This window comes from Serratia sp. TSO36 (assembly GCF_057808395.1).
The window spans coordinates 400,561-457,657 of record NZ_JBJZOU010000024.1; the positions used below are offsets into that span (position 1 = coordinate 400,561).

Annotated in this window: 48 protein-coding genes and 1 riboswitch (2 of these 49 running past the window's edge); of the genes, 20 read left to right on the forward strand and 28 right to left on the reverse strand. The window is 61.9% G+C overall.

What is annotated here, in order from left to right; translation table 11 throughout:
- From ACK3CV_RS22605 to ACK3CV_RS22620, 4 genes are all read right to left on the reverse strand, one after another.
- Window positions 1-916, reverse strand: the 5' portion of a protein-coding gene (locus ACK3CV_RS22605) for an NCS2 family permease (RefSeq protein WP_033636185.1). 446 nt of this gene lie to the left of the window's left edge; only the first 916 of its 1,362 coding nucleotides appear in the window; it begins with the start codon at window positions 914-916; its stop codon lies off the left edge, out of view.
- A gap of 332 nt (window positions 917-1,248) precedes the next feature.
- Complete coding sequence (locus tag ACK3CV_RS22610) at window positions 1,249-1,656, reverse strand: VOC family protein (RefSeq protein ID WP_039569623.1); 408 nt, start codon at window positions 1,654-1,656, stop codon at window positions 1,249-1,251.
- Between the two features lie 47 nt (window positions 1,657-1,703).
- A complete protein-coding gene (locus tag ACK3CV_RS22615; protein WP_033649718.1) occupies window positions 1,704-2,372 on the reverse strand; it encodes a glutathione S-transferase family protein in 669 nt (222 codons plus the stop codon).
- Window positions 2,369-2,812, reverse strand: coding sequence for a lipocalin-like domain-containing protein (locus tag ACK3CV_RS22620; protein ID WP_164141733.1), 444 nt, complete (start codon window positions 2,810-2,812; stop codon window positions 2,369-2,371). Before ACK3CV_RS22620 ends, ACK3CV_RS22615 begins: the two co-directional genes overlap by 4 nt.
- Window positions 2,813-3,008: 196 nt before the next feature.
- Here ACK3CV_RS22620 and bhsA point away from each other — a divergent pair, with 196 nt between their 5' ends.
- Both bhsA and ACK3CV_RS22630 read left to right on the forward strand, forming a co-directional pair.
- Window positions 3,009-3,269 carry a multiple stress resistance protein BhsA gene (gene bhsA / locus ACK3CV_RS22625; RefSeq protein WP_033636189.1) on the forward strand — a complete coding sequence of 87 codons (261 nt, stop codon included), beginning with the start codon at window positions 3,009-3,011 and terminating at the stop codon, window positions 3,267-3,269.
- A 149-nt stretch (window positions 3,270-3,418) separates the two neighbouring features.
- Window positions 3,419-4,168 (forward strand): 3-oxoacyl-ACP reductase family protein, encoded by a 750-nt coding sequence (locus tag ACK3CV_RS22630; RefSeq protein ID WP_039569629.1) that lies wholly within the window; start codon window positions 3,419-3,421, stop codon window positions 4,166-4,168.
- A 62-nt stretch (window positions 4,169-4,230) separates the two neighbouring features.
- Here ACK3CV_RS22630 and ssb1 read toward each other — a convergent pair whose 3' ends face one another.
- Complete coding sequence (ssb1, locus tag ACK3CV_RS22635) at window positions 4,231-4,761, reverse strand: single-stranded DNA-binding protein SSB1 (RefSeq protein WP_004936793.1); 531 nt, start codon at window positions 4,759-4,761, stop codon at window positions 4,231-4,233.
- A 277-nt stretch (window positions 4,762-5,038) separates the two neighbouring features.
- Here ssb1 and uvrA point away from each other — a divergent pair, with 277 nt between their 5' ends.
- Window positions 5,039-7,867 carry an excinuclease ABC subunit UvrA gene (gene uvrA, locus ACK3CV_RS22640; RefSeq protein WP_033636192.1) on the forward strand — a complete coding sequence of 943 codons (2,829 nt, stop codon included), beginning with the start codon at window positions 5,039-5,041 and terminating at the stop codon, window positions 7,865-7,867.
- A 228-nt stretch (window positions 7,868-8,095) separates the two neighbouring features.
- Complete coding sequence (locus ACK3CV_RS22645) at window positions 8,096-9,148, forward strand: NAD(P)-dependent alcohol dehydrogenase (RefSeq protein WP_164141735.1); 1,053 nt, start codon at window positions 8,096-8,098, stop codon at window positions 9,146-9,148.
- A gap of 30 nt (window positions 9,149-9,178) precedes the next feature.
- On the opposite strand, the gene maa is transcribed toward ACK3CV_RS22645, so the two are convergent.
- From maa to ACK3CV_RS22670, 5 genes are all read right to left on the reverse strand, one after another.
- A complete protein-coding gene (maa, locus tag ACK3CV_RS22650; RefSeq protein ID WP_164141737.1) occupies window positions 9,179-9,736 on the reverse strand; it encodes a maltose O-acetyltransferase in 558 nt (185 codons plus the stop codon).
- A gap of 149 nt (window positions 9,737-9,885) precedes the next feature.
- A complete protein-coding gene (locus tag ACK3CV_RS22655; protein ID WP_164141739.1) occupies window positions 9,886-10,239 on the reverse strand; it encodes an MmcQ/YjbR family DNA-binding protein in 354 nt (117 codons plus the stop codon).
- A gap of 4 nt (window positions 10,240-10,243) precedes the next feature.
- On the reverse strand, window positions 10,244-10,660 hold the full coding sequence (locus tag ACK3CV_RS22660) for a secondary thiamine-phosphate synthase enzyme YjbQ (protein WP_004936779.1): 417 nt from the start codon (window positions 10,658-10,660) through the stop codon (window positions 10,244-10,246).
- Window positions 10,661-10,786: 126 nt separating this feature from the next.
- The gene (locus ACK3CV_RS22665; RefSeq protein ID WP_033636195.1) at window positions 10,787-11,980 is read right to left on the reverse strand and encodes an amino acid aminotransferase; all 1,194 of its coding nucleotides are present in this window, start codon (window positions 11,978-11,980) and stop codon (window positions 10,787-10,789) included.
- An 82-nt stretch (window positions 11,981-12,062) separates the two neighbouring features.
- Window positions 12,063-12,530, reverse strand: coding sequence for an Lrp/AsnC family transcriptional regulator (locus ACK3CV_RS22670; protein ID WP_004936775.1), 468 nt, complete (start codon window positions 12,528-12,530; stop codon window positions 12,063-12,065).
- A 215-nt stretch (window positions 12,531-12,745) separates the two neighbouring features.
- Here ACK3CV_RS22670 and ACK3CV_RS22675 point away from each other — a divergent pair, with 215 nt between their 5' ends.
- Window positions 12,746-13,513, forward strand: a complete 768-nt coding sequence (locus ACK3CV_RS22675; RefSeq protein ID WP_033636197.1) for a transporter substrate-binding domain-containing protein — start codon at window positions 12,746-12,748, stop codon at window positions 13,511-13,513.
- A gap of 44 nt (window positions 13,514-13,557) precedes the next feature.
- On the opposite strand, the gene alr is transcribed toward ACK3CV_RS22675, so the two are convergent.
- Window positions 13,558-14,637: an alanine racemase gene (alr, locus tag ACK3CV_RS22680; protein WP_039569648.1), complete on the reverse strand. Its 1,080-nt coding sequence runs from the start codon at window positions 14,635-14,637 to the stop codon at window positions 13,558-13,560.
- A 17-nt stretch (window positions 14,638-14,654) separates the two neighbouring features.
- Entirely contained in the window at window positions 14,655-16,079 is a 1,425-nt protein-coding gene (dnaB, locus tag ACK3CV_RS22685) for a replicative DNA helicase (protein WP_164141741.1), read from the reverse strand.
- Window positions 16,080-16,246: 167 nt separating this feature from the next.
- Here dnaB and ACK3CV_RS22690 point away from each other — a divergent pair, with 167 nt between their 5' ends.
- Complete coding sequence (locus ACK3CV_RS22690) at window positions 16,247-17,230, forward strand: quinone oxidoreductase (protein WP_164141743.1); 984 nt, start codon at window positions 16,247-16,249, stop codon at window positions 17,228-17,230.
- Between the two features lie 300 nt (window positions 17,231-17,530).
- Here the strand turns inward: ACK3CV_RS22690 and pspG are convergent, their stop codons facing one another.
- The 3 genes from pspG to ACK3CV_RS22705 all read right to left on the reverse strand — a co-directional run bounded on the left by pspG (window position 17,531) and on the right by ACK3CV_RS22705 (window position 19,600).
- Complete coding sequence (gene pspG / locus ACK3CV_RS22695) at window positions 17,531-17,749, reverse strand: envelope stress response protein PspG (protein WP_033636200.1); 219 nt, start codon at window positions 17,747-17,749, stop codon at window positions 17,531-17,533.
- A gap of 157 nt (window positions 17,750-17,906) precedes the next feature.
- Complete coding sequence (gene dusA, locus ACK3CV_RS22700; protein WP_033636201.1) at window positions 17,907-18,917, reverse strand: tRNA dihydrouridine(20/20a) synthase DusA; 1,011 nt, start codon at window positions 18,915-18,917, stop codon at window positions 17,907-17,909.
- 110 nt (window positions 18,918-19,027) lie between these two features.
- A complete protein-coding gene (locus ACK3CV_RS22705; RefSeq protein ID WP_033636202.1) occupies window positions 19,028-19,600 on the reverse strand; it encodes a sugar O-acetyltransferase in 573 nt (190 codons plus the stop codon).
- Window positions 19,601-19,844: 244 nt separating this feature from the next.
- Here ACK3CV_RS22705 and zur point away from each other — a divergent pair, with 244 nt between their 5' ends.
- On the forward strand, window positions 19,845-20,357 hold the full coding sequence (gene zur, locus ACK3CV_RS22710; RefSeq protein ID WP_015379223.1) for a zinc uptake transcriptional repressor Zur: 513 nt from the start codon (window positions 19,845-19,847) through the stop codon (window positions 20,355-20,357).
- A gap of 102 nt (window positions 20,358-20,459) precedes the next feature.
- Here zur and ACK3CV_RS22715 read toward each other — a convergent pair whose 3' ends face one another.
- The 4 genes from ACK3CV_RS22715 to ACK3CV_RS22730 form a co-directional block, all read right to left on the reverse strand.
- A complete protein-coding gene (locus tag ACK3CV_RS22715) occupies window positions 20,460-20,669 on the reverse strand; it encodes a CsbD family protein (RefSeq protein ID WP_033636203.1) in 210 nt (69 codons plus the stop codon).
- A gap of 315 nt (window positions 20,670-20,984) precedes the next feature.
- On the reverse strand, window positions 20,985-22,322 hold the full coding sequence (gene dinF / locus ACK3CV_RS22720) for an MATE family efflux transporter DinF (protein ID WP_164141745.1): 1,338 nt from the start codon (window positions 22,320-22,322) through the stop codon (window positions 20,985-20,987).
- Between the two features lie 102 nt (window positions 22,323-22,424).
- A complete protein-coding gene (gene lexA, locus ACK3CV_RS22725; RefSeq protein ID WP_004936736.1) occupies window positions 22,425-23,033 on the reverse strand; it encodes a transcriptional repressor LexA in 609 nt (202 codons plus the stop codon).
- Window positions 23,034-23,135: 102 nt separating this feature from the next.
- Entirely contained in the window at window positions 23,136-23,504 is a 369-nt protein-coding gene (locus ACK3CV_RS22730; RefSeq protein WP_015379225.1) for a diacylglycerol kinase, read from the reverse strand.
- A gap of 148 nt (window positions 23,505-23,652) precedes the next feature.
- On the opposite strand from ACK3CV_RS22730, the gene plsB reads away from it, so the two are divergent.
- Window positions 23,653-26,118 carry a glycerol-3-phosphate 1-O-acyltransferase PlsB gene (plsB, locus tag ACK3CV_RS22735; protein ID WP_033636206.1) on the forward strand — a complete coding sequence of 822 codons (2,466 nt, stop codon included), beginning with the start codon at window positions 23,653-23,655 and terminating at the stop codon, window positions 26,116-26,118.
- A gap of 65 nt (window positions 26,119-26,183) precedes the next feature.
- Here the strand turns inward: plsB and ubiA are convergent, their stop codons facing one another.
- Both ubiA and ubiC read right to left on the reverse strand, forming a co-directional pair.
- The gene (gene ubiA, locus ACK3CV_RS22740) at window positions 26,184-27,056 is read right to left on the reverse strand and encodes a 4-hydroxybenzoate octaprenyltransferase (protein ID WP_033636207.1); all 873 of its coding nucleotides are present in this window, start codon (window positions 27,054-27,056) and stop codon (window positions 26,184-26,186) included.
- A gap of 17 nt (window positions 27,057-27,073) precedes the next feature.
- Complete coding sequence (gene ubiC, locus ACK3CV_RS22745) at window positions 27,074-27,589, reverse strand: chorismate lyase (RefSeq protein WP_033654717.1); 516 nt, start codon at window positions 27,587-27,589, stop codon at window positions 27,074-27,076.
- A gap of 392 nt (window positions 27,590-27,981) precedes the next feature.
- On the opposite strand from ubiC, the gene ACK3CV_RS22750 reads away from it, so the two are divergent.
- Genes ACK3CV_RS22750 through ACK3CV_RS22760 form a run of 3 tightly spaced genes read left to right on the forward strand, consistent with a single transcriptional unit; the run spans window position 27,982 to window position 31,395 of the window.
- On the forward strand, window positions 27,982-29,364 hold the full coding sequence (locus ACK3CV_RS22750; RefSeq protein WP_033654718.1) for an MFS transporter: 1,383 nt from the start codon (window positions 27,982-27,984) through the stop codon (window positions 29,362-29,364).
- A gap of 24 nt (window positions 29,365-29,388) precedes the next feature.
- Complete coding sequence (locus tag ACK3CV_RS22755) at window positions 29,389-30,390, forward strand: LacI family DNA-binding transcriptional regulator (protein ID WP_060427041.1); 1,002 nt, start codon at window positions 29,389-29,391, stop codon at window positions 30,388-30,390.
- A gap of 21 nt (window positions 30,391-30,411) precedes the next feature.
- Window positions 30,412-31,395, forward strand: coding sequence for a nucleoside hydrolase (locus tag ACK3CV_RS22760; RefSeq protein ID WP_039569666.1), 984 nt, complete (start codon window positions 30,412-30,414; stop codon window positions 31,393-31,395).
- Between the two features lie 55 nt (window positions 31,396-31,450).
- On the opposite strand, the gene malM is transcribed toward ACK3CV_RS22760, so the two are convergent.
- From malM to ACK3CV_RS22780, 4 genes are all read right to left on the reverse strand, one after another.
- Window positions 31,451-32,356 carry a maltose operon protein MalM gene (malM, locus tag ACK3CV_RS22765; RefSeq protein WP_164141748.1) on the reverse strand — a complete coding sequence of 302 codons (906 nt, stop codon included), beginning with the start codon at window positions 32,354-32,356 and terminating at the stop codon, window positions 31,451-31,453.
- Window positions 32,357-32,456: 100 nt separating this feature from the next.
- A complete protein-coding gene (locus ACK3CV_RS22770) occupies window positions 32,457-33,746 on the reverse strand; it encodes a maltoporin (protein WP_033649704.1) in 1,290 nt (429 codons plus the stop codon).
- Window positions 33,747-33,778: 32 nt separating this feature from the next.
- Window positions 33,779-34,888, reverse strand: a complete 1,110-nt coding sequence (gene malK, locus ACK3CV_RS22775) for a maltose/maltodextrin ABC transporter ATP-binding protein MalK (protein WP_033636214.1) — start codon at window positions 34,886-34,888, stop codon at window positions 33,779-33,781.
- Window positions 34,881-35,852: an alpha-amylase family glycosyl hydrolase gene (locus ACK3CV_RS22780; RefSeq protein ID WP_033638605.1), complete on the reverse strand. Its 972-nt coding sequence runs from the start codon at window positions 35,850-35,852 to the stop codon at window positions 34,881-34,883. The genes malK and ACK3CV_RS22780 overlap by 8 nt, the downstream gene beginning before the upstream one ends.
- Before the next feature lie 358 nt (window positions 35,853-36,210).
- On the opposite strand from ACK3CV_RS22780, the gene malE reads away from it, so the two are divergent.
- The 3 genes from malE to malG are packed head-to-tail and all read left to right on the forward strand — an operon-like array spanning window position 36,211 to window position 39,941.
- On the forward strand, window positions 36,211-37,404 hold the full coding sequence (malE, locus tag ACK3CV_RS22785; RefSeq protein ID WP_033636215.1) for a maltose/maltodextrin ABC transporter substrate-binding protein MalE: 1,194 nt from the start codon (window positions 36,211-36,213) through the stop codon (window positions 37,402-37,404).
- A 57-nt stretch (window positions 37,405-37,461) separates the two neighbouring features.
- Window positions 37,462-39,039: a maltose ABC transporter permease MalF gene (gene malF / locus ACK3CV_RS22790; RefSeq protein WP_103799384.1), complete on the forward strand. Its 1,578-nt coding sequence runs from the start codon at window positions 37,462-37,464 to the stop codon at window positions 39,037-39,039.
- 11 nt (window positions 39,040-39,050) lie between these two features.
- Window positions 39,051-39,941 carry a maltose ABC transporter permease MalG gene (malG, locus tag ACK3CV_RS22795; RefSeq protein ID WP_021505147.1) on the forward strand — a complete coding sequence of 297 codons (891 nt, stop codon included), beginning with the start codon at window positions 39,051-39,053 and terminating at the stop codon, window positions 39,939-39,941.
- Between the two features lie 152 nt (window positions 39,942-40,093).
- On the opposite strand, the gene psiE is transcribed toward malG, so the two are convergent.
- On the reverse strand, window positions 40,094-40,501 hold the full coding sequence (psiE, locus tag ACK3CV_RS22800; protein WP_033636217.1) for a phosphate-starvation-inducible protein PsiE: 408 nt from the start codon (window positions 40,499-40,501) through the stop codon (window positions 40,094-40,096).
- Window positions 40,502-40,726: 225 nt separating this feature from the next.
- On the opposite strand from psiE, the gene ACK3CV_RS22805 reads away from it, so the two are divergent.
- Window positions 40,727-42,160 carry a capsule assembly Wzi family protein gene (locus ACK3CV_RS22805; RefSeq protein ID WP_033636218.1) on the forward strand — a complete coding sequence of 478 codons (1,434 nt, stop codon included), beginning with the start codon at window positions 40,727-40,729 and terminating at the stop codon, window positions 42,158-42,160.
- Between the two features lie 61 nt (window positions 42,161-42,221).
- Here ACK3CV_RS22805 and pgi read toward each other — a convergent pair whose 3' ends face one another.
- A complete protein-coding gene (gene pgi, locus ACK3CV_RS22810) occupies window positions 42,222-43,868 on the reverse strand; it encodes a glucose-6-phosphate isomerase (protein ID WP_164141750.1) in 1,647 nt (548 codons plus the stop codon).
- Between the two features lie 228 nt (window positions 43,869-44,096).
- Between pgi and ACK3CV_RS22815 the strand changes: the two genes are divergently transcribed.
- From ACK3CV_RS22815 to ACK3CV_RS22835, 5 genes are all read left to right on the forward strand, one after another.
- Window positions 44,097-45,905: a cation:proton antiporter gene (locus tag ACK3CV_RS22815; RefSeq protein WP_033636220.1), complete on the forward strand. Its 1,809-nt coding sequence runs from the start codon at window positions 44,097-44,099 to the stop codon at window positions 45,903-45,905.
- A gap of 52 nt (window positions 45,906-45,957) precedes the next feature.
- Window positions 45,958-46,152, forward strand: a riboswitch (Lysine riboswitch).
- Window positions 46,153-46,260: 108 nt separating this feature from the next.
- Window positions 46,261-47,628 carry a lysine-sensitive aspartokinase 3 gene (gene lysC / locus ACK3CV_RS22820; RefSeq protein ID WP_164141752.1) on the forward strand — a complete coding sequence of 456 codons (1,368 nt, stop codon included), beginning with the start codon at window positions 46,261-46,263 and terminating at the stop codon, window positions 47,626-47,628.
- Between the two features lie 142 nt (window positions 47,629-47,770).
- On the forward strand, window positions 47,771-48,688 hold the full coding sequence (gene panS / locus ACK3CV_RS22825) for a ketopantoate/pantoate/pantothenate transporter PanS (protein ID WP_033636223.1): 918 nt from the start codon (window positions 47,771-47,773) through the stop codon (window positions 48,686-48,688).
- A gap of 385 nt (window positions 48,689-49,073) precedes the next feature.
- On the forward strand, window positions 49,074-50,753 hold the full coding sequence (locus ACK3CV_RS22830; protein WP_049195306.1) for a ShlB/FhaC/HecB family hemolysin secretion/activation protein: 1,680 nt from the start codon (window positions 49,074-49,076) through the stop codon (window positions 50,751-50,753).
- A gap of 45 nt (window positions 50,754-50,798) precedes the next feature.
- Window positions 50,799-55,625 (forward strand): hemagglutinin repeat-containing protein, encoded by a 4,827-nt coding sequence (locus ACK3CV_RS22835; protein ID WP_164141753.1) that lies wholly within the window; start codon window positions 50,799-50,801, stop codon window positions 55,623-55,625.
- Window positions 55,626-55,673: 48 nt separating this feature from the next.
- On the opposite strand, the gene ACK3CV_RS22840 is transcribed toward ACK3CV_RS22835, so the two are convergent.
- On the reverse strand, window positions 55,674-57,097 hold the 3' portion of the coding sequence (locus ACK3CV_RS22840; RefSeq protein ID WP_033636226.1) for a Na/Pi cotransporter family protein. Its footprint extends 226 nt past the window's final position; only the last 1,424 of its 1,650 coding nucleotides appear in the window; the start codon falls outside the window, past its right edge; its stop codon occupies window positions 55,674-55,676.

Consider the following 57,097-nt stretch of genomic DNA (forward strand, 5'->3'; position numbering starts at 1 on the left):
CCGAGGTCAGCGCCTTGCCGCCGTTGATGATCTGCCCGTCTTTATCCAGCAGGTTGGCCTGCCCGGCCACCGCGCGGATGGTGCCGGTGGCGTCGAACACTGCGGTCATCACCAGCGCCAGCACGCTCGGCAACACCACCGGCTGCAACGCGCCCATGATATCCAGGCTGAAGATCAACGATTTGCCGTCCGCGTCCGCCAGGCTCGGCATGGCGAACAGCCCCTGGTATTTCACCGCCGGGTCGAAGATCAGGCCGATGATGGAAATGGCGATGATCACCAGCAAAATGCCGCCGGGCACGCGCAGTTTTTCCAGGCCGAAGATCACCGCCAGGCCCACCAGCGTCATTACCACCGGGAAGGAGGTGAACGCGCCGAGCGCCACCGGCAGGCCATCCAGCGGATTCTTCACCACCAGGCCGACGCCGTTGGCGGCGATCAGCAGCAGGAACAGACCGATACCGATGCCGGTGCCGTGCGCCACGCCCATCGGCAGGTTGCGCAGGATCCAGGCGCGGATACCGGTGACCGAGATGACGGTAAACAGTACGCCCATCAGGAACACCGCGCCCAGCGCCACCGGAATGCTGATGTGCTGGCCCAGCACCAGGCTGAAGGCGGTGAAGGCGGTCAACGAGATCGCACAGCCGATCGCCATCGGCAGGTTAGCCCACAGCCCCATCAGCAGCGAGCCCAGACCGGCCACCAGGCAAGTGGAGACAAACACCGCCGCCGGCGGGAAGCCCGCTTTGCCCAGCATGCTCGGCACCACGATCACCGAGTACACCATCGCCAGGAAGGTGGTCAGCCCCGCCACCACCTCCTGGCGCACGCTGCTGCCGCGCGCGGAAATTTTAAAATAGCCATCAAGCCCGCCGGTTGGTTTTGCGGCGTGGTTCGCTTGAGAGTTCGACATAGGTTACTTCCCCTGTGTTTCATGAATCGGCCCGTCGCAGCAGGCCTGTAATCTCGCCCGCGCCCGATCGTCACGTAATCGTTTACGTCACGTTCCGCATCCGTGCCCTTCCGTCGCAGCGCCAACGGCGATGCGCACCAAGGCAAACGTTTAACTCGCAGCGCGCGGTACGGGTGATTTATGGTGGTTTATTCAAGGCAAACGATTATCCTGCCTTCCCTAGCGTCTAATCAACTAAAGATCGCGGCAATTTATGCAGAAAGCGGCGGAAATGGCGCCTGCACGATAAAACCGGGGCGACGAGCGCCCCGGCGAACGCCGTCGCGGCAGGGTTATTGCGCCTGCGCCGCAGCGGGATCCATATACATCAATTCCCAGATATGGCCGTCCAGATCCTGAAAACCGTGGCCGTACATCACGCCGTAGTCCCGCGGCGGGTGGTAGGTGTTGCCGCCGCCGGCGACCGCCTTGCGCACCAGTTCGTCCACCGCCGCCCGGCTGGGCTGCGACAGGCACACCAGCACTTCGGTGGCCTGTTTGGCGTCGCCGATCGGGTTCGGGGTAAACACCCTGAATTTGTCATGGGTCAGCAGCATCACGTAAATCGTGTCGCTGACCACCATGCACGCGGCGGTGTCATCGGTAAATTGCGGGTTGAAAGTGAAACCCAGGCGGGTGAAAAAAGCCATCGAGGCGGGCAGATCGCGTACGGGCAGATTAACGAAGATTTGCGTAGCCATGGGCTACCTCCGATGAAGAATGACCCCATCGAGTATAGCCCATCCGGTTAACTCAGCAGGTCGTAAGGGCCGCCCTGCTCCAACGCCCGCTGGTAGGCGGGCCGGGCGTGAATGCGCTGCAGAAAGCCGCGCAGTTTCGGGCAATCATCCAACGCGCCGCGCGCCGCCATCGCCTCCAGCGGGAAGCTCATCTGTATGTCCGCCGCGCTGAAGTCGTTGCCGACGAACCAGCTGCCCTTGTTCAGGTGCTGCTCGAGATACTCGCAGTGCGGCGCGATCTGCTTGTCGAGATATTCGCGCTGCACGCCCTTGCCGATCGCGCCGGCCACCGGCCGCAGCAGCCAGGGGATCGGCGGCTGGCCGAGGCGGCTGAACACCAGTTTCATCACCAACAGCGGCATCAGCGATCCTTCGGCGTAGTGCAGCCAGTAGCGGTATTGCTGGCGCGCGTGGAAGTCGGTCGGCATGAACATCCCTTGCGCGTCATAGGCTTCCTGCAGGTATTCGATGATGGCGCCGGATTCCGCCAGCGTCAGATCGCCGTCGACGATCACCGGTGATTTGCCCAGCGGGTGGATCTTTTTCAGCGCCGCCGGCGCCAGCATGGTCTGCGGATCGCGTTCGTAGCGTTGCACCTGATAGGGCACGCCCAGCTCTTCCAGAAACCACAGAATGCGCTGCGAGCGCGAATGATTGAGATGATGAACAATGATCATAAAGAAGCTCCTGTCCGCTGCCACACCAGTTCGCCCACCTGCACGCCGTTGCCGAGCTGCAAGGGCACCGTGCGCAACGTCAGCCGATCGCCGCTGAAAGCGTAAAAACGCACCTGACGGCTGCCTACCCAGTTGGGGAACGAGCAGCCTTCGACCTGATGCACCACCCGCTGCTCGCTTTCCTCCACCTGATAGCGGCCGAAGTAGCAAATCATATTGATGAAGGCGGCGCGGATCTCCCGCTCTGAACCCTGCGCCAAATCGTCGGCGGCGAAACGCGGCCGCACGGCGCTGTAAAGCTGCGCCGCCATCGTGCCGTTGGCCTCATAATGGATGCGCCCCAGCACCTGCTCGCCCAGCGGGTAATTCAGCTCGCCGTCCTGGTTCTCAAATGCCGAGGACACCAGCGTCCAGCTGCCGATAAATGCGTTTACCGTCATTACGCTTCTCCGGTTAAGGATCGTCTGTAAAGGGTAGTGGCGATTTTTACCGCGCGCCAGCGGATGAAAAAACAATCAGTTTATTTGACAGAGATACTCAAAACTCTCCGATTTTTTATTCCAGCCTGTCGCACTACTATTTAATACATCGAGAGACAACGGGCTCTCATCCAATCAATACGCTGAGGAATACATCATGAAAAACGTCAAAATTTTTGCTACCGCTGCGCTGCTGGCTACCGCATCTTTCGCTACCTTCGCCGCTGACCTGCCGTCCAGCCAACCCGCTGCAGACGCCCAGAAAATCGGCGTAGTCTCCGTTAGCGGCGCCAGCAACCTGAGCGCGCTGGAAAGCGAACTGGCCAGCAAAGCCGCTGCGTCAGGCGCCAGCTCATACCGCATCGTCGCCGCCGGCGGCCAGAACAAACTGTACGGCACCGCAGAAATCTTCAACTGATCGTCGAACAGCCAACCGACGGAAGAAAGAAGCCCCGCAAGGGGCTTTTCTCGTTGTGGGCAGGCAAAGCTCTTTGTGAACAGTGGCCGCCAGACATTTCACCGATACTGGGAATAACGCCTTACCCTCACCCACTTTGGAGAAATAACATGACCACAGCACAACCTCTGCAAGGCAAAGTCGCGTTCGTCCAGGGCGGCTCACGCGGCATCGGCGCCGCCATCGTGAAACGGTTGGCGAGCGAAGGCGCCGCGGTCGCCTTTACCTACGCCGCCTCGGCCGATCGCGCCGAAGCGGTGGCAAGCGCCGTTACCGCCGCCGGCGGCAAAGCCCTCGCCATCAAGGCCGACAGCGCCGATGCGGCGGCGCTGCAGCAGGCGGTGCGCCAGGCGGTCAGCCAGTTCGGCAACCTGGATATTCTGGTGAACAACGCCGGGGTGTTTACGCTGGGCAGCACCGAGGAGCTGGCGCTGGACGATCTGGATCGCATGCTGGCGGTCAACGTGCGCAGCGTGTTCGTCGCCAGCCAGGAAGCGGCGCGCCACATGAACGACGGCGGCCGCATCATCCACATCGGCAGCACCAACGCCGAGCGCGTGCCGTTCGGCGGCGCGGCGGTGTATGCGATGAGCAAATCGGCGCTGGTCGGCCTGACCAAAGGCATGGCGCGCGATCTCGGCCCGCGCGGCATCACCGTCAATAACGTGCAGCCCGGCCCGGTAGACACCGAGATGAACCCGGACGCCGGTGAGTTCGCCGAGCAGCTCAAGCAACTGATGGCGATCGGCCGCTACGGCAAAGATGAAGAGATCGCCGGCTTCGTCGCCTATCTCGCCGGCCCGCAGGCGGGTTATATCACCGGCGCCAGCCTGAGCATCGACGGCGGCTTCTCGGCGTAACCATCCCTGAAATGCAAAAAGCCCCGTGAAGGGGCTTTTTTTTGGCTGCAAACGGCCGGATATCAGAACGGGATATCGTCGTCGAAATCCATTGGCGGTTCGTTGCTGGTCGCCGGAGCGCTGTTCTGCGCCGGGCGCGACTGCTGCTGGCCGCCGCTGAACTGATTGCCGCCCTGTGGCTGCTGAGGCTGGCCCCAACCGCCCTGGCCGCCGGCAGATTGACCAGCCGGTGCGCCGCCGCCCTGACGGCCGCCCAGCATCTGCATGGTGCCGCCGACGTTAACCACGATCTCGGTGGTGTAGCGATCCTGGCCGCTCTGATCCTGCCATTTACGGGTCTGCAGGGAGCCTTCGATGTAGACCTGAGAGCCTTTACGCAGGTATTCGCCCGCCACTTCGGCCAGTTTGCCGAACAGCACGACGCGGTGCCACTCGGTCTTCTCTTTCTGTTCGCCGGTCGCCTTGTCACGCCAGCTTTCGGAGGTCGCCAGGGTAATGTTGGCCACTGCGCCGCCGTTCGGCATGTAACGGACTTCTGGATCCTGACCCAGATTCCCGACCAGAATTACTTTGTTTACGCCTCTGCTGGCCATGAGCACTTCTCCCGATGATTGATTTCTACACAGTATAAACGCGTCAGTTTACCACGCTGAGTGCGAAACCACACCCGTGTTGATAAGTGCGAATTGCATTCCAGAATTGTCTTTTCAATCGACCTTGTTGCATTCACATACTGGATATTCATTCAGGTTTTTTTGTGTCATAATTATGCGTTTCGACCTGGCTGTGCCGGTTTTTTGCGAGATCCATCACAAAATCCCCCGCAAAAATCGCGACAGGCGCGGTGTATCATCAAGACGGGAAGTGTAAATGGACAATATCGAAGTTCGTGGTGCTCGAACCCATAATCTGAAAAACATCAACCTGATCATCCCGCGTGACAAACTGATCGTCGTCACCGGCCTGTCCGGTTCCGGCAAGTCATCGCTGGCTTTCGATACGCTGTATGCCGAAGGGCAACGCCGCTACGTCGAATCGCTCTCCGCCTATGCGCGCCAGTTCCTGTCGCTGATGGAAAAACCGGACGTCGATCATATCGAGGGCCTGTCGCCGGCGATCTCCATCGAGCAGAAATCCACCTCGCACAACCCGCGATCCACGGTCGGCACCATCACCGAAATCCACGACTACCTGCGCCTGCTGTTCGCCCGCGTCGGCGAGCCGCGCTGCCCGGATCACCATGTGCCGCTGGCGGCGCAAACCGTCAGCCAGATGGTCGATAACGTGCTGAGCCAGCCGGAAGGCAAGCGCCTGATGCTGCTGGCGCCGGTGGTGAAAGACCGCAAGGGCGAGCACACCAAAACGCTGGAAAACCTGGCCGCCCAGGGCTATATCCGCGCGCGCATCGACGGTGAAGTGTGCGATCTGTCCGATCCGCCGAAGCTGGAGCTGCAGAAGAAACACACCATCGAAGTGGTGGTCGACCGGTTCAAGGTGCGCGAGGACATGGCGCAGCGCTTGGCCGAATCGTTCGAAACCGCGCTGGAGCTGTCCGGCGGCACCGCGGTGGTGGCGGACATGGACGACGAGAAAGCGGACGAGCTGCTGTTCTCCGCCAACTTCGCCTGCCCGATCTGCGGCTACAGCATGCGCGAGCTGGAACCGCGCCTGTTTTCCTTCAACAACCCGGCCGGCGCCTGCCCAACCTGCGACGGCCTGGGCGTGCAGCAGTTCTTCGATCCGGATCGCGTGGTGCAAAACCCCGAGCTGTCGCTGGCCGGCGGCGCGATCCGCGGCTGGGATCGCCGCAACTTCTATTACTTCCAGATGCTGCGCTCGCTGGCGGAGCACTATGAGTTCGATGTCGAAGCGCCGTTCAACACCCTGAGCGCCGACGTGCAGAAGGCGGTGCTGAGCGGCTCCGGCAAAGAGTCGATCGAGTTCAAATACATCAACGATCGCGGTGATACCACCGTGCGCCGTCATCCGTTCGAAGGCGTGCTGCACAACATGGAGCGCCGCTATAAAGAGACCGAATCCAGCGCGGTGCGCGAAGAATTGGCGAAGTTCATCAGCAACCGCCCTTGCGCCTCGTGCCACGGCACTCGCCTGCGCGAAGAAGCGCGCAACGTGTTCGTCGAAGACACCACGCTGCCGGAGATCTCCGATCTGAGCATCGGCCATGCGATGACCTTCTTCCAGAACATGAAGCTCAGCGGCCAACGCGCCAAGATCGCCGAAAAAGTGCTGAAAGAGATCGGCGATCGCCTGAAATTCCTGGTGAACGTCGGCCTGAACTACCTGTCGCTGTCCCGTTCGGCGGAGACGCTCTCCGGCGGCGAAGCGCAGCGCATCCGTCTGGCCAGCCAGATCGGCGCCGGCCTGGTGGGCGTGATGTACGTGCTGGATGAGCCGTCGATCGGCCTGCACCAGCGCGACAACGAGCGCCTGCTGGAAACGCTGATCCACCTGCGCAACCTCGGCAACACGGTGATCGTGGTGGAGCATGACGAAGACGCCATCCGCGCCGCCGACCACGTGATCGACATCGGCCCCGGCGCCGGCGTACACGGCGGCCAGGTGGTGGCGGAAGGCACCGTCGACGACATCATGGCGCAGCCGGACTCGCTGACCGGCCAGTTCCTCAGCGGCAAGCGCGAGATCGCCATTCCGGCGCAGCGCGTGCAGGCCGATCCGACCAAGGTGCTGAAGCTGAGCGGCGCGCGCGGCAACAACCTGAAGGACGTGACGCTGACGCTACCGGTCGGGCTGTTTACCTGCATCACCGGCGTTTCCGGCTCCGGCAAATCGACGCTGATCAACGATACGCTGTTCCCGATCGCCCAGCGCCAGCTCAACGGCGCCACCATCGCCGAACCGGCGCCGTTCCGCGAAGTGACCGGCCTGGAACATTTCGACAAGGTGATCGACATCGATCAGAGCCCGATCGGCCGCACGCCGCGCTCCAACCCGGCCACCTATACCGGCATTTTTACCCCGGTGCGCGAGCTGTTCGCCGGCGTGCCGGAATCGCGCAGCCGCGGTTATACGCCGGGCCGTTTCAGCTTCAACGTCAAGGGCGGGCGCTGTGAAGCCTGCCAGGGCGACGGGGTGATCAAGGTCGAGATGCACTTCCTGCCGGACATCTACGTGCCGTGCGATCAGTGCAAGGGCAAGCGCTATAACCGCGAAACGCTGGAAGTGAAGTACAAGGGCAAGAGCATCCACGAAGTGCTGGAGATGACCATCGAAGAAGCGCGCGAGTTCTTCGACGCGGTGCCGGCGCTGGCGCGCAAGCTGCAGACCCTGATGGATGTCGGGCTGTCGTACATCCGTCTCGGCCAGTCGGCCACCACGCTCTCCGGCGGTGAGGCGCAGCGCGTCAAGCTGGCGCGCGAGCTGTCGAAACGCGGCACCGGCCAGACGCTGTATATCCTCGACGAACCGACCACCGGCCTGCACTTCGCCGATATCCAACAGCTGTTGGCGGTGCTGCATCAGCTGCGCGATCAGGGCAACACCATCGTGGTCATCGAGCATAACCTGGACGTGATCAAGACCGCCGACTGGATCGTCGATCTGGGGCCGGAAGGCGGCAGCGGCGGCGGCGAGATCCTGGTGGCCGGCACGCCGGAAACCGTGGCCGAGTGTGAAAAATCGCACACCGCACGCTTCCTGAAACCGCTGTTGAAGCCGTAGTGCCGCCGGCGTGCGGGCCGTCGCTCAGGCGGCCCACACGCCGGCCCGTTTCGCTGCAATCAAACAGAAACAGGCAAGATTTCGACATTTTCAGGCATTTCCCTCCGCGCTCACCGCTTTTATCATCAATGTTCCCTCGGCGGCCGCCCTGTCTGACTCAGGCCGCGTCTCACCGGCACTCGCTGCCGGCCAAGCGTTGTCCCCCATACATTGATAACTGGAGCGACCATGAACATTACCCATGCCTATGCCGCGCATGATGCGAAGTCTGCGCTGGTGCCTTTCGATTACCAGCCGCGCGCCCTGCGCGACCACGATGTGCAAATTCAGGTGCTGTTCTGCGGCGTCTGCCACTCGGATCTGCACCAGGCGCGCAATGAATGGAGCAATACCATTTACCCGGTGGTGCCGGGCCACGAAATCGTCGGCCGCGTCAGCGCCGTCGGCGGCCACGTCTCGCGTTACCGGGTCGGCGATCTGGTCGGCGTCGGGTGCATGGTAGATTCCTGCCGCAGCTGCCCGAGCTGCGATGAGGGGCTGGAGCAGTATTGCGAGAACGGCTTCACTGGCACCTATAACGGTCAGGATCGCCAGACCGGCGCCGTGACCTACGGCGGCTACTCCACCGATCTGGTGGTAGATCAGGACTTCGTGCTGCGCGTGCCGGAGAATCTCGATCCGGCCGGGGTCGCGCCGCTGCTGTGCGCCGGCATCACCACCTATTCGCCGCTGCGCCAGTGGGGCGCGGGGCCAGGCAAAAAAGTCGGCATCGTCGGGCTCGGCGGGCTGGGGCACATGGGCGTCAAACTGGCGCGGGCGATGGGCGCACACGTGGTGCTGTTCACCACCTCGCCGTCGAAAATCGAAGACGCCAAGCGTCTTGGCGCGCATGAAGTGGTGATTTCGCGCAACCCGGAGGAGATGGCGCAGCACGTCAACAGCTTCGACTTCATCCTCAACACGGTAGCGGCCCAGCACGATCTGAATCCGTTCCTCAACCTGCTGCGCCGCGACGGCACCCTGACGCTGGCCGGCGCGCCGGAGCACAATCACCCGTCGCCGCAGGTGTTCAATCTGATCATGAAGCGCCGCCGCATCGCCGGCTCGCTGATCGGCGGCATCGCGGAAACGCAAGAGATGCTGGACTTCTGCGGCCAACACGGCATCACGTCGGATATCGAGCTGATCCCGATGCAGCAGATTAATGAAGCCTATGAGCGCATGCTGAAAAGCGACGTGAAGTACCGCTTCGTGGTGGATATCGACTCGCTGCGGGTCTGATGACGGCGGGCGCCCAACGGCGCCCGTTTCTTATAGCTGCTTGATGATCCTGGCCGGGTTACCGCCCACCACGCAATTGGCCGGCACGTCTTTGGTTACCACCGCGCCGGAGGCCACGACCGCATTGTCGCCGATGGTCACGCCCGGATTGATCACCGCGCGCCCGCCGATCCACACGTTGTCGCCAATCCAGACCGGCATACCGAACTCCGCGCCGCCGACGCGGGTCTCGGCGTCCAGCGGATGGGTCGCGGTGTAGATATGCACGCCCGGCGCCAGCAGGCAGTTGTCGCCGATATTCACCTCGCACACGTCGAGGATCACGCAGTCGAAGTTGGCGTAGAAGTTCTTGCCCAGATAGATGTTATAGCCGTAGTCGCAGCGGAAGGTCGGCTCGATGGTGCCGCCCTGATAGCCGCCCAGCAGCTCGCCCAGCCACTGTTTGCGCAGCTCGCCCTCTTCCGGCGAGGAGTGGTTATAGCGATGCGTCAGCTGGCGCGCGCGCCGACGTTCGCTGCGCAGCAGGTCATCGCCGGCGTCGTACAGTTCCCCGGCGATCATCTTGCGCTTTTCTTCGCTGATGGCCATGTCGGCCTCCTTATTTACCCGCGTTTCTTGAATGCCCAAGCGTAGCCGCTTTAGCCCGACAACAGAAAGGGAACGTTCCCAACTTAAAACCGCGATCACGCTTTAACATGAAAAAGCAAGAGAAAACGGGCGGCGCCGCCGCCCGGCAATCAGGCGTGCAGTTCCTGGCGCACGTGTTCGGGCAGGCCTTCCACCACCAGCTGATAGGAGCTGTCGATCAGCGTGTAAAACTGCGAGTTCGGCAGGTTGCCGTCAAGAAACACCGTGTTCCAGTGCGCCTTGTTCAGGCCGTCGCAGGCGACGATCTCCGGATGGTGTTCGCGCAGGCTTTCCGCCAGCTCCGGGCTGGACTTGACCGCCAGCGCCGGCCGCCCTTTGACCTCGCACACCATGGCGAACATCACGTCGCCCACCTTGATCTGGCTGGCCTGCCACTGGTTCTGGTCGCTTTGTTCCGCGCCCGGCTTCGCCATGCAGTACTCCAGCAATGCACTGTTATTCATTGGGTTATTCCCCCTGTAACGTGGCCACAATACGGCGTGCTCCGCCGTGGATGCGGTGCTCCCCCAGCCAGATGCCCTGCCATGTGCCCAACATCAGCCGCCCGTGCCTGACGGGCAGCGTCAAGGAAGCGCCCAGCAGCGAGGATTTGATGTGCGCCGGCATGTCGTCCGGCCCTTCGTAGTCATGCTGATAGGGTGCGTTTTCCGGCACCTGACGCAGGAAATGCTGCTCCATATCGGCTCGCACCGTGGGATCGCAGTTCTCGTTGAGCGTCAGCGAGGCCGAGGTATGCTGCAGCAACAGATGCAGCAGGCCGGTTTGCAGGCGGTGTAAGTGGGTTAACTGGTTGACGATCTCGTCGGTAACCAGATGAAAGCCACGCGCTTTTGCGCTGAGGATTAGCGTTTGCTGATGCCACATGAGTGAGCGCCCCTCAATCAGTATATTCTCTCTCCGGTTTGCGGCAACTTCGGCGGCGCGCCGGCAATAAAAAAGGAGCGATATCGCTATCGCTCCCCGATGAACGTCCGTTCAGACTAACAGGCGTTACTGCACCGCGGCAAACGCCTCGGCCACCTGACGCACGTTGTTGTGGTTCAGGCCGGCCACGCACATACGGCCACTGTGGATCAGGTAGACGCCGAACTCTTCACGCAGGCGATCGACCTGCGCCGCGCTGAAGCCGGTGTAGCTGAACATGCCGCGCTGCGCCAGCAGGTAATCGAAGTTGCGCTGCGGCAGCGCACTCTTCAGGGTGTCCACCAGCGCGTGGCGCATCTCGAGAATTCGGGTGCGCATGCTCTCCACTTCGTCCAGCCACTGGGTTTTCAGCTGGGCGTCGTTCAGCACCTTGGCCACCAGCTGCGCGCCGAAGTTCGGCGGGCTCGAGTAGTTGCGGCGCACGGTGGCCTTCAGCTGGCCCAGCACGCGCCCGGCCGCCTCTTCGCTTTCGCACACCACCGACAGGCCGCCGACGCGCTCGCCGTACAGCGAGAAGATCTTCGAGAACGAGTTGCTCACCAGGCACGGCAGGCCGGCCGCCGCGATGGCGCGAATGGCGTAGGCATCCTGCTCCATGCCGCCGCCGAAGCCCTGATAGGCGATGTCGAGGAACGGAATGATTTCACGCTCGGCGATCACCTTGACCACCTCATCCCACTGGGCAGGGGTCAGGTCGGAACCGGTCGGGTTGTGGCAGCACGGGTGCAGCAGCGCGATGCTGTGCTTCGGCAGCTGTTTCAGCGCAGCGAGCATGGCGTCGAACTTCACGCCCAGGCTTTCGCCGTCGAAATACGGGTAGGTATTCACCTTGAAACCGGCGCCGCTGAAGATGGCAACATGGTTTTCCCAGGTGGGATCGCTGACCCACACCTGCGAATCCGGGAAGTAGCTTTTCAGGAAGTCGGCGCCCACTTTCAGCGCGCCGGAACCGCCGACGGTCTGAATGGTGGCGATGCGCCCCTGCTGCAGCATCGGGTGCTGCGCGCCGAACAACAGCTGCTGGATGGCGGAACGGTAGGGTTGCAGCCCTTCCATCGGCAGGTATACCGAGGCGCCGTGCTCGACGCTGTTCAACTGCGCTTGCGCCGCGGCGACCGCCCGCATCTGCGGGATGATGCCCTGCGCATCGTAGTACAGGCCGATACTCAGGTTCACCTTGTGCGCGCGCGGGTCTTGTTTGAATTTTTCCATCAGCGACAGAATGGGATCGCCGGCATAGGCGTCAACGTTCTGGAACACGGGGGTTTTCTCCTGGTTTATTGTGGTTTGGGCACAGCGTTACGTTCCTAATATAGACGGAAAACCGCATTCGGTTTTAGCTTTATCTCGCCACCGGCAACAAACCGTTTTCCTTGATGCGATTGAGCACCACCGCCGTTTTGATATGCGCCACGCTTTTGTGCGGCGACAGCGTCTGGCTGATGAACTCGCTCAGCGCCGGCAGGTCCGCCACCGCCACTTTCAGCAGGTAATCGGCGTCGCCGGTGGTCTTGTAAGCGTCAAGGATCGCGTCCACCTCCTCCAGCATTTGATGAAAGCTGTCGATCTGCTCCTGCGCGTGCGTGATCAGGCTGACTTCGATCAGCCCTACCAGCCCCAGGCCGACCGCCTCCGGCGCCAGCCGCGCGTGGTAGCCGCGGATCAGCTGCGCCTGCTCCAGGCTGATGCGCCGCCGCGAACATTGGGAGGCGGAGAGCCCGACCAGCTCGCTCAGTTCCTGATTGGTCAGACGGCCGTTGGCCTGTAACAGCGTCAGGATTTTCATATCAAAATCGTCAATGTTGTACATAGCCACCTGTAAACTGTGTTAATAAATGTTGACGTTACAGCCTACCAGTTTTTTTACCGTTGCCGACGTCACACCCTGGCGCTTAAATCGCGTACAGCAGCAACGCCCGGCGTTTTCGCCGGTAAGCGGCATAAAAAACGGCTAACTCATGCAGGTAAACGACAATTAACGGCGAAGTAACGCATAAAACCACGAATGTATAAAAAGGACGCCAGATGAAAAAGCTACTCCCTCTCGCGCTGCTGCTCGCCGCCGGCGGCGCCGGCGCGCAATCCCACCTGGACAAGGTGCTGCAGCAAAAGACCCTGGAGGTCTGCACCACCGGCGACTACAAGCCCTATACCTTCCTCAAGGAAGACGGCGGCTATGAAGGCATCGACATCGATATGGCGGAGTCGCTGGCCAAGAGCCTGGGCGCCAAAGTGAAGTGGGTGAAAACCAGCTGGAAAACCCTGACGCCGGACTTCACCTCCGGCAAGTGCGATATCGCGATGGGCGGCATCTCCGTCACGCTGGAGCGACAAAAACAGGTGTTCTTCGCCGACAAGCTGGATACCGACGGCAAAATCCCGCTGGTGCGCTGCACCGACGTGAAGAAATACCGCACTCTCGAGCAGATCAACAAACCGTCGGTGCGCCTGCTGGAGCCGGCGGGCGGCACCAACGAAGCCTTCGTGCACGCCTATCTGCCGAAGGCCAAGCTGACGCTGACGCACGACAACATGAGCATTTTCCAGCAGTTGGTAGACCGCAAGGCGGACGTGATGATCACCGACGCCTCCGAGGCGCTCTACCAGCAGAAGCGCTATCCGAAGCTGTGCGCGGTGAATCCGAGCAAACCGATGCAGTACGGCGAGAAAGCTTACATGCTGCCGCGCGACGATTTGAGCTGGAAACTGTATGTGGATCAGTGGCTGCACCTGGCCAAGGCGACCGGCGAGTATCAGAAGATTATCGATAAGTGGTTGGCGGTAAAGAAGTAACCCGCTGAGAAACGGGGCCGACGCACGTCGGCCCCTGCTGCGCATCAGTCGCCGATGTATTCCATCGCCACGCGCTGCGTGAGCTTGGTGATCAGTTCGTAAGCGCTGATGCCGGTGCAGGCGGCGATGCGTTCGACCGGCAGCGCCTGGCCCCACAGCACCGCTTCATCCCCCACCTTATCGGCGGCGTCCGGCCCGAGATCGACCGAAATCATGTCCATCGACACCCGGCCGACGATCGGCACTTCGCGGCCGTTGATCAGGATCGGCGTACCGGTCGGCGCGCTGCGCGGGTAGCCGTCGCCGTATCCCATCGCCACCACGCCCAGCCGGGTATCGCGCGGGCTTACCCAGGTGCCGCCGTAGCCAACCGCTTCGCCGGCCTTGTGCTCGCGTACCGCGATCAGGCTGGACTTCAGCGTCATCGCCGGCTGCAGCCCATGCTCGGCGCCGCTGCCGTTATCCAGCGGCGACACGCCGTACAAAATGATGCCAGGACGCACCCACTCATTGTGGGCATCCGGCCACAGCAGCGTGCCGCCGGACGCGGCGACCGAGCGTTGGCCCGGTTTGCCGCGCGCGAACTGCTCGAAGCAGGCGATCTGTTTCAGGGTGGCGTCGGATTCCGGCTCATCGGCGCGGCTGAAGTGGCTCATGATATTGACCGGCTGCGCCACGTTGCGGCAGGCGCACAGGCGCTGATAAAACGCTTCCGCCTGTTCGGGGCGCACCCCCAGCCGATGCATGCCGGTATCGAGCTTCATCCACACCGGCACCGGGCGCGCCAGCTCGGCCTGCTCCAGCGCTTCGAGCTGTTCGATGCTGTGTACCGCGGTTTCGATGTTGTTCGCCACCAGCACCGGCAGATCTTCGGCACAGAAGAAGCCTTCCAGCAGCAGGATCGGTTTGACGATGCCGCCGGAGCGCAGCATCAGCGCCTCGCCGATGCGCGCCACGCCGTAGCAGTCGGCGTCTTGCAAGGTGTGGGCTGTTTCCAGCAGGCCATGTCCATAAGCGTTTGCTTTCACAACGGCAATCAGGCGGCTTTGCGGCGCCTGGCGGCGCACCTGTTGCAGATTATGTCGCAGAGCGCGGCGGTCGATTACAGCGGTTGCCGCTTTCATTTCAGTTCCTTAGCTGATTATTCGTCATCGTATTGTGGCCCCGCGTAGTTATCGAAACGCGACCACTGGCCGTTAAAGGTAAGGCGCACGGTGCCGATCGGGCCGTTACGCTGCTTACCGATAATAATTTCCGCGATCCCTTTCAGATCGCTGTTCTCGTGATACACCTCATCACGATAGATGAACATAATCAGGTCGGCATCCTGCTCGATAGAGCCGGACTCACGCAGGTCGGAGTTGACCGGGCGCTTATCGGCGCGCTGCTCCAGGCTTCGGTTCAGCTGCGACAGCGCCACCACCGGCACCTGCAGCTCTTTCGCCAGCGCCTTCAGCGAGCGCGAAATCTCGGCGATCTCCAGCGTACGGTTGTCGGACAGGGCCGGCACGCGCATCAGCTGCAGGTAGTCGATCATGATGAGGCTAAGCCCGTCGTGCTCGCGGAAAATGCGCCGCGCGCGCGAGCGCACTTCGGTCGGCGTCAGGCCGGAGGAGTCGTCGATGTACATGTTGCGCTTCTCCAGCAGGATACCCATGGTGCTGGAAATGCGCGCCCAGTCCTCGTCGTCGAGCTGGCCGGTACGGATGCGCGTCTGATCCACGCGCGACAGCGACGCCAGCATACGCATCATGATCTGCTCGCCGGGCATCTCCAGGCTGAAGATCAGCACCGGTTTTTCCTGGGTCATCGCGGCGTTTTCGCACAGGTTCATGGCGAAGGTGGTTTTCCCCATCGATGGACGGGCAGCGACGATGATCAGATCGGACTTTTGCATGCCCGCGGTTTTCTTGTTGAGGTCTTGATAGCCGGTATCGACCCCGGTCACGCCATCGTGCGGCTGCTGATACAGCTGCTCAATGCGCGACACGGTGTCTTCCAGAATACGCTCGATGCCCTTCGGGCCCTCGTCTTTGCTGGCGCGGTTCTCGGCGATTTGGAAGACGCGGGATTCCGCCAGATCGAGCAGGTCTTCGCTGCTGCGCCCCTGCGGATCGTAGCCGGCGTCGGCGATCTCGTTAGCCACCGAGATCATCTCGCGCACCACCGCGCGCTCGCGCACGATGTCGGCATAGGCGCCGATGTTGGCGGCGCTCGGGGTGTTTTTCGACAGCTCGGCCAGGTAGGCGAAGCCGCCGACCGAGTCCAGTTCGCCCTTTTGTTCGAGCGATTCGGACAGGGTGATGAGGTCGATAGGCTTGCTCATCTCCAGCAGACGCTGCATCTCGGTAAAGATCAGGCGGTGCGGGCGGCTGAAGAAATCGTTGGCGACCACGCGCTCCGCCACGTTGTCCCAGCGCTCGTTATCCAGCATCAAACCGCCCAACACCGACTGCTCGGCCTCCAGCGAGTGCGGCGGCATCTTCAGCCCTTCCATCTGACGATCTCTGGAACGCTCTCTGGTTTCGTCCGAGTTTGTTTTGTTGGTTGGTTTTTTTCCTGCCATGAAACGTAGTCTTTATCCGGTTGCGAATGAAGGATCCTGACGCGAGAGTATACGTGATTTTTGCGCCATAACCGATGCAAAAAAGGTATTGAACCCCGCACGGGCGAACTGGATCTCCGAGACTAAAAAGAATAGGGTGAAATCAGACACTCCAACGAGGTAACGATATGGCCAAGCGCATTCAATTCTCCGCCACCGGCGGGCCGGAAGTCTTGCAATACGTTGATTTTACACCGCTCGATCCGGCTGCCGGGGAAGTGCAGATCGAGAACAAGGCGATCGGCATCAACTACATCGACACCTATGTGCGCAGCGGGCTGTACGCGCCGGCCAGCCTGCCAAGCGGCCTCGGCACCGAGGCGGCCGGCGTGGTGATCAAGGTCGGCGCCGGGGTCAGCGCGATCAAACCGGGCGACCGGGTGGTGTATGCGCAGTCATCGCTCGGCGCCTACAGCGAGATCCACAACGTGCCGGAAGAAAAAGTGGCGCTGCTGCCGCACAACCTCAGCTTTGAGCAGGGCGCCGCCTCTTTCCTCAAAGGGCTGACGGTGCACTATCTGTTGCGCCAGACCCACGAAGTGCAGCCGGGTGAAGTGTTCCTGTTCCATGCCGCCGCCGGCGGGGTTGGCCTTATCGCCTGCCAATGGGCCAAAGCGCTGGGCGCGCGCCTGATCGGCAGCGTCGGCTCCGACGAGAAGGCCGCGCTGGCGAAACAGGCCGGCGCCTGGGCCACCATCAACTACCACAAAGAGGATATCGCCCAGCGGGTGGCCGAGCTGACGCACGGCGAGAAAGTTGGCGTAGTGTACGATTCGGTGGGGCAAAGCACCTGGCAGGCCTCGCTCAACAGCCTGAAACGCCGCGGCCTGATGGTCAGCTTCGGCAATGCCTCCGGCCCGGTGACCGGCGTCGATCTGGCGCTGCTCAACCAGAAAGGATCGCTGTACGTCACCCGCCCTTCCCTCAACGGCTACGTCACCAACCGCGCCGAACTGCAATACGCCAGCAACGAGCTGTTCTCACTGATCGGCAGCGGCGCCATTCGGGTGGAGGTGAGAGACGAGCAGAAATTTGCGCTGGCCGACGCCCAGCGGGCGCACCAGGTGCTGGAAAGCCGTAGCACCAGCGGCTCCAGCCTGCTGATCCCCTGATAGCGGCCAAAGAAAAGGGCTCCTTGCGGAGCCCTTTCTGTTACTGCGTTTTGTAGGGGTAGAGCAGAGTCCGCCAGAGACAGGGGGTTGCTTCAGCAACACGAATTTTGGTTGTCTCTCACGGTGATGAAATCGGTCGCATCACTGCATCGACAAACATCCTAACAGCCCCATCCGGCAAAAAACACGCTTTATGTGCCACATCGCCGGGGAAAACTGCCAAGCTGTGATCGTTGCCGCATTCGCGGTGCGAAAAATCGTGCAAGTTTCAGTGTGACTGTCTGATTATTCAGCAAAAAATCAGTAACGCCTGGCCTGCGGTTTCTGCATCGCGCGGTAAATCCATACCCCGACCACCGCCAAAATCAGCCACGGCAGCAGCTTGATGACCACCGCGAACAACCCGCCCACCAGCATGAACGCCGCCGCCGCCAACAGCGCAGCGAAGATCCCCAGCAGCGAGATGCCGGTCACCATCAGCATCACCACAAAGCCAATGAGAAAGAAGATTTCCAACATGATTGCTCCTTTGCAACTCAACGTATCTGCAGAGTGGATTACAAGAAGCGTGCCAGAACGGCGAAAGTGCTAACCTATTGAAAGAACGGGGCAGGCATCCGGCAACGCGCCGAATGCCTGGCGAAAAACACTAACTGTTGGTCAAAATTTTTGTGGGTTACGCCATTTCGACACGCGGCTGACGCACCAGCGCCAGCGCCTGCTCCACCACCCGCGCATCGGCGCCCGGCTTGTGGGCGTTCTCGCTCAGGTGGCGACGCCACTGGCGCGCGCCCGGCACGCCCTGGAACAAACCGAGGATGTGGCGGGTGATGTGGCCGAGATAGGTGCCGTTGGACAGCTCGCGCTCGATATACGGATACAGCGCTTCGACGATCGCCACGCTGTCCGGCACTGCGGTCTGCGCGCCGAACAGTTCGCTGTCGACCCGCGCCAGGATGCCCGGATTCTGGTACGCTTCGCGCCCCATCATCACGCCGTCCAGATGCTGCAGGTGCTGCCGCGCCTCCTCCAGCGTTTTCACCCCGCCGTTGATGGCGATGGTCAACGCAGGGAAATCCCGTTTCAGCTGATAGACGCGCGGATAGTCCAGCGGCGGCACTTCGCGGTTCTCTTTCGGGCTGAGGCCGGAGAGCCAGGCCTTGCGCGCGTGGATGGTGAACATGTCGCACTCACCGCGCCCGGCGACGGTCTCGATAAAGTCGCACAGGAAGGCGTAGCTGTCCTGATCGTCGATGCCGATGCGGGTCTTCACCGTCACCGGGATCGACACCACGTCGCGCATCGCCTTGATGCAGTCGGCGACCAGCGTCGCCTGCCCCATCAAACAGGCGCCGAACATGCCGTTTTGCACGCGATCGGACGGGCAGCCGACGTTGAGGTTAATCTCGTCGTAACCGCGCTGCTCCGCCAGTTTGGCGCAGTGCGCCAGCGCGGCCGGATCGCTGCCGCCCAGCTGCAGCGCCACCGGATGCTCTTCTTCGCTGTAGGCCAGGTAGTCGCCTTTGCCGTGGATGATCGCGCCGGTGGTCACCATTTCGGTGTACAGCAGCGTTTCCTTGGTCAGCAGGCGGTGGAAGTAACGGCAATGACGATCGGTCCAGTCGAGCATCGGCGCGATGGAGAAACGATTGGCGGCGTAGGTTGGGGCGTGGTTGTCTTTCGTCATGCTGAGTTACTGGCTACCTGAGTCTGTCTGGGTTCAACGAACGGCGCGCGGCCGCAAACGGCTATTATAACGACAATCGGCGCCGTTGGGAAAACCGCCTTATCTGCGCCCTATTCCAACGCGCGGATAACCCGGCACGGCTGCCCCAGCGCCAGCACGTTGGCCGGGATGTCGCCGGTCACGATGCTGCCCGCGCCGATAGTGGTGCCGTCGCCGATGGTCACTCCGGGCAAGATCACCACGTTACCGCCGATCCACACATTGCTGCCGATGGACACCGGCTGCGCCGAGGTGCGGAAAGGGAAAGCCGGGTCACCGGTAAAGCGTTCACCGGCCTTCAGCGGATGACTCGGCGTGTAGATTTGCACGTTGGGGCCGATCAGCGTGTTGTCGCCGATGGTGATGGTATTGCAGTCGAGGAACACCGCATTGACGTTGATAAAACAGTTCTTGCCGATGCGGACATGCTGCCCGTAGTCGCACCAGAACGGCGTTTCGATCCAGCTCGCCTCGCCCCAGGCGCCGAACAGTTCGCCCAGCAGACGGTTTTTCTCGTCCGTCTGATGCGAATCCAGCTCGCCCAGGCTTTTGGTCAACGCCCTGGCCCGATGGTACATAGCAATCAATTCTTCATCGCGGCTGTTGTACACCTGGCCGCTTAACAGCTTCTCTCTTTCCGTCATCGCACAAGGCTCCTGCTCATCACGCGGGTGAAGCGCGTTATACCGCTCTCGCCCGCCGCTCTCCAGCGCTAAAACCGGCAATGTTGATTTGTCGCCCTGCGGCGGGGAAAAGTTGTGATGCATCTCTCTTTTAGCGCACTCTGCGCGCCTTTCCCTGCGCTATCCTCAGGGGAAAGGGGGCAACTCTCGGCGATTCGCCGTAATCATGGTAAAATCGGCTTTTTTACGTACCGGGATATTTGCGATGAACTCAACCACCCAGGAAAAGCTGCTGGCGCAGGCGGAACGCCTCTGCCAGCAACGCAATGTGCGATTGACGCCGCAGCGGCTGGAAGTGCTGCGTCTGATGACTCAGCAACCCGGTGCAATCAGCGCTTATGACCTGCTCGATCTGCTGCGCGTCGCCGAACCGCAGGCCAAGCCGCCGACGGTATACCGCGCGCTGGATTTTCTGCTGGAGCAAGGGTTTATCCATAGAGTGGAATCCGCCAACAGCTACGTGCTGTGCCACCATTTTGAACAGCCGATGCACACGTCCGCACTGTTTATCTGCGACCGCTGCGGCCAGGTGACCGAACGCACTACCGAAGGCGTAGAGGAAACGCTGCAGAAGCTGGCGCAGGAAGCAGGATTTGCGCTGCGGCACAGCGTGGTGGAAGCGCACGGTCTGTGCGCCGGCTGCGTGGAGGTTGAGGCGTGCGACAGCAAGCATGACTGCGCCGAACACGATCACAGCATCGCCATCAAGAAGAAGTAAGACGAAGTCAGGTACCTCCCTGTACCTGCGGCCGGGGCGCCAGAGGATGAGAGCGACGCCGGCCTGCGCTGGGCAAGCCGCCTTCAATGGCGGCCCTGCAAATTACCAGCGGTGTTTGGTGTGTTCTTCCCAGGCTTTCACCTCTTTTTCGGCCGCCTCTTTCTGGTAACCGTAGCGCTCCTGGATTTTGCCGACCAGCTGTTCGCGTTTCCCTTCGATGACCGTCAGATCGTCATCGGTCAGCTTGCCCCATTTTTCCTTCACTTTGCCTTTCAGCTGCTTCCAGTTACCGTCGGCTTGATCTTTATTCATAGTCTCTCCGTTAACCTGTGGTGAATCAGTGATCCCTGTCGCCGGCCGGGGTTAACCAGAAATTTTTCTGGCTGATGCTCCCTTCACCTTAAGGAGCACCGTTCCCCTTCATGTACCAGCCACATGATTCATTCTAGTTAAACGTGGAAATAAAAAAGCCAAAACACAGAACAAAAAACCATTAACTGACAAAATAAAAACAAAAAACGCCAGCAAACAACGAACTAACGCGAACGGGACTAGGCTGAAAACATGTAAGCAAACATGACATAAAACATAAGAAAAACTAACCATTACCCCAACAGAACGCCCGGGTTAATGTGCGGTAAACCAGCTGCCGCGCACCTGGTGGCGGTGCCAAATCCAGCCCAACGCCACGCCGCGCAACGTCAGAAACACCGCCAGCGCCAGCCAAAGCCCGTGGTTGCCAAGCAGCGGCACGCTGAACAGCGTCAGACCATACCCTGCCGCAGCCACCGCCATGCTGTTACGCATCTCGGCGCCGCGCGTGGCGCCGATAAACATGCCGTCCAGCAAATAGCACCACACCCCGACCAGCGGCAGAATGACCTGCCACGGTAAATAATGGGCAGCCAACGCACGCAGCTCCGGCAAGGAGGTCAACGCCGCCACTATCTGCTGGCCGGTAACGGCATACGCCAGGCCGAAGGCCAACGCGACCAGCCCCGCCTGCCTGCAGGCCGCGTGCCACACCTTACGCAGTTGGCTATCGTCCCGGGCGCCGTAGGCGTGGCCTGAATGGGCCTCCACCGCATAAGCGAAGCCGTCGAGCGCATAGGCGGTGAACGTCAGCAGATTCATCAATACCGCATTGACCGCCACCACCTCGCTCCCCAGACGAGCGCCGAAAATGGTCAGCGACGCAAAGCACAGTTGCAGCAACAGTGAACGCAACATGATGTCGCGGTTGAGCGCCAGCAGGCGACGCAGATCGCCGCGCCAGGCCTGGCGCAGCATCGGCAGGGTAATATCGCGCAGGCGCATCACCCGCCACGCCAGCCACAGGCCGAGCAACAGCGTGGCGTATTCGGCGATGGCGGTGGCCGCCGCCGCCCCTCGAACGTTCCAGCCCAGGCCCATCACCAGCCAGATATCCAGTACGATATTCAGCAGGTTGCCGACGATCAGCAGGATCACCGGCGCCCGCACGTACTGCACGCCGAGCAGCCAGCCCAGCAGCACCAGATTGGCCAGCGCCGCCGGGGCGCTGAGCCAGCGGATCTCAAGAAAACGCCGCGCCTGTTCCAGCACTTCGCCATCGCCACCGACGATCCGCAGCGCCAGTTCGATCAACGGATAACGCAGCAGGACGATCGCCGCTCCGGCCAGCAGCGCCAACAGCAGCGGTTGCATAAAGGCGCGCGCCAGCGCCTGCGGGTTCTGTGCCCCCAGCGCCTGCGCCGCCAGGCCGGTGGTGCTCATGCGCAGGAACAACAGCAGCATGAACAGGAAGCTGGTCGCCACCGCGCCGATCGCGACCCCCCCCAGATAGATCGGGCTGTCGAGGTGGCCGATCACCGCGGTGTCCACCAGCCCGAGCAGCGGCACGGTAATATTGGAGAAAATCATCGGCAGAGCCAGGCGCCACAGAGCTTTATCGGTGTCGCTGGTAAAGGCGGAAATCAAGCGCATGATGAGACGTTCCCGTAGCGGTGGCGAATGGCAAGGTCAGAAACAAAAACGCCCCAGAACAGGGGCGATTGATACAAGGAGGCGGCACTGAGGGTGCGACGATTAAATCCAGTCGCCGTTGCGGATCACGCCGACCGCCAGCCCTTCGATAGTGAAATTCTGCTGACGCAGATCGACCACGATCGGTTGGAATTCGTTGTTCTCCGGCAGCAGTTCAACCACGTTGCCGTGCTTTTTCAGGCGCTTGACCGTCACTTCGTCTTCGATGCGCGCCACCACGACCTGGCCATTGCGCACGTCTTGCGTTTTGTGCACCGCCAGCAGATCGCCGTCCAGAATGCCGATGTCGCGCATCGACATGCCGTTCACCCGCAGCAGGAAATCGGCGCTCGGTTTAAACAGGGAAGGATCCACCTGGTAGTGCCCTTCGATGTGCTGCTGCGCCAGCAGCGGCTCGCCGGCGGCGACACGGCCGATCAGCGGCAGCCCCTCTTCTTCTTCCATCAGCAGGCGGATACCGCGCGAAGCACCGGAGACGATTTCGATCACGCCTTTGCGTGCCAGCGCCTTCAGGTGTTCTTCAGCGGCGTTAGGCGAACGGAACCCCAGACGCATCGCGATCTCGGCACGCGTTGGCGGCATGCCCGTTTGCGAAATGTGCTCGCGAATCAGGTCGTAGACCTCTTGCTGTCTGGTAGTTAGTGCTTTCATTCCGCCCCCTGTTTGTTTATACAGTCTTGCTGTGAGTATATACAGGTAAGCGCGGATTGGGAACCGAAGATTAAATAAAAATCAGTCAGTAGGCGCTTTTCGTCAGCCGAAGTGCTGCCATAAGACCGTGCCCCAAACGAACAGCGCGAGCACGATCGCCAGCGACACCGCCGCCGATCCCATGTCCTTGGCCCGGCCGGACAGCTCGTGATGTTCGCTGCCGATGCGATCCACAACCGCCTCGATCGCGCTGTTCAGGATCTCGACGATCATCACCAGCGCTACCGATCCGATCAATAAAATGCGCGCTATCGCACCCACATCCAGCCAGACAGCCAGTATGATAGCCAGGAGGGTGACCACCAGTTCCTGGCGGAACGCCGCTTCGTGCTGCCAGGCGGCGGAAAGCCCTTTATAGGAGTAGCCGGCGGCCTTAATGATGCGGGTCAGGCCGGTTGCTTGGTTTGCCATGTTTTCGTGCCTTTCTCAGAGGTCGGTCATAATAAAAAGAGTCTAGAACAGTCCGCGCTGACGGCTCTCGGATTTCGAACACCACAGATCTGCTACCCGGTTTCTGGTATGCTTGCGGCGCATTGCTAACAAGAGGCTTCACGTTGTTATGTCAGGTTGGCGTAAAATTTATTATAAAATATTGAATTTACCACTTAAATTGTTGGTAAGAAGTAAGGTCATCCCTTCAGATCCGGTTACCGAGCTAGGGTTGGATCCCTCACGGCCGATTTTGTATGTTTTACCTTACAATTCCAAGGCGGATTTGCTGACGCTGCGCACCCAGTGCCTGGCGCAGGATCTGCCCGATCCGCTCAACTCGCTGGAGATCGACGGCACCGTGCTGCCGAGCTACGTGTTCATTCACGACGGCCCGCGCGTGTTCCGCTATTACACCCCGAAAGAAGAGTCGGTAAAGCTGTTCCACGACTATCTGGATCTGCATCGCAGCAATCCGGATCTCGACATTCAGATGCTGCCGGTTTCGGTGATGTTCGGCCGCTCACCGGGCCGCGAAGGCCACGGTACGCCGCACCTGCGTCTGTTGAACGGCGTGCAGAAATTCTTCGCCGTGCTGTGGCTCGGCCGCGACAGCTTCGTGCGTTTCTCCAACACCGTTTCGCTGCGCCGCATGGCCACCGAACACGGAACGGATAAAACCATCGCGCAGAAACTGGCGCGCGTGGCGCGCATGCACTTCTCGCGTCAGCGCCTGGCCGCCGTGGGCCCGAGCCTGCCGGCCCGTCAGGATCTGTTTAACAAGCTGTTGGCGTCCAAAGCGATCGAAAAAGCGGTCGAGGACGAAGCGCGCAGCAAGAAGATCTCGCATGAGAAGGCCCAGCAAAACGCCATCGCGCTGATGGAAGAGATCGCCGCCGATTTCTCCTACGAAACCGTGCGCCTGTCCGACCGCGTGCTGAGCTGGACCTGGAACCGGCTGTATCAGGGCATCAACGTCACCAACGCCGAGCGCGTGCGCCAGCTGGCGCAGGACGGCCACGAGATCGTCTACGTGCCCTGCCACCGCAGCCACATGGACTATCTACTGCTGTCCTACGTGCTGTATCACCAGGGCCTGGTGCCGCCGCACATCGCCGCCGGCATCAACCTCAACTTCTGGCCGGCCGGCCCGATCTTCCGTCGCCTGGGCGCGTTCTTCATCCGCCGCACCTTCAAGGGCAACAAGCTGTACTCGACGGTGTTCCGCGAATACCTCGGCGAGCTGTTCACCCGCGGTTACTCGGTGGAATACTTCGTGGAAGGCGGCCGTTCCCGCACCGGGCGCCTGCTGGAGCCGAAGACCGGCACCCTGTCGATGACCATCCAGGCGATGCTGCGCGGCGGCACCCGTCCGATCACGCTGGTGCCGATTTACATCGGTTACGAGCACGTGATGGAAGTGGGTACCTATGCCAAAGAGCTGCGCGGCGCCACCAAGGAAAAAGAGAGCCTGCCGCAGATGCTGCGCGGCCTGCGCAAGCTGCGCAACCTGGGCCAGGGTTACGTCAACTTCGGCGAGCCGCTGCCGTTGACGGCTTACCTCAACCAGAACGTGCCGCAGTGGCGCGAGTCGATCGATCCGATCGAAGCCCAGCGCCCAAGCTGGCTGACGCCGACGGTCAACGATCTGGCCGGCCAGATCATGGTGCGCATCAACAACGCCGCCGCGGCCAACGCCATGAACCTGTGTTCCACCGCGCTGCTGGCCTCGCGCCAGCGTTCGCTGACCCGCGAACAGCTGATCGAACAGCTCGAGTGCTACCTGCAGCTGATGCGCAACGCGCCTTACGCGCGTGACGTCACCGTGCCGACGCAAACGCCGGACGAGCTGCTGGATCACGCGCTGAACATGAACAAGTTCGAGGTGGAGAAGGACAGCATCGGCGACATCATCATCCTGCCGCGCGAGCAGGCGGTGCTGATGACCTATTACCGCAACAACATCCACCACCTGCTGGTGCTGCCATCGCTGATCGCCAGCATCGTGATGCATCACCGCCGGGTATCGCGCGCCGAGCTGCTGCGCCAAATCGGCATGATCTATCCGATGCTGAAAGCCGAGCTGTTCCTGCATGACGACAAGGAACAGCTGCCGGAGGTGCTGCGGCCGGTGATCGACGAGCTGATCCGTCAACAGCTGATCTGCGACAAAGGCGACGAGCTGGTGCTGAACCCGGCGCGCATTCGTCCGCTGCAGCTGCTGGCCGCCGGGGTGCGCGAAACCCTGCAACGCTACGCCATCACCATGTCGATCCTCAGCGCCAACCCGAGCATCAACCGCGGCGCGCTGGAGAAAGAGAGCCGCATCATGGCGCAGCGTCTGTCGGTGCTGCACGGCATCAACGCGCCGGAATTCTTCGACAAGGCGGTGTTCTCCACCCTGGTGGCGACGCTGCGCGAAGAAGGCTATATCAACGACAGCGGCGATGCGATCCGCGAGCACACCCTCGAGGTGTACAACATGCTGAGCGATCTGATCACGCCGGAGATCAAGCTGACCATCGAAAGCGTCAACATGCCGGAAGAAACCAACGCCCTGCCGCAATCCGATGCGGAAGAAGAGAAAGACGAGTGATTTCGCCCGGCGCGGAAACACAAAAGGCACCCTCGGGGTGCCTTTTTTCTTGCGGAAGGGAAGCGTTACGTCGGCAGATAGCTCAGCGCGATGCCGATGAACACCACCAGCCCTACATAGTTGTTCTGCAGGAAGGCCTTGAAGCAGGCCTCGCGCTCGCGGCCGGCGATCTGTTTCTGCTGGTGAATGAACAGCGCGCCCGCCAGCAGCAGTGACCAGTAAAACGCCCCGCCGAGCTGCGCCAGATAACCGACCCACACCAGCAGCAGCAGCGTCGCGAACTGCAACAGCCCGACGATCAGCTTGTCATAACGGCCGAACAGGATAGCGGTGGATTTGATGCCGATCTTCAGGTCATCGTCGCGGTCGACCATCGCATACAGCGTGTCGTAGGCCACCGTCCAGCAGATGTTGGCCAGCAGCAGCAGCCAGCAGCTGAGCGGCAGCGATTCGCTGACCGCCGCATAGCCCATCGGAATGCCCCAGCCGAACGCGGCGCCCAGCACGAACTGCGGCAGGTTGGTCACCCGCTTCATGAACGGGTACGCCCAGGCCAGCGCCAGCGCCGCCAGCGACAGCCAGATGGTCATCGCATTGAGCGTCAACACCAGGCAGAACGAGATCAGCACCAGCACCACGAACAGCACCTTGGCCTCTTTCGCGCTCACCCGGCCGCTCGGCATCGGCCGCCCGGCGGTGCGTTTCACGTAGCCGTCCACCGCGCGATCGGCGTAGTCATTCACCACGCAGCCGGCGGCGCGCATCAGGAACACGCCGAGCACGAACACCAGCAAAATCGACAGCGGCGGCACGCCTTTCCCGGCCAGCCACAGCGCCCACAGCGTCGGCCACAGCAGCAACAGCGTGCCGATCGGTTTATCAATGCGCATCAAATGGCTGTAAGCCCGCCATTTACTTTGAGTCACGCTTCCCTCCAAGGTCTTGCTCTCCTCTCTTATGCAGGAACCGCTGAATACAGCGGCGAAGCCGGTAAAAACAGTTCGGTCAGCAACAGCGGTTTGCCCGCCAGCCGCAGCCGTGAACGGCGCGCCCACAGCGCGTCCTGTCGGCCGATATGGATATAGTCGCGGGTCAGCTCGCCGCTGCTGAACAGGTAGCGCCCCAGCGGCAGCGTGCCCAGATCCACCAGCGCCTGGTCGGGGCCGGTCAGCGTATTTTCCGGGATCACCGTGCGCCCCAGCAGCCAGGGCTGGTCATCGCCCAGCAGCACCACTTCGCGCAGCCAGTAGCGCGGGCTGTCGGGCAGGTGCTTCGCCTCGTCGCCCAGCGCCTCGCGCGTGACGAAGCATTCGCGCTGCGGTTCGACGCGCACCTGGGCGCAATGGCGTTCAAATCGGCGGGTCATGGAGCCTAACTCCATCAGCCAGTCGCTGACGGTGGCGGGCGCCGGAGGATCCTGTTCGGACAACCACTCCAGCGGCGGCAGGATGGAATCCCTGATGCCAGACATTGCTTTACTCCTCGCCTGAACCGCAGCCGGTAAGGCGCGCCAGACGATACAAACTGTTAACAGGCCCCCATTGTAGCGCAGAAATGCGAAAGCGGCAGGCTGATTCGTGGCGAAAACGGCAGGCCTATCGGCCGGAAAAACCGGGGTTCTGTCATCTTTTTGCCATCCGTATTCTCTATCTTCGTTCCCCGGCACGATGACGATTCTGTGATCGCCTGCAAAGTTTCATCTTTGTCGCGTTGTTTTATCTACGCGCGTAGATACTCTGACACCGCAGCGTTGAATCGCCATGCGTCCGACATCATTTGTCGGCACACCTTTGTTGCCGGCACCAGGGAAACCATCTTTAACCGCGCCCCTCCAGGCGCAGAACAAAAGAGGATAGCACCGTCATGAGCGAAACAACGCTTGCCACTCCACAGACCGCCGACGCCGCGCTGGCGGCCGATGAACGCCTGGCAACCAAAGAGGGGCGCAGCCAATTTTGGCGCGCCACCTTCTCCTGCTGGCTCGGCACCGCCATGGAATACGTCGACTTCGCGCTGTACGGCCTGGCGGCCGGCATGGTGTTCGGCGATGTGTTCTTCCCCGAGGCCACGCCGCTGGTCGCTCTGCTGGCCAGCTTCGCCACCTACTCAGTCGGTTTCGTCGCGCGGCCGATCGGCGCGCTGGTGTTCGGCTGGATTGGCGATCGCAAAGGCCGCCGCGTAGTGCTGATCACCACCGTGGCGCTGATGGGCATTTCCACCACGCTGATCGGCCTGATCCCGTCCTATGCGCAAATCGGCGTCTGGGCGCCCACCTGCTTGGTGATCCTGCGCTTCGCGCAGGGGTTCGGCGCCGGCGCGGAGCTGTCCGGCGGCGCGGTGATGCTGGCGGAATACGCGCCGGCCAAGCGGCGCGGGCTGGTGGCCTCGATCATCGCCATCGGCTCCAACAGCGGCACCCTGCTGGCGTCGCTGGTATGGCTGCTGGTGCTGCAGCTCGACAAGGAAGATCTGATGAGCTGGGGCTGGCGCATTCCGTTCCTCGCCAGCATTCTGATCGCCGGGGTGGCGCTGTACCTGCGCCGTCACGTGCGCGAAACGCCGGTGTTCGAGCGCGAGCTGCAACAAAACCACCAGCGCATGCTGGACGCCGCTCAGGCCGCGCCGGACTCACGCAGCTACCTGCAGCGCACCAAAGCGTTCTGGGTGATGCTCGGCCTGCGCATCGGCGAAAACGGCCCCTCCTATCTGTGCCAGGGCTTTATCGTCGGCTACGTCGCCAAGGTGCTGATGGTCGATAAATCGGTGCCGGCGCTGGCGGTGCTGATCGCCTCGCTGTGCGGTTTTCTGGTGATCCCGCTGGCCGGCTGGCTGTCCGATCGCTTCGGCCGCCGCGTCACCTACCGCTGGTTCTGCCTGCTGCTGGTGCTGTATGCCTTCCCGGCGTTCTGGCTGCTCGACAGCCGTGAACCGGCGATCGTCATCTCGGTGATCGTGGTCGGCATGTGCATCGCATCGCTGGGGATCTTCGGCGTGCAGGCGGCCTACGGCGTCGAACTGTTCGGCGTGAAGAACCGCTACTCCAAGATGGCGTTCGCCAAGGAGCTCGGCTCGATCCTCTCCGGCGGCACCGCGCCGCTGATCGCCACCGCGCTGCTCTCCGGCTTCGGTCACTGGTGGCCTGTCGCCGCCTATTTTGTTGTAATGGCGGGCATCGGCTTAATCACCACCTTCTTTGCTCCCGAAACCCGCGGCCGCGATCTCAACCTGCCGCAGGATGCCGCGTAGCGAGAAGGCGAACAGGATCTCAATTTGGATAATCACTCCGCGCGACGCGTTACCCGCGCCGACGTGGCCCGCGTAGCGGGCACCTCCGTCGCCGTGGTCAGCTACGTGATCAACAACGGCCCGCGCCCGGTGGCGGAAGCCACCCGGCTGCGCGTGCTGGCGGCGATCGAGCAGACCGGCTACCGGCCGAACGACATCGCGCGGGCGCTGGCCTCCGGCAGCACGCAAACCTACGGGCTGGTGGTGCCGGATATTTCCAACCCGTTCTTCGCCACTCTGGCGCGGGCGCTGCAGCAGGAAGCCTTCAACCGCGGCCGCGTGCTGCTGCTGGGCGACGCCGGCGACGATCGTCAGCGCGAGTATGAGCTTATCAACAACCTGCTGCGCCGCCAGGTCGACGGCCTGCTGTACACCAGCGTCGATCGCCACCCGTGGTTCGATCTGATCCGCGCTTCCGGCACCCCCTGCGTGATGATAGACACCATCGACAGCCAGGCCGGCGTCTGCGCCATCCGCGTCGACGAGCGCGACGCCGCCTGCCAGGCGACCCGCCATCTGCTGCAGCACGGCTATCGCGACATCGGCATTTTTATCGGTCCGCTGACCATGCTCAACGCGCAGGATCGCCTGAACGGCTGGCGCGATGCGCTGCTGGAGGCGGGCATCGCGCCACGCGACGCGTGGATTTTCGAAGCGCCCTACACCCGCCAGGGCGGTTACCAGGCCACCCAGCGCCTGGTGCAAGGCCCGCGCCCGCGCGCCGTTTTCACCTCCAACGAGCAGCAGGCGCTCGGCTGCCTGTCGGCGCTGGCGGAGCATGGGCTGCGCGCGCCGGACGATCTGGCGCTGATCTGTTTTAACGGCACGCAACAATCCGAATTCAGCGTGCCGCCGCTCAGCGCGGTCGAGCAGCCGATCGACGCCATGGCCAAGCGGGCCATCGCCATGCTGGCCGCCGGCGCCGCGCCCGCCGAGCTGCATGAATTCGCTTTTCAACTGCGCATCCGCCGTTCGTGCGGCTGTTAGCGGTTTTTCAGGACACCTTATATGCGTTTAATCATTGATTGCGATCCCGGCAACGGCGTTCCCGGCGCCAACGTCGACGACGGCCTGGCGCTGGCCCTGGCGCTGGCGGCCAAACCGCAGCTGCAGCTGGAGTTGATCAGCATCGTGGCCGGCAACACCCCGCGTGAAGTGGGCTTCGCCGTCGCCACCGATCTGCTGGCGCAGAGCGGCTATCAGGTGCCGGTCGCCCTCGGCGCGGCGCGCGCCCTGAGCGAACCGCCGGAGCCGTGGCGCGCACACCTGGACCGCCCGATCGCCGATCCTAAGCTGGCGGCGCTGTGGCGTGACCTGCCCGCGCCCTCGCTGGCCAACGCGCCCGCGCCGGACGCCGCCATCGCCATCGGCGAACTGATCTGCCGGCATCCCGGCGAGATCACGCTGGCGGCGATCGGCCCGCTGACCAACGTTGCGCACGCCATGCAGCTTTACCCGCAGATGGCGCAGGCGGTGAAAGAGATCGTGATCATGGGCGGCGTGTTCAACGTTGAGGGATATATCAAGGACACCAATTTCGGCCTGGATCCGGAAGCGGCGCGGCTGGTGTTGAACAGCGGCGCCGCTATCACGCTGGCGCCGCTGGATGTCACCACTCAGACCATGCTGACCCAGGCGGATCTGGCCGCGTTGACCCAGCCGGATACCCCGCTGTGCCGCTATTTGCGCGCCACGACGCAGCCGTGGATCGACTATTCGCGCCATACGCGGCGCCTGCCGGGCTGCTGGATCCATGATGCGCTGGTGATCGCCTGGCTGCTGGCGCCGCAGCTGGTCACCACCGAGATGTTTCATGTGGATGTGGCGCTGGAAGGGGCGTTGACGCGCGGCAGCTCACGCCGCTGGCGGCCGGACAGCCTGCGCCTGACGGTCGGCATGCCGGCGCCGCAGGGCAAGCCGGTGCGCGTCATGCAGCAGGTGGACAACGCCCGTCTGTTGGCGTTGATCGGCGCAACGCTGGCCCGCGGATGAAAAAAGGTGCGCCAAAGCGCACCAATCATCGAGCCAGCATCGGCAGCGCCGGGTGTTACCCCTTGCCTTTAACGCTGCTGATAAACATTTTACGCGCGGTGGTCGAGCCCAGTTTCTCGGCCTCATTCATCAGCTTCAGCGCCTTGTCGATATCGCCCGCCTTCACCGCCTGCTTGATGCCGTTATTGAAGTAGCTTTCGGTATCGTTGAGCATCGGCTCCGCCGGTTTCTCCGGCGCTGGCGCAGGCGCCGCCACGGCGGCCGGTGCGGTCGAGCCCACCACCACCGGCGCCACGGTCGGCGCAGGCTGCAGCATGCCGATCATCACGTTGCCGGTGCCCTGTTCCGCGGTGACCTTAAGCTTCAGCGTGCCGGTCGTCGCGTGGCCGGCGATCGGATCCGGGATATCCGGCACCGCGTTGCCCACGCCCTGCGCGTAGGCCTTGGCCGGGTTGGTCAGCTGCGTGGTTTTCGCCAAGTCCTGGCGGGTGGTGTACACCAGCAGGTAAATCTGTTTTTGACCGAGCGCCGGCGTCAGTTTCAGCGTGCCTTCGAGGCGATCGGAGGACATCGCCCCCGGCGGCTGATACGGGAAATAGCTGCTCGGGTAATACGCCGCCGGGCGCAGATGCTCATCCAGCACCAGCACGCTCGGCGCGTACAGCGAATTGTTTTTGGCGAGGCTGCTCAGCGTCACTTCCAGCGAACCGCGATCGGCCGGCAGCGTATAGGCGGCGATCGCCCCCTGAATTTCGCCCTGATTGAGCTGCGGGCTGACGGCGTCGAGCTTCACCTCTTGCGACACCGGCGGCTGCAGCGGCTGCCACGGCAGGCTTTGCAGCGTGGCGGCGCTGATGGCCGGCGCGACGGAAACGTTGGCCGGCGTGTCGGCGTTGGCCGCCAAAGGCGCGCCGACGGTCAGCGCCAGCGACAGGCAGAGTGACAGCAGATTCTTTTTCATCGTTATATCCTCTTTCAGCGCCGCGGCGGATCAGGCAAGAGATCCGGCCGCGGCGAATGCGGTTGGGGGAGAGCCGGTGGCCCTCCCCGCCCTGTCGTCGTTACCACCAAATTTCCATCTGGGCGCCGAAGGTGACTTCGTCATCCTTGCCGCGGCTGAAGGTATGCATGCTGGTGTCGTTGTAAGCGGTGCCGGTGTTATACCCGGTGTCGTCACCGGTGGCGTAGCCCCACTTCTCATCCCACTTGGCGTAGGTGGCGAACAGACGGATGGCCGGACGCGACCAGATGCTGTTGCCCGCCTGCCACTGCTGCGCCAGGGTCACTTTATACTGGCCGTTGCGATCGCCGGTGCGCTGGGATTTGACGTTGTCATAGCCGGCTTCCAGCAGGGTGCTCATGATCGGCGTCCACTTGTACATCGGGCGCACGCCCACGGTGTACCAGGTGGTGCCGTTGTTGTTGTCGCGGTCGATGTCCTGGAACATGGCGACGTACATCAGCGCCCATTGATCGTTGAAGTCGATGGCGCCGTGATCCAGCACGCGGATCATCTTGCCGTTGTTATCGATGGTGGCGCCTTCGTTGCGGCCGTTGTTCTGCGAGGTCATCGAGTCGGTGGCGTACTGCAGCACGAACTTGTTGTAACCGTTCAGGATGCTCTGCGTGTGTTCCGCGGTGAACATCCAGCCGTCTTTGCTGGCGCCGTCGGCCAGGCGATAGTTATCCTGCGCATTGGCGCGGCCGTAGTCCACGCCCAGCTCCAGGGTGCCGCCCGGGTTCAGCTCCAGGCCGGCCAGACGCAGGTCGAAGGTGTCGTTGACGGTCGGGCGCTGTTTCCATTCGTTATCCAGGTAGCCGTAAGAGCCGCCGGATTCGGAGTTGCGGGTCACGGCGGCGGACAGCTTGCCGAAGCCCAGATCGATGTTTTCCAGACCGGCGCCCGGGCCGGAGATATCCCAGTAGTAGAAGTCGATCATGTGAACGTCATGACGCTGATAGAAGCGCTTACCGGCCCACAGCGTGGAGCCCGGCAGCCAGTCGATCAGGTTTTTACCCTGCACGTTGACTTCGCGGAAGCCTGGGGTCACGTCTTCCCAGTCGGAACGTTGCGAGACCGAATAGGCCAGGTTGGTGTCGAAATAGAAGCTCTTGTCGCCTTCTTTCCACACTTCCTGCCCCAGTTTCAGTTCGGCGTAGGTTTCGCATTCGTTGCCGAGACGGTATTTGCTCGCGGCACCGGTGGCCTTGAAGCACTGTTGCTCACCGCCGCTGCCGGTCCAGCCGATGCCGGAACGGGCGTAACCGTGAAAATCCACGGCCAGCGCCTGGGTAGAGAGAACACCGGCGGCGACAGCCAGTGCCAGAGGAAGTTTGCGCAGAGTAGTCATCATTATTCTCCTGTTATACCGACTTTGATGCTTTAAACGCCCGGCTCCTGGTGCAGCCGTTTACATGCCGTACCGTCTTCACGGAACAGGTGGCAACGATGAGGCGGCAGGCCGATGGCGAATGTGGCACCTTCTTCTACCAGCACCACGTCATTCTGGCGGTACACCAGGTTTTGACGGATGGCCGGGATTTGGATGTGGATTTGCGTCTCGTTGCCGAGCTGCTCCACCACCTGTACGTCGCCGGTAAGCCGCACTTCTGAGGCTTCGCCGGGCAGCAGATGTTCAGGGCGAATGCCCAGTGACAGGTTGGCGCCGGGCTGAACGCCCTCGCCTTCCACCGGCAGCCAGACCAGCTGGCGGTTGGGCAGTTCGACCTGCACCTGTTGCGGCTGCGCCGCGGTCACCTTGACCGGCAGGAAGTTCATCTTCGGCGAGCCGATAAACCCGGCGACGAAGCGGTTGGCCGGGTAGTGGTACAATTCCAGCGGCTTGCCGACCTGCGCCACGCGACCGGCGTCGAGCACCACGATCTTGTCGGCCAGCGTCATCGCTTCGACCTGATCGTGGGTGACGTAAATCATGGTGCGCTGCAGGCGCTTGTGCAGACGGGAAATCTCGATGCGCATCTGCACCCGCAGCGCGGCGTCGAGGTTGGACAGCGGTTCGTCGAGCAGGAACACGTCCGGCTCGGCCACCAGCGTGCGGCCGATCGCCACGCGCTGACGCTGCCCGCCGGACAGCGCCTTCGGCCGCCGATCGAGCAGGTGCGCCAGCTGCAACACCTCGGAAACCTGATTCACCCGTTGATTGATTTCCGCTTTCCTGGCGCCGGCCAGCTTCAGGCCGAACGACATATTGTCCGCCACCGACAGGTGCGGATACAGCGCGTAGGACTGGAACACCATGCCGATGCCGCGCTCGGAAGGCGGCACCTCATTCATGCGTTTCTCGCCGATCAGCAGGTCGCCGGAGGTGATGTCCTCCAGCCCGGCGATCATGCGCAGCAGCGTCGATTTACCGCAGCCCGACGGCCCGACAAACACCACAAACTCGCCGTCTTCGATGGTCAGATTGACGTCTTTGGAAATCACGGCCTCACCGAAGGCCTTATAAACGCTGCGCAGTGTCACGCTAGCCATGCGTTACTCCCCTGCTTTCGCAGTTAACATGTCGTGTGAAAATGGCGGAGGCAAAGCCCGCCAAAACCCATTGATGACCCTCTTGCTGCGCGCCGTGCTGCCATGCCAACGGCAAGGTCGCCTCAGACGGCGCGGCCGCCTGAGTATAAGGCTGCAGGTTTATCAGCGCTTCAAGGCATTGATCCTGATGGGTAATAAGTAAGCGCACCACGCCGTCCCGCTGGCTGATCGCGTTCAATTCGCCGCGCTGGATGAGCGGCGAACGGCGCAGGGCCAACAGCGCCTGGCAGTAACGTAAGGTGGAGTGGCTGTCGTGCTGTTGGCGGCTGATGGCCAATGCGCGGTGTTCGATCGCCACCTGTTGATACCAGCTGATTTCGCCGGCGGTGACCTGTTCGGGGGCTTCATGCCACGGCATCGGCGTTTGCGCGCCGCGCGGATCCTGCAGCCCGGCGGCATGCGGCAGCCCCAGCTCCTCGCCCTGGTACAGGCAGATCGGCGCCGGCAACATCGCCAACAGCGTCAAAAAGGCGGCGGCGGAACGCAGGTCGCCCTGCCCCCAGCGGCTGACCACTCTTGGCTGATCGGCATCGCCGGTGCTCCACAGGCTGTCCGCCAACGTGGCGCGGCGGGCGTGCAGCACCGCCACCAGCTTCTCCGCGCTGAACGGCATCACGTCCAGCGCCAGCGCGCCGTGGACGAACCGCTGTGGCGCAACGGCATTGCGAACGCGGTTGGCTTCATCGCCATACCACAGCGTCAGCCCTTCGGCCGTCACCGTCGCCTCGGCCTCCGGCGCCAGCGTCTGCGGCAGCAACAGGCCGTCGATCGACAGCGCTTTCAGGTACGGCAGCGCCGCCAGCATGCCGTGCGCGTCGCCCACGCCGTCCCCGTTTCCGTCACGGAAACTGGCCGGATGGATCCGGTACAGGGTGGGCTGAGTGGCGATAGGCATTGACGACATAAATCCGGTATCCCTGCTGCGCGTGGCGTTAAAAATCAATGGGCCGATAGTGCGGGAGTCGCCGGAAAGGGTAATCATCCGTAACAGGATTTTTCATGGGGGAGGAGGCGGGAGGATGAGAGAACGACCGCGGCGATGAGAAGTTCCGCGCTTAAGGCAAATCTGTGATCCGTCTGGCAAAAATCGCCCCCCTATTTTGTGCCTGACGCCACAGAATAGAGCGCAACGTTAACTGGATCACACTCCTCATCTCAGGGGCGTAGAGGGGGGGAGGATGAGAATATGTCGCGTTGTGACCCACTATTACCGCGAAACGTCACTCCTTGATTTATGTGCTCACAAAAAGAAGGACTGGATTATGACTCGCAGCATTACCCTCGCCCGCACGCTGGCGCTCTCGGCACTGGCCACCCTGGTGCTCTCTTCTTCCGCCTTCGCCAAGATCGAGGAAGGCAAACTGGTTATCTGGATCAACGGCGACAAGGGCTATAACGGCCTGGCCGAAGTCGGCAAGAAATTCGAAAAAGACACCGGCATCAAGGTCACCGTCGAACACCCGGACAAGCTGGAAGAAAAATACCCGCAGGTGGCCGCCACCGGCGATGGCCCTGACATCATTTTCTGGGCTCACGACCGCTTCGGCGGCTATGCGCAGTCCGGCCTGCTGGCCGAAATCCACCCGTCCAAAGCCTTCCAGGACAAGCTGTTTCCGTTCACCTGGGACGCCGTGCGTTATGACGGCAAGCTGATCGGCTACCCGATCGCCGTCGAGGCGCTGTCGCTGATTTACAATAAAGACCTGGTCAAACAGCCGCCGAAGACCTGGGAAGAGATCCCGGCGCTGGACAAGCAGCTGCGCGCCAACGGCAAGAGCGCCATCATGTGGAACCTGCAGGAACCCTACTTCACCTGGCCTATCATCGCCGCCGACGGCGGTTATGCCTTCAAGTATGAAAACGGCAAATACAACATCAAGGATGTCGGCGTCGCCAACGCCGGTTCGCAGGCCGGCCTGCAGTTCATCGTCGATCTGGTGAAAAACAAGCATATCAACGCCGATACCGATTACTCGATCGCCGAAGCCGCGTTCAACAAAGGCCAGACCGCGATGACCATCAACGGGCCGTGGGCCTGGAACAACATTGAGCAGAGCAAAATCAACTACGGCGTGACGCTGCTGCCGACCTTCAAAGGCAAACCGTCCAAGCCGTTCGTCGGCGTGCTGACCGCCGGCATCAACGCCGCCAGCCCGAATAAAGAGCTGGCGACCGAGTTCCTCGAGAACTACCTGCTGACCAACGAAGGGCTGGCGGACGTCAACAAAGACAAGCCGCTGGGCGCGGTGGCACTGAAGTCCTACCAGGAAACGCTGGCCAAAGATCCGAAGATCGCCGCCACCATGCAGAACTCGCAAAACGGGGAAATCATGCCGAACATCCCGCAGATGAGCGCCTTCTGGTACGCCGAACGCAGCGCGGTGATCAACGCCGTCAGCGGCCGTCAGACGGTGAAAGCCGCGCTGGACGACGTGCAGACCCGCATCACCAAGTAACGACGTCGTGCGGGGTGCCACGGTGCCCCGCCGTTGCTTCACAGAAAGGAACGCCCTATGCAATTCGCTCACGCCGGGACGCCTGCGCGTAAAAAATCGAAGTGGTGGCAAAGCGACGCGCTGAAATGGCTGGTGGTCGGCCTGTTCAGCCTGGTGACCTGCTACCTGATTGTGTTGATGTATGCACAGGGTGAATACCTGTTCGCCATCCTGACGCTGATCCTGGTCAGCGCCGGGCTTTACGTCTTCGCCAACCGCCGCGCCTACGCCTGGCGCTATGTGTATCCCGGCGTCGCCGGCATGGGGCTGTTCGTCCTGTTCCCGCTGATTTGCACCATCGCCATCGCCTTCACCAACTACAGCAGCACCAACCAGCTGACCTTCGAGCGCGCGCAATCGGTGCTGATGCAGCGCCAGTTCCAGAGCGGCAAAACCTTTACCTTCGGCCTCTACCCGGCGGAAAACCAGCAGTGGCGCCTGCAGCTGACGCCGCCGGACGGCGAAGCACCGCTGATCTCCGAGCCTTTCCGCCTCGACGCCGCCGCGCTGCAAACTCTGAAACTGACGGCGCAGAGCGCCGCGCCGCAGGGCGAGCACGCCACGCTGCGGGTGATCACCCAAAACCGGCAGGCGCTGAGCCAGCTGGTGGCGCAGCTGCCCGACGGCGGTGAATTGCGCATGAGCTCCCTGCGCCAGTTCTCCGGCACCCGCCCGCTGTATGCACTGGACCAAGACGGCAGCACGCTGACCAATAACCAGACCCAGGTGCGCTACCGGCCGAACGGCGACACCGGCTTCTATCAGGCGATCAACGCCGACGGCGGCTGGGCGCAGGAAACCCTGAGCCCGGGCTATACCGTCACCACCGGCTGGAAAAACTTCCTGCGGGTGCTGCAGGACGAGGGCATCAAAAAGCCGTTCGTGTCGATCTTCATCTGGACCATCGTGTTCTCGGTGATGACGGTGATCCTCACCGTGGCGGTCGGCATGGTGCTGGCCTGCGTGGTGCAGTGGGAGGCGCTGAAAGGCAAGGCGATCTACCGCGTGCTGCTGATCCTGCCCTATGCGGTGCCATCATTCATTTCGATCCTGATCTTCAAAGGTTTGTTCAACCAGAGCTTCGGCGAGATCAACATGATGCTCAGCCATCTGTTCGGCATCAAGCCGGCCTGGTTCAGCGATCCGCTCACCGCCAAGAGCATGATCCTGATCGTCAACACCTGGCTCGGCTACCCGTACATGATGATCCTGTGCATGGGGCTGCTGAAGGCGATCCCGGACGATCTGTACGAGGCCTCGGCGATGGACGGCGCCAACCCGTGGCAAAACTTCTTCCGCATCACCTTACCGCTGCTGATCAAGCCGCTGACGCCGCTGATGATCGCCAGCTTCGCCTTCAACTTTAACAACTTCGTGCTGATCCAGCTGCTGACCAACGGCGGCCCGGACATGATCGGCACCACGACGCCGGCCGGCTATACCGATCTGCTGGTCAGCTACACCTACCGCATCGCCTTCGAAGGCGGCGGCGGGCAAGACTTCGGGCTGGCGGCCGCCATCGCCACGCTGATCTTCCTGTTGGTGGGCGCGCTGGCGATCCTGAATTTGAAAGCCAGCAAGATGAACTTCGATTAGGGAGAATGACGATGGCCATGGTTCAACCCAAATCCCAGCGCCTGCGCCTGTGGATCACCCATATTTTGATGCTGTGCTTTATCGCCCTGATCATGTTCCCGCTGCTGATGGTGGTCGCCATCTCGCTGCGCTCCGGCAACTTCGCCACCGGCAGCCTGATACCGGAAACCCTCTCCTGGGATCACTGGCGGCTGGCGCTCGGCTTCAGCGTCACCCACGCCGACGGCAGCGTGACGCCGCCACCGTTCCCGGTGCTGCTGTGGCTGTGGAACTCAGTCAAGATCGCGGCGATCACCGCCATCGGCATCGTGACGCTGTCTACCACCTGCGCCTACGCCTTTGCCCGCATGCGCTTTCGCGGCAAGAGCACGTTGCTGAAAAGCATGCTGATCTTCCAGATGTTCCCGGCGGTGCTGTCGCTGGTGGCGCTGTACGCCCTGTTCGATCGCCTGGGCCAGTACATTCCGTTTATCGGCCTGAATACCCACGGCGGCGTGATCTTCGCCTACATGGGCGGCATCGCGCTGCACGTCTGGACCATCAAGGGCTATTTCGAAACCATCGACAACTCGCTGGAAGAGGCGGCGGCGCTGGACGGCGCCACGCCGTGGCAGGCATTCCGTCTGGTGTTGCTGCCGCTGTCGGTGCCGATTCTGGCGGTGGTGTTCATTCTGTCGTTTATCGCCGCCATCACCGAAGTGCCGGTGGCGTCGCTGCTGCTGCGCGATGTGAACAGCTACACGTTGGCGGTGGGGATGCAGCAATATCTCAACCCGCAGAACTACCTGTGGGGCGACTTCGCCGCCGCCGCGGTGCTGTCGGCGATACCGATCACCGCCGTGTTCCTGCTGGCGCAGCGCTGGCTGGTTGGCGGCCTGACGGCCGGCGGCGTGAAGGGGTAATTTGTGCCACTGCAGTGCGTTTGATGTCTTTTCTTATCTTTTACCCTATGGATTTCAAGTTACAGCGAGTGCAGTCAACAACGCTGTAGCTTGAAAGACGACGGGTAATGATATCCTGTGTCTTCGGCGGCCTTGGGCCGCCATTTTTATCGCTACTCTCGTTTCAACCGGTCGGTATTAGCCAGATAAAGCGTCACCACCAGCACCAATATCGCCGCGGCGTAGATCAGGGTATCGATAGGGTTTTTGTGATCCACGATAATCAAACGAATAATCGCGGTAATGCCAATGTAAATAAAATAGCGCAGCGGGAAATGATAACCCGACTCAAAATACTTGACGATCAAGGCGATAAATTCAAAGTACAGGAAATAAATCACAATGCCTTCAATCAACAGGTAAGAGGACGACTCTTCGCTGTTGATAAATAACACCTTCGCCAGATGGAGGGTTTCCTTGACCAGAAACACCACCAGAATGGCCGCCAGCAGCAGCAAGCCCACGTTCAGCACCCGCTGCAGCCCCTTCGCTATCATTATCGAACGCGACGTTTTTGCCATAAAACCTCTCTCTGAATACCGCGTATATGATTCAACCGTGCCAATATAGGCATTGTCCTAAAAATTCCGCCCCTCGCGAAAGCACTTTAAACCCCATTTAATTCATCACGTTATAATAAGATGTTTCTGACCTATAGATTTGTAGCAAATCGAAATGTCAACTATCATGGGACACAGAGATCTTTACATAAAACCAATAACCTCGAATTAACAAGGGAATTCTTTATGCGCGCTAAACTTAACGGACTGGTCGCTGCGGGCCTGTTTACCTGTGCATTGTCCGGCCACGCCGCCGGCCTGGTAGCCCCTGACAACGATCTGCGTAACGATCTCGCCTGGCTGTCTGACCGCGGCGTCATCAACGTCAGCCTGTCCACCTGGCCGCTGAGCCAGGAAGAGATCAGCTCCGTTATCGCGCAGGCCAAGCCGGTGACCAACACCGAGAAAAACGTTATCGACCGCGTACAACGCCGCGTCGATGCCCTGAAAGCCAACATTCGCGTCAGCGGTTACGCCTCGACCGATAAACCCGGCACCCCGCAGGGCTTCGGCCAAAACGAATACGCCGACGATCGCCTGACCATCGGCGCCGGCGCCAACGGCGAGTTCTGGGACGTGCGTCTGCAGGGCTCGGTGGAAGGCGATCAGCGCGTCAGCGACGGCTCCAAATTCAACATGAACGGCTCCTACGGCGCGGTGAAAATCTGGAACCAATGGCTCTCCTTCGGCGAGGTTTCCCAGTGGTGGGGCCCTGGCTACGACGGCAGCCTGATCCGCTCCGACGCCGCGCGCCCGGTGGCCGGCTTTATGCTGCAGCGCGCCGACCAATCGCCGTTTGAAACCCCGTGGCTGTCGTGGATCGGCCGCTGGCAATACCAGTTGTCCGCCGGCCAGCTGTCGCAGTACGCTGCCGTGCCGGACACCAAGCTGATCGGTGGCCGCCTGACCATGATGCCGACCGACTTCCTGGAGTTGGGCGCTTCGCGCGTCATGATGTGGGGTGGTGATGGCCGTCCGCACTCCTGGAGTTCCTTCTGGGATGGCGTCACCGGCAACGACAATACCGGCGATCCGAAAAACGATCCGGGCAACCAGTTGGGCGGTTTTGACTTCAAACTCAAGCTGCAGCCGCTCATCGGCATGCCGGTCAGCCTGTATGGCCAGATCACCGGTGAAGATGAAGCAGGCATGTTGCCTTCGCATAACGCCTACATGCTGGGGCTTGAAGGCCATCCGGAATGGGGCCCGACCACGATCAACTGGCATATCGAAGGTACTGATACCCGCTCTAACGGCAACGCCAACAACGTGATGTACAACCATTACATCTATCGGGGCGGTTACTACCAGCAAGGTTACCCGCTGGGCCATGCGATGGGCGGCGACGGTCAGATGCTGTCCGGCCGCGTGGAAATGGTGCTGGACGACGGCCAGCGTTGGAGCACCCGCCTGGTGTACGCCAAGGTGAATCCGAACAACCAAACCATCAACCGGGCGTTCCCGCGTTCCGATACGCTGAAAGGCATTCAGCTCGGCTGGGGTTACAGCTTCGATTCTCAGGTTAAATTCGATACCAGCCTGTGGTACACCAACAGCGATCACAGCACCGCCGACGACGTGGGCGCCGGCGTCAGCTTCGAAGTGCCGATCAACCTGTAATTTTTTGCAGACGTAAAAAAACCCGCCGCGGCGGGTTTTTTATTGGCTTCAGCTCAGGCGCTTAGCGCCATTCCTTGAAGCGGTTGATCAGCGCATTGGTCGAGCTGTCGTGGCTGCTGATTTTCTCGCTGCCCGCCAGCTCCGGCAGGATGCGGTTAGCCAGCTGTTTGCCCAGCTCCACTCCCCACTGATCGAAGGTGAAGATGTTCAGGATCGCGCCCTGGGTGAAGATCTTGTGCTCGTACAGCGCGATCAGGCTGCCCAGGCTGAACGGGGTGATTTCGCGCAGCAGGATCGAGTTGGTCGGGCGGTTGCCTTCAAACACTTTGAACGGCGCCACGTGCTTGACCTGCTCAGGGGTTTTACCCTGCGCCGCGAACTCGGCCTCCACCACGTCCAGCGACTTGCCGAACGCCAGCGCTTCGGTCTGAGCGAAGAAGTTGGACAGCAGTTTGGCGTGATGATCGCCCAGCGGATTATGGCTGATGGCCGGCGCGATGAAGTCGCAAGGCACCAGCTTGGTGCCCTGGTGGATCAGCTGGTAGAACGCATGCTGGCCGTTGGTGCCCGGCTCGCCCCAAATGATAGGGCCGGTCTGATAATCCACCGGATTGCCGTTGCGATCGACGTACTTGCCGTTGGATTCCATGTTGCCCTGCTGGAAGTAAGCGGCAAAACGGTGCATGTACTGATCGTACGGCAGAATGGCTTCGGTTTCGGCGCCGAAGAAGTTGTTGTACCAGATACCGATCAGCGCCAGCAGCACCGGCAGGTTCTTCTCCGCCGGCGTTTCGGCGAAGTGCTTGTCCATGGCGTGCGCGCCGCTCAGCAGCTGCTCGAAGTTGTCATAACCGATGGACAGCGCGATCGACAGACCGATCGCCGACCACAGGGAGTAACGGCCCCCTACCCAGTCCCAGAATTCGAACATGTTGTCGGTATCGATGCCGAACTCGGCCACCGCTTTGCCGTTGGTGGACAGCGCGGCGAAGTGCTTAGCCACGTGTTGTTGATCGGCGGCGCTGCTCAGGAACCAGTCGCGCGCGCTGTGGGCGTTGGTCATGGTTTCCTGAGTGGTGAAGGTTTTGGAGGCCACCAGGAACAGCGTGGTTTCCGGGTTCAGCGGCTGCAGCGTTTCGGCGATATGGGTACCGTCGACGTTGGAGACGAAGTGCATGTTCAGGTGATTTTTATACGGGCGCAGCGCTTCGGTCACCATGTAAGGGCCGAGATCCGAACCGCCGATGCCGATGTTCACCACGTCGGTGATCGGTTTGCCGGTGTAGCCTTTCCACTCGCCGCCGATGACGCGCGCGCAGAACTGTTTGATCTTGGCCAGCACCGCGTTCACTTCCGGCATCACGTCTTTGCCGTCGACCAGGATCGGGCTGTTGCTGCGGTTGCGCAGGGCAATGTGCAGCACCGCGCGATCTTCGGTGCGGTTGATTTTCTCACCGGCGAACATCGATTTGATGGCGCCTTGCAGATCGGTTTCTTTCGCCAGCGTCTGCAGCTTCTCCAGGGTTTCCTGCGTGATACGGTTCTTGGAATAGTCCACCAACATTTGGTCGTTGAAGGTCGCGGAGAACCTGGAGAAACGATCGCTGTCCTGGGCGAACAGGTCGGCGATCCGTACGTCTTTCATCTGTGCATAATGTTGCTGCAGGGCTTGCCAAGCAGCGGTTTGACTAGGATTGATATTTTTCATAGCAACACTCTTAGGCTTGAGAATAAAAATGACGCGTTGTCCGATTGTAGCCTGTTCGACTGTGATTATGATCTCTTTTCTTGCGATAGGCGCTAACTGTCAACGCAGTGCCGCCTCGTTTCAGCTTTCACTCTATACTTTTGGCTAACGGCCTGTTATCGGGGTTGCCGAATTGTCATCAGGCTGTGTCATCGTTGCTTATTTCGTCATTTGAAAGGGATCTCGCTTATGGAATTATCTGCCCCGCTCATGTTGGTGCTTATCGGCCTGGCGTCGCTGCTGGCGCAGTGGTTGGCTTGGCTGCTGCGCCTGCCGGCCATTTTGCCGCTGTTGCTGTTTGGCATCGTGCTCGGCCCGACGGTGCATCTGGTGCAGCCGGATCTGCTGTTCGGCGATCTGCTGTTTCCGCTGGTGTCGCTGTCGGTGGCGATCATCCTGTTCGAAGGGGCGCTGACGCTGCGTTTCGAGGAGATACGCGGCCTCGGCGGCGTGGTGCGCAATCTGGTCACCGTCGGCATGCTGGTCACCTTTCTGGTCATCAGCCTCGCCAGCTGGTGGCTGCTGGATTTCCCGCCGGAGCTGGCGGCGCTGATCGGCGCGGTGACGGTGGTGACCGGGCCGACGGTGATCGCCCCGCTGATGCGCGTGGTGCGGCCGAACGCCAACATTAACCAGGTACTGCGCTGGGAAGGGATCGTCATCGATCCGGTCGGCGCCATCTTCACCCTGCTGGTGTTCGAATTCATCGTGCTGAAACAGAATGCGGAGTCCTATACCCATCTGTTTTGGACGCTGGGCATGACCGCCGCCGTCGGCCTGATCGCCGGCGCACTGTTCGGCTACCTGCTCGGCCTGGCGCTGCGCCGCGTCTGGCTGCCGCGCTACCTGCAGAACCTGGCGGTGCTGGCGATCATGCTGACCGCCTTCGGCGTTTCCAACGCCATCGCCGACGAATCCGGCCTGCTGACCGTCACGGTGATGGGCATCTGGCTGGCCAACATGCGCGACGTGGACACCAGCGATATTCTGGCGTTCAAAGAGGAGCTGTCGGCGATCCTGATCTCGGCGCTGTTCATCATTCTGGCGGCGCGGCTCGATATCCAGGCGCTGTGGAACATGGGCTGGCCGCTGCTCCTGCTGCTGCTGGTGGTGCAGTTCATCGCCCGGCCGCTGTGCATCGCGGTGTCGACCTGGCGCTCTTCCCTGCACTGGCGCGATCGGCTGCTGCTGTGCTGGATCGCCCCGCGCGGCATCGTCGCCGCGGCGGTCAGCTCGCTGTTCGCGCTGACGCTGCAGCGCAGCGGCTACCAAGGCGCCGACCGGCTGGTGACCGTGGTGTTCGCCATCATCATCGGCACCGTGGTGCTGCAAAGCCTGACCAGCGGGATGATGGCGCGCTGGCTGCGGGTGCAGCAGCAAAAGCCGCGCGGCGTGCTGATCGTCGGCGCCAACAGCGTGGCGCGCATGCTGGCGCAGGCGCTGATCAAGCTGAACGTGCCGGTAATCGTCACCGACAGCAGCTGGGAATACTACCGCCAGGCGCGCATGGAAGGCATCCCGGCCTACTATGGCCACGCCTACTCCGAACACGCCGAGAACTATCTCGATCTGAGCAATATCGCCCAGGTGCTGGCGCTGTCGCCCAATCGCCACCAGAACGCGCTGGCGGTCTACCACTTCGGTCATCTCTTCGGCGAGGATCACGTGTTTGCCATCCGTTCGGGAGCACCGCTGAAAGGGCGCGGCGCCAGCGCGGAAAGCTCGCGTTTCCGCCGGCATGAAATTTTATTTAATCAGGAAGCCACCTACGGCCGCCTGAGCAGCCTGCTCGCCAGGGGAGCCACCATCAAAGCGACCAAATTGAACGAAAATTTCGGTTGGCTGGAGTATTTGGAGAAACATCAGGGCGTTATTCCGTTATTCAGCCAAAAGGAAGACGGTTCTCTGCAACCGATTGGCGCCGGTTCCACGCCCGCGATGCCCTGTACGCTTATCGCGCTGGTGCAAGATGAAAATCCCTCACCGTCTGTACGTTGACAGAATGGCGATAACCGGCTATTCCTAACAGCCTACTTGCGCACCCGGTGCGCAAGCCAGAAGAGGCGCGTCGCCCAGGTAGAGTGTCAGAGGAGCCGTTTCTCCGTTGACGGCACCCGAGGGGGAGCGACGCCGAGGTAGGGTAATGGCCGGCCATTATCCTATCGACTACAGGGGCTGAATCCCCTGGGTTGTCACCAGGGGATCGCCCGCAGGGCGATCGACAAGGTGGGGCGCTTCTGGGTGTATCGTAGCCTGACCTCTACGCCTGCCCCCTGTTTACCGCTCTCCCCTTGTGCCAAGGCTATGGAATTACAGTGCCCCCAAACGGGCATCCCTGACACGAGGTTTCTAGATGAACCAAGCAGCACCCCAGAATTCCACCGTGGTAGCCAAATTCGGCGGCACCAGCGTCGCCGACTTTGAAGCCATGAACCGCAGCGCCGACGTCGTGCTGGCCAACCCGCAGGTCCGCCTGGTGGTGTTGTCCGCCTCGGCGGGCGTCACCAACCTGTTGGTCGCCCTGGCCGAAGGTTGCGAGGCCGACAAGCGCAACTACCGGCTTGATGAGATCCGCCGCATCCAGTACGCCATCCTCGATCGCCTCACGGCGCCGGCGGTGATCCGCGAAGAGATCGACCGCCTGCTGGAAAACATCGCCATGCTGTCGGAAGCCGCGTCGCTGGCCACCTCGACGGCGTTGACCGACGAACTGGTCAGCCATGGGGAGCTGATGTCCACCCTGCTGTTCGTTGAAATCCTGCGCGCCCGCAACGTGCAGGCCGAATGGTTCGACGTGCGCAAAGTGATGCGCACCGACGATCACTTCGGCCGCGCCGTGCCGGACAGCGCCGCGCTCAGCGAACTGGCCCGGGCGCAGTTGCAGCCTCGCCTGCAGGAAGCGCTGGTGGTCACCCAGGGCTTTATCGGCAGCGAGCCGAAAGGCCGCACCACTACGCTCGGCCGCGGCGGCAGCGACTATACCGCCGCGCTGCTCGGCGAGGCGCTCGGCGTTGGCCGGGTAGATATCTGGACCGACGTGCCGGGCATCTACACCACCGATCCGCGCGTGGTGCCGGCGGCCAAGCGCATCGACAAAATCGGTTTCGAAGAGGCGGCGGAAATGGCCACCTTCGGCGCCAAGGTGCTGCATCCGGCCACCCTGTTGCCGGCGGTGCGCAGCGACATTCCGGTGTTCGTCGGCTCCAGCAAGGATCCGGTGGCCGGCGGCACGCTGGTGTGCAACACCACCGAGAATCCGCCGCTGTTCCGCGCGCTGGCGCTGCGCCGCAAGCAAACGCTGCTGACGCTGCACAGCCTGAACATGCTGCACGCGCGCGGCTTCCTGGCGGAGGTGTTCAACATTCTGGCGCGCCACAACGTCTCCGTCGATCTGATCACCACCTCGGAGGTCAGCATCGCGCTGACCATGGACACCACCGGCGCCACCTCCGTTGGCGGCAGCCTGCTGACCACCTCGCTGCTGACCGAGCTGTCGTCGCTGTGCCGGGTGGAAGTGGAAGAAAACCTGGCGCTGGTGGCGATCATCGGCAACCAGCTGTCGCGCGCCTGCGGCGTGGGCAAAGAGGTGTTCGGCGTGCTCGATCCGTTCAATATCCGCCTGATCTGCTACGGCGCCAGCAGCTATAACCTGTGCTTCCTGGTGCCGGGCGAAGAAGCCGAACAGGTGGTGCGCACCCTGCACCACAACCTGTTCGAATAAGTCATTATCCCCGATTGCGGGCGCAGCACGCTGCGCCCCTGCGTCTAAAAAATCCGTTCAAAACCGGCAGGGGTTCAGCATGTTGAACCCGCAAAAAACACAACCACACCCACCGTTCTCAATCTGGCTAAGGAAAACCTGCATGTTGGCATTACTCACGCGTTTATTCCCCCTGTGGGCGATACTGCTGTCCGTCGCCGCCTATTACACGCCGACCACCTTTACCGGCATCGGCCCCTACGTCAGCCCGCTGCTGATGCTGATCATGTTCGCCATGGGCGTCACGCTGCGGCTGGACGACTTCAAACGCGTGCTGGCGCGCCCCGGCCCGGTGGCGGCCGGCATCTTCCTGCACTATCTGATCATGCCGCTGGCGGCCTGGATCCTGGCGATGCTGTTCCGCATGCCGCCGGATCTGTCCGCCGGCATGGTGCTGGTGGGCAGCGTGGCCAGCGGCACCGCCTCCAACGTGATGATCTATCTGGCCAAGGGTGACGTGGCGCTGTCGGTGACCATCTCGGCGGTCTCGACGCTGGTGGGCGTGTTCGCCACACCGCTGCTGACCCGTTTGTACGTCGACGCCGAAATCAGCGTCGATATCATGGGCATGCTGCTGAGCATTCTGCAGATCGTGGTGATCCCGATCGGCCTGGGCCTGATCGTCCACCACACCCTGACCAAGGCGGTGAAACGCATCGAGCCGCTGCTGCCGGCGCTGTCGATGGTGTGCATCCTGGCGATCATCAGCGCGGTGGTGGCGGGCAGCCAAAGCCATATCGCCTCGGTCGGTCTGGTGGTGATCGTCGCGGTGATCCTGCACAACGGTATCGGTCTGCTGAGCGGCTATTGGGGCGGCAAGCTGTTCGGCTTCGACGAATCCACCTGCCGCACGCTGGCGATCGAAGTCGGCATGCAGAACTCAGGGCTGGCGGCCACGCTGGGCAAAATCTACTTCTCGCCGCTGGCCGCGCTGCCGGGCGCGCTGTTCTCGGTCTGGCACAACCTTTCCGGTTCGCTACTGGCGGGTTATTGGTCCGGCCGCCCCATCAAGAAAAAATAAACCGCCTGTAGGGACGCAAACAATTGCGTCCCTTTTCTTTCCTGCGAAATTTCGTATTTCCCACTGGTCGGATTGTCATAATTCCCCTCATACCCTATCATCCGTGAAAAATAAAAATTCAGATTCTTCCTAGCCATGCCGATAATGTTGGCAAGAGGAAGAGACGTTCTACTTTTTTTAATTAATTAAGTCGCCAGGGTTGCCCGCCATAAAAGAAGCAGCCTAATTATTATTTAGATATATACCCACCGTCTTATTTGCCGCGGCAAATCAAGATACCTCGCAATGTGCATGTCGCTCATTATTTCGGGCCGGCCGTCGGCCGCCCGTGGTTAACCTCATGGATTGGGCTGGCTGCCCCGGCGGCCTCTCATAATGGATTACAATGATAAAAAAAATCACCGCTTTGACGCTGTTGGTCAGCACGGCCCTTTCCGCCGAAACCCTGCCGGACGCCCACATGATGCGGGATATGTCGATGGGGGAGTCGCGCCGCGCGCTGCAAGACAGCACGCGTGAAGTCAACCAGTTGATTGAGCAACGTCGCTACCAGCAACTGAAGCAGCAACGCTTGCTGGCGGAGCCGGAACCGGCCGCGCCCGCCCTGCCGCAGTCCGCGCAGTGCCTGCCGATCGCCGGCGTTTATCTGCAGGGCGTCACCCTGCTCTCGCCGGCCGATTTATCCACCCTGAGCGCGCTGCCGGAAAACTGCATCAGCAGCAACGATATCAATCGCCTGACCCGTGAATTAACGCGCCTTTATGTGCAAAAAGGCTATATCACCGCGCGCGTGCAAATTGTTCGCCCTAATTCACAGGGAGAATTGGGATTAAGCGTCACCGAAGGATTTATCGAGAAAATAGAAGGCGGCGATCGCTGGGTCAACAGCCGTTTATTATTTCCAGGGCTGGAAGGCAGACCGTTGAAATTAACCGAGCTCGACCAGGGATTGGATCAGGCCAACCGTTTGCAATCGAATACCACCAAACTGGATATATTGCCCGGCCGCCAGGTTGGCGGTTCGGTCATTCGTTTGCGCAATCAGCATGCCAAGCCCTGGCTGATGACCGTCGGCACGGATAATTACGGCCAAAAAAGCACCGGCCAGTGGCTGGCGCGCGCCACCGCCACGCTGGACAGCCCGTTCGGCCTGTCGGACTTCGTCAGCCTGAACGCCAACAGCACGCTGGAAAATCCGGCTCATCGCTACAATCGCGCCTATACCCTGCTCTATTCGCTGCCGTACGGCGCGTTCACCTTCAGCGGGTTCGCCAGCTTCTCCTCCTATGAGAACCACCAGCAGCTGCCGCACAACCTGGTCAAACTGCACGGCCAGACCCAGCAGTACGGGCTGCGCAGCGACTACGTGTTTTACCGCGATCGCGATCAGATAGACAGCCTGAGCGGTCAGTTGACCTACAAGCGCATCGACAACTACTTCGAAAGCGTGCGCCTCGAGGTCAGCAGCCCCACCCTGACCCTGGCCGAACTGAGCGCCAGCCACCTGCAAATTCTGCCCAACGGGGTGTTCAGCGCCAACCTCAGCGTCGAACAGGGCCTGCCGTGGCTGGGGGCCGGTCGCCACCCAAGCTCGGTGCACCTCGACAGCCAGTTCACCAAAGGCAAGCTGTTCGCCAACCTCAGCCAGCGCCTTCACCTGGGTGACGCCACCTATCAGCTCAACAACCTGTTCTACGGCCAGTACAGCCGCGACCCGCTGCCCGGCGTGGAGTGGCTGAGCCTTACCGATCGCAGCGCCGTGCGCGGCTTCAGCCGCAGCACCCAGTCAGGCGACAACGGCTGGTATCTGCAGAACACGCTGTCGCGCAGCTTCAATCTGGGTGCCACCACGCTGACGCCGCGCCTCGGCGCCGACGTCGGCCGCATCTTGCCGCGCCAGGACAGCTCGGGGTGGCGCAGCAGCGCCGGCCTGAGCAGTGGCGCCACGTTGCGCTATCGGCAGGCGCTGGTCGATCTCGAGGTCAGCCGCGGCTGGATCTTGTCGAATCACGCCACGCCGGAAGATCCCGTTCAGGTACTGGCGCGCTTTTCTTACACCTTTTAATCAGCAGTTTTGCAGGACCCCACGGCAATATACGGAGAAACATGGATGAAAAATAATAACTTCAGGCTTTCAGCAGCGGGCAAACTGGCCGCCGCGCTGGCGATTATTCTCGCCGCTTCCGCCGGCGCCTACGCCGCGGAGATCGTGGCGGCCAACGGCGCCAACGGCCCCGGCGTTTCCACCGCCGCGACCGGCGCGCAGGTGGTCGACATCGTCGCGCCGAACGGCAACGGGCTGTCGCACAACCAATACCAGGATTTTAACGTCAACCAGCCCGGCGCAGTGCTGAACAACTCCCGCGAAGCGGGGCTGTCGCAGCTGGCCGGCCAACTGGGCGCCAACCCCAATCTGGGCGGGCGCGAAGCCAGCGTGATCCTCAATGAAGTGATCGGCCGCAACCCGTCGCTGCTGCATGGCCAGCAAGAGATCTTCGGCATGGCGGCCGACTACGTGCTGGCCAACCCGAACGGCATCAGCTGCCAGGGCTGTGGGTTCATCAACACCAGCCGCTCCTCGCTGGTGGTCGGCAACCCGCTGGTGGAGAACGGCCTGCTGCAGGGCTACAGCACCCTGGACAACCGCAATACCCTGAGCCTCAACGGCGTCCTGAACGCCGGCGGCGTGCTGGATCTGATCGCGCCGAAGATAGACAGCCGCGGCGACGTTATCGTGCAAGACTTCACCCATCGCAACGGCAGCGTGACGCCGGCGGCGATCAACGCCATCAGCGGCCATAACCGGGTGGCGCGCGACGGCAAGGTGCTGGCCAGCGTACAGCCGACCACGGCACTGGACAGCTACTACCTCGGCAGCATGCAGGCCGGGCGCATCAACATCATCAACACCGCGCAGGGCAGCGGCGTGAAGCTGGCCGGCACGCTGGCCGCCGGCGACGAGCTCAAGGTAAAAGCCTACGATATTCGCAGCGAAAGCCGCGTTGACGACGCCAGCAGCAACCGCAACGGCGGCGACAACTACCAGAACTACCGCGGCGGCATCTACGTCAACGACCGCAGCAGCAGCCAGAAGCTGACCCGCACCGAGCTGAAAGGCAAGAACATCAGTCTGGTGGCGGATAACCATGCGCACCTCACCGCCACCGATATTCGCGGCGAAGACATCACGCTGCAGGGTGGCAAGCTGACGCTCGACGGCCAGCAGTTGAAACAGACCCAGGGCCACACCGACGACCGCTGGTTCTACTCCTGGCAATACGACGTCACCCGTGAGCGCGAGCAGCAGCAGCAGGCGGGCAGCACCGTCGCCGCCGGCGGCAACGCCACACTCGTCAGTACCCGGGAAGACGTGAACCTGTTGGGCGCCAACGTCAGCGCCGATCGGGCGCTGAGCGTCAAAGCAGCGCGCGACGTGCACCTCGCCGGGCTGGTGGAGAAGGATAAGTCCACCGAGCGCGGCTATCAGCGCAACCACACCTCCAGCCTGCGCACCGGCAGTTGGAGCAGCAGCGACGAAAGCGAGAGCCTGAAGGCCAGCGAACTGCGTAGCCAGGGCGAACTGACCTTGAAAGCCGGCCGCAATGTCGCAACCCAGGGCGCCAAGGTCCACGCCCAGCGCGATCTGACGATCGACGCAGACAACCAGATCCAGGTCGGGGTGCAGAAAACAGCCAACGCCAAAGCGGTACGCGATGACAAAACCTCCTGGGGCGGCATCGGCGGCGGCGACAACAAAAACAACAGCAACCGCCGCGAGATCAGCCACGCCTCCGAGCTGACCAGCGACGGCACCCTGCGCCTGAACGGCCAGCAGGGCGTCACCATCACCGGCAGCAAGGCGCGCGGCAAGGAAGGCGGCCTGGTCACCGCCACGCAGGGCGGCCTGCGCATCGACAACGCGCTGAGCACCACCGTGGACAAAATCGACGCGCGCACCGGCACCGCCTTCAACATCACCAGCAGTTCGCACAAGGCCGACAACAGCTACCAGAGCAGCACCGCCAGCGAGCTGAAGTCTGACACCAACCTGAAGCTGGTCAGCCGTAAGGATACCGACGTGATCGGCAGCCAGGTCGCCAGCGGCGGCGAACTGAGCGTGACGTCGCAGACCGGCAACATCAACGTCAAGGCCGCCGAACAGCAGCAAAAAATCGATGAGCAGAAGACCGCGCTTACCGTCAACGGCTACGCCAAAGAAGCCGGTGACAAGCAATACCGCGCCGGTTTGCGCATCGAACACACCCGCGACAGCGAGAAAACCACCCGCACCGAAAACCGCGCCTCGACCCTCAGCGGCGGCAGCGTGAAGCTCGAGGCGGAGAAGGACGTGACCTTCAGCGGCTCCAAACTGGTCGCCGACAAAGGCGACGCCAGCGTCAGCGGCAACAAGGTTTCGTTCCAGGCAGCCGACGATAAAACCACCTCGAACACCGAGCAGACCAAGATCGGCGGCGGTTTCTACTACACCGGCGGCATCGACAAGCTCGGCAGCGGCGTGGAAGCCGGCTACGAGAACAGCAAAACGCAGGCGCAGAGCAGCAAGGCGGTCACCTCCGGCAGCGACGTCAAAGGCAACCTGACTGTCAACGCCCGCGACAAGCTGACCCAGCAAGGCGCGCAGCACAGCGTCGGCGGCGCCTATCAAGAAAACGCCGCCGGTGTCGATCACCTGGCCGCCGCCGACACCGCCAGCAGCACCACCACCAAAACCGACGTCGGCGTGAACATCGGCGCCAACGTCGATTACAGCGCCGTGACCCGCCCGGTCGAGCGCGCGGTCGGCAAGGCGGCCAAGCTGGACGCCACTGGCGTCATCAACGACATCGGCGGCATCGGCGCGCCTAACGTCGGCCTGGATATCGGCGCGCAGGGCGGCAGCAGCGAAAAACGCAGCAGCAGCTCGCAGGCGGTGGTCAGCTCGGTGAAAGCCGGCAGCATCGACATCAACGCCAAAGGCGAAGTGCGCGATCAGGGCACGCAGTATCAGGCGAGCAAAGGCGCGGTCACGCTGATGGCGGACAGCCACCGCAGCGAAGCCGCGACGAACCGCCAGGAAGAGCAGAACCGCGATACCCGCGGCAGCGCCGGCGTACGCGTCTACACCTCCACCGGCAGCGATCTGACCGTAGACGCCAAGGGCGAAGGCGGCACCCAGCGCAGCAGCAGCAACGCCAGCCAGGCGGTGACCGGCACGATCGACGCGGCCAACGGCATCAACGTCAACGTGAAACAAGATGCGGTCTATCAGGGCACCGCGCTGAACGGCGGCAGCGGTAAAACCGCCGTCAACGCCGGCGGCGATATTCGCTTCGATCAGGCCAGCGATAAGCAGAGCGAAAACCACAGCGGTTTCAACGTCAAAGCCTCCGCCAAGGGCGGTTTCACCGCCGACAGCAAAAACTTCGGCGCCGGCTTCGGCGGCGGCACCAACAACGGCGAAAGCAACAGCAGCACCGCGCAGGTCGGCAACGTCAGCGGCCAACAGGGCGTGGAGCTGAAGGCGGGCCGCGATCTGACGCTTAAAGGCACCGACGTCAAGAGCCAGGGCGACGTCACCCTGAGCGCGGGCAACAAGGTCGCGCTGCTGGCAGCGGAATCGACCCAAATGCGTAAGGAGAACCAACTGTCCGGCAATATCGATCTGGGCGCCGGCAGCAGCGACAGCAAGGAAAAAACCGGCGGCAGCCTCTCCGCCGGCGGCGCCTTCGACATCGCCAAGGTGAATGAGTCCGCGACCGAACGCCAGGGCGCCACGCTAGCCTCAGACGGCAAGGTCACCCTGTCCGCCAACGGTAAAGGCGATGACGCGCTGCATCTGCAGGGCGCCAAGGTCAGCGGCGGCAGCGCCGCGCTCGAGGCGAAAAACGGCGGCATCCTGCTGGAATCCGCCAAGAACGAGCAGCACAAGGACAACTGGAGCCTGGGCATCAAAGCCAACGCCAAAGGCGGCCAAACGTTCAACAAGGACGCCAACGGCAAGGTCGATCCGAACACCGGCAAAGACACCCATACGCTGGGCGCCGGTCTGAAGGTCGGCGTGGAACAGCAGGATAAAACCACCCACGCCAACACCGGCATCACCGCGGGCGACGTGGCGCTCAACAGCGGCAAGGATACCCGCCTCGCCGGGGCGCGCGTCGATGCCGACAGCGTGCAGGGCAAGGTAGGCGGCGATCTGCACGTTGAAAGCCGCAAGGACGTCGAGAAAGGCGTGAAGGTGGATGTGGATGCCGGGCTGAGCCACAGCAACGATCCGGGCAGCAGCATCACCTCCAAGCTGTCGAAGGTGGGCACGCCGCGCTACGCCAGCAAGGTGAAAGAGAAACTGGACGCCGGGGTGAATAAAGTGTCCGACGCCACCACCGACAAGTACAACAGCGTGGCGCGTCGCCTCGATCCGCAGCAGGACACCACCGGCGCGGTCAGCTTCAGCAAGGCCGACGGCAAAGTGACGCTGCCGGCAACGCCGGCCGGCGAGAAGCCGCAGGGCCCGCTGTGGGATCGCGGTGCACGCACCGTCGGCGGCGCGGTGAAAGACAGCATCACCGGGCCGGCGGGTCGCCAGGGGCAGCTCAAGGTCAATGCCGACGTGGTGAACAACAACGCGGTCGGCGAGCAGTCGGCGATTACCGGTAAGCACGGCGTGGCGCTGCAGGTCGGCGGCCAAACCCAACTGACCGGCGGCGAGATCCGCAGCCAGCAGGGCAAGGTGGAACTGGGCGGCAGCAAGGTCAGCCAGCAGGACGTCAGCGGCCAACGCTATCAGGGCGGCGGCCGCGTCGATGCGGCGGCCACGGTAGGCGGGCTGTTAGGCGGCGCGGCGAAACAAAGCGTCGACGGTAACGTGCCGTTCGTCAGCGGCCATGCTTCGACTCAGCAGGCGGACGCCAAAGCCGGCGTGTTCAGCGGCAAATAACGCACCTCTCCTGCACAATGCCCCCGGTGAAAACCGGGGGCATTTTTTTTACAGCGTGCTCGGGGTGTCTTCCCAGTCGCGATCGTCGTCCTTGGCATCCTGATCCAACACGTTGTAAGCCACGGCGCAGAACAGCGAGTTCAGGCGCTTCATGTCCCCCAACAATCCCAAATGCAACGAACTGGTCTCGATGCTCTGCACGTTTTGCTGATGCAAACGATCGACGTGCGCGTGCGCGTAGCGGCGATCCAGAATGCGGAAGCGGTGCTTGGAACGGCGCAGGCGCTTGGCACTGGTGACGTCGCCGGACAGGAACACCGACAGCCCCAGGCGCAGGTTGCCGATCAGCCGCTCGTGCAGCCCATCCAGTTCCGCCAATCCTTCCGCCGAGAAGGCGCGGCGCGCGGCGTGCGACTTGGCGCCCACGTCGCCGGCCATGCGCTCGATGATGTCGCCCGCCTGTTCCAGGTTAAGCGCCATTTCGATGATTTCCGCCCAGCGGCGCGAGTCTTCCTCGCCCAGATCTTCCTTCTGGATCTGCGCCAGATACAGCTTGATGGCGGTGTACAGCACGTCGACGTCATCGTCGAGGCGCCGCACTTCTTTATCCACCCCTTGCTTGCCGTGCAGCACTTCGCGCTGCAGGATCATCATGTGTTCCACCACGTCGCCCATGCGCAACGTTTCGCGCGCCGCATTGGCCAACGCCAGCGTCGGCGTGTCCAGCGCGCTGGCGTCCAGATGACGCGGCCGCATGCGCGGATCGTCGGCCGCCACGTCGACGATCAGCCGCTCGCACAGCGTCGCCATCGGCCCGGCCAGCGGGATCATCACCAGGCAGCGGATCAGGTTGTAGAACACGTGGAAGTAGATCACCAGCTCTTCGCTGCCGCCCGGCAGCTGAGCCATCACATCCGCCAGATAGGAAACGAACGGCAGCACCAGCACACAGCCCACCAACTTGAACAGCAGGCTGCCGAGCGCCACGCGCCGCCCGGCGGCGTTCTGGCCGCTGGCGTTGATCATCGCCAACAGGCCGCTGCCGAGGTTGGCGCCGATCACCAGGCAGAGCGCCACCTTCAGCGAAATCACGCCGGACGCGGTCAGGGTGGCGGTCAGCAGCACCGCCGCCAGGCTGGAATAGCTGACGATGGCGAACAGCGCGCCGGTCAGGGCGTCCAGCATCACGTCGCCGGTCAGCGACGAGAACAGCACTTTCACCCCGGCCGCCTGGGTGATCGGCGTGGCGGCGGCCACGATCAGCTCCAGCGCCAGCACGATCAGCCCAAGGCCGATCAGGACGCGTCCGATCTGGCCGATCCGCATCTGCTTGCGGCTGAGGAACAGGAAGACGCCGATCAGGATCAGCAGCGGCGACAGCCAGGAAAGATCGAAGGTCAGCACGCGCGCCATCAGCGCGGTGCCGACGTCGGCGCCGAGCATGATCACCAGCGCAGGCGCCAGCCCCACCA

What these genes read in the sequence shown, in the direction of transcription:
- ACK3CV_RS22610 (WP_039569623.1), bottom strand. Translation starts at nt 1,656, where the DNA reads ATGGCTACGCAAATCTTCGTTAATCTGCCCGTACGCGATCTGCCCGCC.
- ACK3CV_RS22615 (WP_033649718.1), bottom strand. Translation starts at nt 2,372, where the DNA reads ATGATCATTGTTCATCATCTCAATCATTCGCGCTCGCAGCGCATTCTG.
- ACK3CV_RS22620 (WP_164141733.1), bottom strand. Translation starts at nt 2,812, where the DNA reads ATGACGGTAAACGCATTTATCGGCAGCTGGACGCTGGTGTCCTCGGCA.
- bhsA (WP_033636189.1), top strand. Translation starts at nt 3,009, where the DNA reads ATGAAAAACGTCAAAATTTTTGCTACCGCTGCGCTGCTGGCTACCGCA.
- ACK3CV_RS22630 (WP_039569629.1), top strand. Translation starts at nt 3,419, where the DNA reads ATGACCACAGCACAACCTCTGCAAGGCAAAGTCGCGTTCGTCCAGGGC.
- ssb1 (WP_004936793.1), bottom strand. Translation starts at nt 4,761, where the DNA reads ATGGCCAGCAGAGGCGTAAACAAAGTAATTCTGGTCGGGAATCTGGGT.
- uvrA (WP_033636192.1), top strand. Translation starts at nt 5,039, where the DNA reads ATGGACAATATCGAAGTTCGTGGTGCTCGAACCCATAATCTGAAAAAC.
- ACK3CV_RS22645 (WP_164141735.1), top strand. Translation starts at nt 8,096, where the DNA reads ATGAACATTACCCATGCCTATGCCGCGCATGATGCGAAGTCTGCGCTG.
- maa (WP_164141737.1), bottom strand. Translation starts at nt 9,736, where the DNA reads ATGGCCATCAGCGAAGAAAAGCGCAAGATGATCGCCGGGGAACTGTAC.
- ACK3CV_RS22655 (WP_164141739.1), bottom strand. Translation starts at nt 10,239, where the DNA reads ATGAATAACAGTGCATTGCTGGAGTACTGCATGGCGAAGCCGGGCGCG.
- ACK3CV_RS22660 (WP_004936779.1), bottom strand. Translation starts at nt 10,660, where the DNA reads ATGTGGCATCAGCAAACGCTAATCCTCAGCGCAAAAGCGCGTGGCTTT.
- ACK3CV_RS22670 (WP_004936775.1), bottom strand. Translation starts at nt 12,530, where the DNA reads ATGTACAACATTGACGATTTTGATATGAAAATCCTGACGCTGTTACAG.
- ACK3CV_RS22675 (WP_033636197.1), top strand. Translation starts at nt 12,746, where the DNA reads ATGAAAAAGCTACTCCCTCTCGCGCTGCTGCTCGCCGCCGGCGGCGCC.
- alr (WP_039569648.1), bottom strand. Translation starts at nt 14,637, where the DNA reads ATGAAAGCGGCAACCGCTGTAATCGACCGCCGCGCTCTGCGACATAAT.
- dnaB (WP_164141741.1), bottom strand. Translation starts at nt 16,079, where the DNA reads ATGGCAGGAAAAAAACCAACCAACAAAACAAACTCGGACGAAACCAGA.
- ACK3CV_RS22690 (WP_164141743.1), top strand. Translation starts at nt 16,247, where the DNA reads ATGGCCAAGCGCATTCAATTCTCCGCCACCGGCGGGCCGGAAGTCTTG.
- pspG (WP_033636200.1), bottom strand. Translation starts at nt 17,749, where the DNA reads ATGTTGGAAATCTTCTTTCTCATTGGCTTTGTGGTGATGCTGATGGTG.
- dusA (WP_033636201.1), bottom strand. Translation starts at nt 18,917, where the DNA reads ATGACGAAAGACAACCACGCCCCAACCTACGCCGCCAATCGTTTCTCC.
- ACK3CV_RS22705 (WP_033636202.1), bottom strand. Translation starts at nt 19,600, where the DNA reads ATGACGGAAAGAGAGAAGCTGTTAAGCGGCCAGGTGTACAACAGCCGC.
- zur (WP_015379223.1), top strand. Translation starts at nt 19,845, where the DNA reads ATGAACTCAACCACCCAGGAAAAGCTGCTGGCGCAGGCGGAACGCCTC.
- ACK3CV_RS22715 (WP_033636203.1), bottom strand. Translation starts at nt 20,669, where the DNA reads ATGAATAAAGATCAAGCCGACGGTAACTGGAAGCAGCTGAAAGGCAAA.
- dinF (WP_164141745.1), bottom strand. Translation starts at nt 22,322, where the DNA reads ATGCGCTTGATTTCCGCCTTTACCAGCGACACCGATAAAGCTCTGTGG.
- lexA (WP_004936736.1), bottom strand. Translation starts at nt 23,033, where the DNA reads ATGAAAGCACTAACTACCAGACAGCAAGAGGTCTACGACCTGATTCGC.
- ACK3CV_RS22730 (WP_015379225.1), bottom strand. Translation starts at nt 23,504, where the DNA reads ATGGCAAACCAAGCAACCGGCCTGACCCGCATCATTAAGGCCGCCGGC.
- plsB (WP_033636206.1), top strand. Translation starts at nt 23,653, where the DNA reads ATGTCAGGTTGGCGTAAAATTTATTATAAAATATTGAATTTACCACTT.
- ubiC (WP_033654717.1), bottom strand. Translation starts at nt 27,589, where the DNA reads ATGTCTGGCATCAGGGATTCCATCCTGCCGCCGCTGGAGTGGTTGTCC.
- ACK3CV_RS22750 (WP_033654718.1), top strand. Translation starts at nt 27,982, where the DNA reads ATGAGCGAAACAACGCTTGCCACTCCACAGACCGCCGACGCCGCGCTG.
- ACK3CV_RS22760 (WP_039569666.1), top strand. Translation starts at nt 30,412, where the DNA reads ATGCGTTTAATCATTGATTGCGATCCCGGCAACGGCGTTCCCGGCGCC.
- malM (WP_164141748.1), bottom strand. Translation starts at nt 32,356, where the DNA reads ATGAAAAAGAATCTGCTGTCACTCTGCCTGTCGCTGGCGCTGACCGTC.
- ACK3CV_RS22770 (WP_033649704.1), bottom strand. Translation starts at nt 33,746, where the DNA reads ATGACTACTCTGCGCAAACTTCCTCTGGCACTGGCTGTCGCCGCCGGT.
- malK (WP_033636214.1), bottom strand. Translation starts at nt 34,888, where the DNA reads ATGGCTAGCGTGACACTGCGCAGCGTTTATAAGGCCTTCGGTGAGGCC.
- ACK3CV_RS22780 (WP_033638605.1), bottom strand. Translation starts at nt 35,852, where the DNA reads ATGTCGTCAATGCCTATCGCCACTCAGCCCACCCTGTACCGGATCCAT.
- malE (WP_033636215.1), top strand. Translation starts at nt 36,211, where the DNA reads ATGACTCGCAGCATTACCCTCGCCCGCACGCTGGCGCTCTCGGCACTG.
- malF (WP_103799384.1), top strand. Translation starts at nt 37,462, where the DNA reads ATGCAATTCGCTCACGCCGGGACGCCTGCGCGTAAAAAATCGAAGTGG.
- malG (WP_021505147.1), top strand. Translation starts at nt 39,051, where the DNA reads ATGGCCATGGTTCAACCCAAATCCCAGCGCCTGCGCCTGTGGATCACC.
- psiE (WP_033636217.1), bottom strand. Translation starts at nt 40,501, where the DNA reads ATGGCAAAAACGTCGCGTTCGATAATGATAGCGAAGGGGCTGCAGCGG.
- ACK3CV_RS22805 (WP_033636218.1), top strand. Translation starts at nt 40,727, where the DNA reads ATGCGCGCTAAACTTAACGGACTGGTCGCTGCGGGCCTGTTTACCTGT.
- pgi (WP_164141750.1), bottom strand. Translation starts at nt 43,868, where the DNA reads ATGAAAAATATCAATCCTAGTCAAACCGCTGCTTGGCAAGCCCTGCAG.
- ACK3CV_RS22815 (WP_033636220.1), top strand. Translation starts at nt 44,097, where the DNA reads ATGGAATTATCTGCCCCGCTCATGTTGGTGCTTATCGGCCTGGCGTCG.
- lysC (WP_164141752.1), top strand. Translation starts at nt 46,261, where the DNA reads ATGAACCAAGCAGCACCCCAGAATTCCACCGTGGTAGCCAAATTCGGC.
- panS (WP_033636223.1), top strand. Translation starts at nt 47,771, where the DNA reads ATGTTGGCATTACTCACGCGTTTATTCCCCCTGTGGGCGATACTGCTG.
- ACK3CV_RS22830 (WP_049195306.1), top strand. Translation starts at nt 49,074, where the DNA reads ATGATAAAAAAAATCACCGCTTTGACGCTGTTGGTCAGCACGGCCCTT.
- ACK3CV_RS22835 (WP_164141753.1), top strand. Translation starts at nt 50,799, where the DNA reads ATGAAAAATAATAACTTCAGGCTTTCAGCAGCGGGCAAACTGGCCGCC.